This window comes from Allorhizocola rhizosphaerae, assembly GCF_003426775.1.
In the GTDB taxonomy this organism is placed as follows: Bacteria; Actinomycetota; Actinomycetes; order Mycobacteriales; family Micromonosporaceae; genus Allorhizocola; species Allorhizocola rhizosphaerae.
In genome coordinates, this window is sequence record NZ_QJUG01000030.1 from 1 (window position 1) to 51,844 (window position 51,844).

Consider the following 51,844-nt stretch of genomic DNA (forward strand, 5'->3'; position numbering starts at 1 on the left):
TGATCAGCATTGTCCACCGCCGACACGATCGGCACCATCGGCCTTACCCCTCGGATTCAAACCGCAGCCGCCGGGCCACCACATCAGCGGCCACATCACGCAACCGCCGGTCATGAACGTAGGCATAAGCACGCAGCCGGGTCGCGGCCCGGCGACGGCCCCGCCCGAACGCCAGCCGCGCGAGAGGTGCTAGGCCGACGCCAAGCGCTGCAGGGTGCCGGTCAGGCGCGCAGCAGTTACTACCAGCGGGCCCCCGTCGCGCTCCCACACACCCCGCGCGGTATCACCGGCACCGGAACGTGGCAAGGTGCCCAAGCGGGCCAGAATGTGCTGAGCACGAACCAGGTTGCCGGTCGTAGCGGCCAGCAGCATCGCCGCGTCGGCGGTACCTGGCTCGGTGCCGGGGGCGACGACGAGCAGATCCACCCGGTCTCCGTTGTCACACAAGGCGGTGATCAGGCTGACCGGCTGGCTGCCGAAGTATCCCAGCCGCAGCACCCGGTCGGCGACCCACAAGCGACGCGGCCGGCTGTCCCAGCCGTGCATGCTGAGCACCAGCCGGTTGACCGGCCCGCGTAGCCCGTCGATGGCCAGCACGAGCCCGGGTAGCTCGGCGACCGGATCGGTGGATCGGGGCCACCAGCCCCCGTCGAGCAGGGTCCGGCGTGCCCCGGTCGGCTCCATCCGCAGGCGTGGCACCGACGGAGACATGGGCGAGGCGGCGATGTGCCTGCGCAGCGTGCTGGTTGTCATGGCGTTGGTTTCCTTCCCGCCGGCGCGGTGGTCCGAGTCTGCTCGCAGCAGCCGGCGTGGCAGCTGTTGCGCCGCAACGGTTAGTGGACGCGGCGCGTGTGGCGGCGCAGTTGGGTGATGCGGGCCGCCCCGACCACCATGACCGCGATCGCGGTGCCGACGCTGGCGATCAGCAAAGCGAGGGCCAGTGGCACGTCGCCGTGCAGCCACAGGAAGCTGACCTCGACACTGCGGGTGTTTTGCAACATGAAGATGATGAGCACCACGAGGGTGAGCGCGGCGGCGCACACCCCGAACCAGGTGGCGCTGAGGCGGGTGTGTGGCGGCGATGCCGGCGAGGAGGGCACGCTGAGGCCCTCGTCAGCGGTCGGCCCAGTGGGCCTGGCGGTCGCCGGCTCGATGGTTGGGGCGGCGGGATTGGTGGGCGTGCTGGAAAGGCGTTGCTCAACGGACATGACGATCCACTCTCCGGTGCGATTTGCCGGGTTGGCTGGCACCTCAGGAGTGGGATGTCGTCGATTCCGGGATAATCCCATCGTACGCCTGTTCGGTGCATAAAGCCTCATCGCGCAACGCGCGGAATTCCCCTTGCACGGCCGAACTCGGCCCACCACCCTGGGCGGCTTGTTGCACCGTGAGGGTGATGGGCCTGTCTATCGCATCAGCGTGCCGTCACTGCGCCCGCTCGCCGAGGTCGGCCGCGACCGATTGGTCGACCTGCTCGGCCCCGCCGGCCCAATCCGATCGACGACGGGCGGTCGGCGACCGCACCGCCCTATGGCTGACGGACGGTTTACCGGATGCTGGTTCTGCTGCGGCGGCGGCTTGACAAGCCTGACACCAAAGCGATGCCCACGGCTGCCAGGACGACCTGGATCAGGATTTCGGTCCAGTCAATACCTGGGTGTCGGCAATGCCCGCCCCACGGGCGATGGCTGTGCCCAGCAGAGCGGCGCCGATGCCGACGACGATCGGCCAGTGCCCTGAGCGGCATGCTCAGGTGCGCTGCGCCCCGGTCTGGGGCCGTGCTCAGCTGCCTTCTGGCCGGACTCGCGATGAAGAGACGACCGGTGCCGTTGCGGTCACTGTGGTGGCCGGCAACTGTGGTGTCGCTGCGGTGACCAGAGCAGCGGGCGGCTGCGAATCTTCGTGGGTGATGATCGTGGCTGCCGCCGCCGAAGCGAGGGCGAGATGGACCGTTCTGCTGTCCAGGACGTGTTTGGTCGTTATGCGTCGGCGCAGGCGGCGTTCGGGCTTCACCCGCCGGGATTGCATCGCTGTGGAAACGACCGGTGCTGTTCGCATTGTGGGCAGACGCATCCTGTTCTGCGCGCCGTCACGGCGGGCAGCCGGGTCGTCCCCTTCGGCCAGTGGGATGGCCCCGCCGCACCATTCCGGTGCGGCGGCGCGTGCCCCCGCCGATACAAGCCCATCGCCGCCCCGAAACCCGGCACCTGACACCAGCCGAGAAGGTCTTCCGCATCCAATCAGGACAGACACTGCCACCATGCGGCCGGCATGCCGCCGGCGGTACCCGCACCGGCGCCGACGGCGGCGTGATTGCACCGCACGGCGGCAGCGCGCCGGGGTAGCTCACACGCATGGTTGGAAAGATCCGCTTGTGGGCAACGGCAACGCATCCGACGAGGAGGTAGCAAAGATGATGCCTGAACTCGATGAGCCCTTTGGCCGGCGTCGCTGGGATCCGCTTGAGAGCGTCACGCAACCGCTGATGGGCGAAACCGGATCACAGCCGGAACCCGGCGCCGACGGTGAAGGTGGCCAGCCATCGGCCGGATCGGCAGCCACATCGTCCTGAACAAATGACATGGCCGATGGCAGGAGCTCCTGGCGGGTGCGCCGCCGGACACCGCCGTGCGGCGCGTTCTACATATATGTCTTGCGGCCGGTGGCCAGGTCACGGATCTTGTCGATGGCGCCCAGGATCGCGTCGGTGAGTTTGTTCCACGGCGGCCGTTGAGGCGCCCCGGGATGCGCTCGGCTTGGGGCGGCCTCTCGCGCCACCTCCACCCGGTTTCCGAGCCGGATGAGATCCACCTCGCTCACCGCGGACAGCAGGTGGGGAAAGATGTCCCTTTCGCAGGTCTGCCGGTGGCGCTGCCATCCGGTGGCGATCGCCTGAATCGATTGGCGGAAGGCTTGGCTTCCAGGCCGGACGACCCCCAATGATGTCAAGTCCTGCAGAAGCGTCTGGTCATGCTCGATCTGCCGGTCGGCGACACCGTTTGCCTGTCCGGGAAACAGCTTGTCCGCCACCGGGTACAGGTACTGGCGCTCGGCCGAAAGATGCCTGGTGATCGCTGCGGTGACACAATCGGCCTGTCTGCGGTCGGGTATCGGTGCGCTCGCCAGCTCGGCGATCCGATCCGCCAGTTCCTCGTGGTCGTCAGCGAGAACAGCGATGATGCTGCGGCCTGGCGGTACATATTGGTAGGTCTTGTTCTCGCCGGGCAACACGGGCAGCGGCGGCAGATAGGTTTTCACCCTGCAGCAATGCCCACACCGGGCAGTGTTCAACCAAACGTGTGATGCAGCCCCGGCTCTTGACCCGGCCCGCCGGTCAGGTCACCATGCCCGACCACCGGCTCCGTGGGCATCCCGACCCGCCCGCGCCCGTCTGTCGGCGATCCATATCGGATGCCGCAGGCCCGCGTGGCGGCGGTCGTGTCCGTCCCTTTTGCGGAGTGAGCCGACCTGAAAACGCAGCGCCTGCCGCGGGCCCGGCGGGCAGGACACACCCTGTGGGCGGTGCCCGGTCGGGCGTGGGATGCTTGGGTTCTCCCAGCGAAGGCCATACAGCAATGACAGCACCAGTTGTCCGTGTCATACCCCTGCAGATACAAGCACGCGCATGCCGGCCCTTATCGCCGTGCCTGCCGGCACCGCAGATCGCCTGGCCGGATGCCCCGTGTGGCTGGCCGCCGGATGCGGACGGTGGACGATGAGCCAAGACATCGGGATCCGCCAGGGCGAAGACGGTAGCGCCGACCGGATTGAGACCGTGCACGCCCCCGCACCCGCCGGTGAGCCAGAACGACAACCACATCGGGTCAGCGGGCAGCTGCTGGAGAAACTGGGCGACTACCGGGTGATCGACGACGACGATGACGACCCGGTCCTGGTCACCCAGGACGGCAATCCGGTCGACACCTGGCGCGAAGGCTACCCCTACGAACAGCGCCTGAGCCGCGACGAATACGAACGCGACAAACGCGCGCTGCAGATCGAACTGCTCAAGCTGCAACACTGGATCAAGACCTCGGGCGAACGGCTCATGGTGCTCTTCGAAGGGCGAGACGCGGCAGGCAAGGGCGGCACCATCAAAAGGTTCATGGAGCACCTCAACCCCCGCGGGGCCCGGGTCGTGGCATTGGAGAAACCCAGCGAGCGAGAAGCCACCCAATGGTACTTCCAGCGCTACCTCGCCCATCTGCCCGCCGCAGGCGAAATGGTGTTCTTCGACCGGTCCTGGTACAACCGTGCCGGAGTCGAACGGGTCATGGGCTACTGCAGCCGCACCGAATACCTGGAATTCATGCGCCAGGCACCCGAACTGGAACGGATGCTGGTGCGCTCCGGCATCCACCTGGTCAAGTTCTGGTTCTCGGTATCACGCCGGGAGCAGCAGACCCGCTTCCTCATCCGCCAGGTCGACCCGGTACGGCGATGGAAACTCTCACCCACCGACCTGGCCTCCCTGGACCAGTGGGACGACTACACCGAAGCCAAAGAGGCCATGTTCTTCTACAGCGACACCGCCGACGCGCCATGGACCCTCATCAAAAGCAACGACAAGAAACGAGCCCGGATCCAAGCCATGCGCCACCTGCTCAGCCAGCTCGAATACGCCGGCAAGGACACCGGCCTGGTCGGCACCCCGGACCCGCTGCTCGTCGGCCGGGCCTCACAGCTATTCGAAGACGACGAACAGCCCATACACCAGTTCCCGCAGCTTTGACCCATCCCCAAACGCGCCGGTGGATTCCTGGCCTGCCAGCGGCGAGTCCCTGGCCGGCTTGGGGGACATGCAGCGCCGAGGACGTTCGGTACCCTGTCGCGTAGAGGCTCGGCGGCGGGCTGGAACACCCGCTGAGAAGCGGATTCAATTCCGGCGAAATCCCCCTTCAAATCCGCGATGACAGCCTGTGCGCAACTGTCAAGGGCAACGAAGAACGAAGGAGGACCATCGTTGAGCAGCCTTACGGCCCTGCCCGTTCACGGTGGCGCGTTACGACAAGACCGCGGCTTGGAGGCCGAAGCATGAGGCCTCAAGCTGTCGTCGCCGGCCTGGTGCTCGCGCTGGGCATCGTCTCGGCGCCCTCGTCGGCCACGGCGGAGGTCTCCGCGACTCGCACAGCGTCCGCGGTGATCGCCGGCTATCCCGTCTGGGCCCACTTCACCAACCCCACCTCGGGCCGCGACTACACCATCCACCACGAGCTGGAGCGCCTGATCAAGTCCGCGCCCTCCGGCTCCACCATCCGCGGCGCCATCCACTCCCTGAGCATCGACTGGATCGCCGATGCGCTGGTCGCCGCACAGAATCGCGGGGTGAAAGTGCTGGTGGTGATCGACGGGAAGAACCTGACCTCAACAGACCCGTCGGTCGCGACGATCAGGCGCCTGACCAACCACAAATTCTGCGAGTACGGCGAGAGCGGGCACGGCTGCATCAGCACCAGCCAGGACGGTGACATGCACACCAAGATGTTCACCTTCACCTCGACCCGGGATCCCCACGGTGTGGCCCGCGGCAACGTCTCCTGGTTCGGCTCAGCGAACCTGACCTACGCCAGCGGCACCGACGCGTTCAACAATGCCATCACCGTCTACGGCGACGCAGGCTTGATGAACGGCCTCAACGCCAACTTCACCGACATGTACAACCAGCGCCACTTCACCGGCAACGACTACTACGACGCGGCCACCAACCGCGGCTACTACCTCTCCTCCGCCGCCGACGTCTACGCTTCGCCCGAGGGCACCGGCCAGACCGACACGATTGTCAACCGTCTCAACGACATTACCCCCGACGCCGAGTGCCGCCTGCGCGTCGGCATGGCCTCGATCACCGCCGGCCGTCCCGAACTGGTAAACCAGGTCAAGCGCCTCAAGGCGGGCGGCTGCCGCGTCTGGATGGTCGTCGGCGACGACGGTAGCGGCGCCATCTCCATGAACCAGGCCGTCTACAACGATCTGCTCGACGCCGGCGTGGCGATCCACAAGAAGAACAAGGTGCACGACAAGTTTTTCCTCGCCTACGCCAAGTACGACACCGCCTACCGGTGGCGGGTCTACACCGGTTCACAGAACTGGACCCAGGACGCCCTGAACGAAAACGATGAGATCTTCGTCAAAATGGCGCCCGAGAGCTCCAGCCACCCCCTGTACGACGGCTACTACGCGCACTTCAACGACGCCTACAACAACGGCGTGGCCTGTACCAAGGCCAACTACCCCTGCCGGTGAGCTCAAGTTCTGCCCGACTTCACTTCTCCGACCGGCGTGAGGCCGGTCACGGCGGTTGTGCGTAATCCTCCACAGTGGACACCGCCACTTACGCCTAACGTTCTGGGTCGCAAGCCGGACGCGCCCCTGCGGTCCCCGCAGGGGCGCCGAGCCGGTACACGTACCCGGAAGGAACTCCATGCGAACGACATCTGTCCAACGCCTGCGGCGTTTGGCGGTGGTAACTGCTGCAGCGATCGCGCTCTGCGGCAGTACCGCCGTCGCGGCGGCGGCTCCAGCTTTCGCCGTGGAAGGCGGGCAACCGGCCATCCTGCAGATCGGCGACAGCTTCGCCTCGGGTGAGGGCGGCGGCTGGAAAGGCAACTCCAACAACGGCTCCGGCAACCGGAGCGGCACCGACATGGCAGCGTACCTCGAAGACGGTACCTGGAAATATGATCCTCACAGGGTTTACCACCACCGCTCGTTCTGGAACCACCAGGATTCCTGGGCCGACGGCTGTCACGAATCGCTGCACGCGCCGATCCGCAGCCTGAAGAACAGCCATCCCGGCGACTACACGGTGCTGTGGAACTTCGCCTGTTCCGGCGCGCACACCCGCAACCTTTGGAAGCTGGACTCCGGCGGCGAGTCGTACAACGGCCGCCTGCCTCAGTTGCACAACTTCCAGGCGGCCATCGGCGATCCGCAGGACCTGAAGCTGATCGCGATCTCGGCCGGGGGCAACGACGCCGGGTTCGGCGACGCGATCCGGACGTGCCTGAAGGCATGGGGATACAAGCATGTGGCGGGGCCGGTCACCGGTCCGTTCGACGAGATATGCCACGACGACGTGCGCGACGACATTGTGCCCAGGGTCAAGGACGTGTACTACAACCTGACCAAGACGGTGAAGCAGGTGCGTGAGGAACTGGCCCTGGCGGGCCAGGCCCAAGGCTCGTATCGCATTGTGCTGCAAGGCTATCCGACGATCCTGCCGACCGAGGCCAATGACTGGAGCTACGCGGAGGACAACTGGGCCAACCGGTGCTACGTCACTCGCGAGGACTCGAAATGGATCAACGAGAACTTCGTGACCCGGCTCAACCGCATGGTGCGCGCCGTCGCCGAGGAACAGTCGGTCGGCTTCATCGACAACACCGACGCGTTTGTGGGGCACCGCCTCTGCGAGTACGGCACGGTCAGGGGTTCGGCGGCCGCGGCGTCGTCCGCCAACGCCGAATGGGTGCGCTTCGTGGACGTGAACATCAGCGTCGGGAGCGTGCTGTGGGACGTGATCAAGAAGCTCGCGCCGCCGAACGGGCACTGGCCCCTCTACGACGAGGAGGTTGCCGACATGCTGAACTCGCAGCGGCACGTGTCCGAGTCGTTCCACCCGAACTACTGGGGCCAGCAGGCCCTCGGCGAATGCCTGAGCCTGTACTTCCACAACACCACCGGCCCGGCCAAGGTCCGTTGCTACAACGGCGGTGGCCAGGCGGGCACCGTGGATCAGATGGCGATCGCGTCGCTGGGCGGCACACCGACCATCGTGGACGATCCAACCCCGAACCTCGCGATCCCGCAGGACGGGATTCTGCAGCGCGAGATCGTGGTGCCCGACAGTGTGCCGCCCGGGTTCTATGTGGCACCGTTCCTGGACCTGACGCATCCGCGCAAGGGCCAGCTGCGGATCAGCCTGCTGCACCGCGAGACGGGCACCATCTTCACGATCCGCGACTACAACCCGGTCGACACCGGGGCCTGGTATGACTGGCGCTGGCCGCTGGACTACAGCCACTCCATCTTCTGGCCCCCACCGCCCATCAAGGACCCGTCCGGGCACTGGCTGCTGACCATCGCCGAGCACACCGAGGATGGCTTCAGCGGTACCTTCAACGGCTGGAACATGCGGGTGTACTAACCAAAGAAGTTCACCGGAGCTGTGGCGCGACCGCGCCGGCGATGAGGTCCAGGTGGTCGAGGTCGGACAGGTCCAGAATTTGCAGGAACGCACGGCTGACGCCCAGCTCCGCGAGCTCGCGGAGCTGGGCGACAACCTGATCAGGGGTGCCGTAGAGGGGCGGCTTGTAGCCCACGGCCTCCGCGCGTCGCGCGGCCTCCGCCGCAGTCTGTCCACATGCGATGGTCTGCGCAACGGACAGCACCGGCATGGGCCGCGACTGCGCCTCGCACGCAGCGGCGACCCGGTCGATGACCGCCCGCGTCACGTCGAGCGAGGCGAACGGCACGTTGAACTCGTCGGCGAAGCGGGCCGCGAGCGAAGGCGTGCGCTTGGGCCCCTTGCCCCCGACGATGATGGGCGGGCGCGGCGTCTGCGTGGGCTTGGGCAGCGCCGGCGAATCGGTGAGCCGATAGTGCTTGCCGTCGAAGGAGAAACGCTGCCCGACCGGCGTGGTCCACATACCGGTGACGATGGCCAGCTGCTCCTCCAGCCGGTCGAAGCGTTCCCGTGTGGACGGGAACGGCACGCCGTAGGCCGCGTGCTCCGCCTCGTACCACCCGGCGCCCAGACCGAGCTCGACCCGCCCGCCGCTCATCTGGTCGACCTGGGCCACCGTGACCGCCAACAGGCCCGGGTGGCGGAACGTGGCGGACGTGAGCAGCGTGCCGAGCCGGATCGTCGAGGTCTGCACGGCGATCGCCGCCAGGGTCGCCCACGACTCGGTGGGTCCGGGAAGCCCGTCTGCGCTGCCCATCGTCAGGAAATGGTCGGACCGGAAGAACGCGTCGTAGCCGAGCCGCTCGGCATGCTGAGCGATGCGAAGCTGGTCGGCGTACGACGCGCCCAGTTGGGGTTCAATGAAGATCACGAGCCGCATGGCTCAAATCGTAGCCAACCGGTGTTCGATGAGCTCGCGCACCGAGATCATCGGCAGCGAGCGACTGCACCGTGGCGGTCCGGTCGAACACCGCGATGCCGGTGCCCCGCCCAGGACCCACCCTCAAGACAAAGTGAACGGCGCGACATAGTGTGGCGCTCGTGCGAACGAACTGGGCGGGCAATGTGACCTTCAAGGCGAGCGGTGTCGCTCGCCCGACGACGATCGATGAGCTGCGCGAAGTGGTGGCCGGTGCCGACAGGGTCCGCGCCGTGGGCACCGGGCACTCGTTCAACCTGATCGTCGACACGACGGGTCGGCTCGTGTCCCTGGCCGACCTGCCGCAAGCCATCGACATCGACCCGGTCAACCAGACCGTCACCGTGCCGGCCGGCATGCGCTACGGCGAGCTCGTCACGCGCCTGGACGCCGCGGGCTTCGCGCTGCACAACCTGGCCTCGCTGCCGCACATCACCGTCGCCGGCGCGGTCGCGACGGCCACCCACGGCAGCGGTGTCAACAACGGCAACCTCGCGACACCCGTGTGCGCGCTCGAAATGGTGACGGGCAGCGGCGCACTGGTGTCATTGGACGGTGAGGCCCTGGCCGGCGCGGCTGTTTCCCTTGGGGCGCTTGGCATCGTCACCAAGCTGACGTTCCGCTTGGCGAAAACCTTTGAGATCATGCAGTACGTCTACGACGACGTGCCGCGCGAGGACGTCAACGAAATCCTGTCCAGCGGCTACAGTGTGAGCCTTTTCACCGATTGGCGGACCCCGAGGCGGGTCAATCAGGTGTGGCGCAAATGCCTGCCGGGCGAGCAAAACGCGTGGACCGGCGGCACCCCCGCCGACGGCCCGCGTCATCCGATCCCGGACATGGACCCGGTCACCACCACGCAGCAGCTCGGTGTGCCCGGCCCGTGGCACGAGCGGCTCACCCACTTCCGGCTCGATCACACCCCGAGCGCGGGCGACGAGCTGCAGTCCGAATATTTCGTGCCGCTCGCCTCGGCGGAGGACGCCCTGAGCGCGCTCGATCCCATCGCCGAGCGGATCGCGGCCGTGCTGCAGATCAGCGAGATCCGTACGGTCAAGGCGGACAACCTGTGGCTGAGCCCGGCGTTCGAGCGCGACTGCCTGGCCATCCACTTCACGTGGGTCAAGGACCCGGCCGCGGTCGGCGAGGTGATCGATCTGCTGGAGGAGCGGCTCGCCCCGTTCGACCCGCGGCCGCACTGGGGCAAGCTGTTCCACCGCCGCCCGGCCCTCCACGAGGGCTTCGTGGCGCTGATGGACCGCTACGACCCCGATGGCAAGCTGCGCAACGACTTTATGGCCGCCATTGTCCAGAGTGGAGAAACTCCTGCACCGTCTGGGATGGCCCGCTGAGATCGAGGCCCTGCTCGGCGATCCAGCCGTCGTTGTAGTAAGTGTTGGCGTAACGCTCCCCGCCGTCGCACAGCAGCGTGACCACGGAGCCCTTCTCGCCGCGCGCGAGCATGCCCGCGATGAGCGCGAAGGCACCCCACAGGTTGGTGCCCGTGGACCCACCGACGCGCCGGCCCAGCAGCTCGCTGGTGATGCGCATCGTGGCGAGCGAGGCCGCGTCGGGTACCAGAATCATCTTGTCCACAATGGACGGCAGGAACGACGCCTCGACCCTGGGCCGGCCGATGCCCTCGATGCGGGAGCCCTTGCCGGTCACCGTCGACCAGTCGCCGGACTCGTAGGCGGGGTAGAACGCCGAGTTCTCCGGGTCGACCACGCAGATTTTGGTGCAGTGCCGCTGATAGCGCACATACCGCCCGATGGTCGCGGAGGTGCCGCCCGTCCCGGCGCCCACGACGATCCACGTCGGCACGGGGTGCCGCTCCCGCGACATCTGCTGGAAAATCGACTCGGCGATGTTGTTGTTGCCGCGCCAGTCGGTGGCCCGCTCGGCATAGGTGAACTGGTCCATGAAGTGCCCGCCGCGCTCGCGCGCGACCGAGATTGCCGCCGCCACAACCTGAGCTGGATCGTTGACCAGGTGGCACGCGGCCCCCTGAAACTCGATGAGCTCGCACTTCTCCTTGCTCGTGGACGCGGGCATGACGGCGACGAACGGCAGGCCGAGCATGCGTGCGAAGTACGCCTCCGACACCGCGGTCGAGCCGGACGACGCCTCGACGATGGTCGTGCCGGGCCGGATCCAGCCGTTGCACAGCGCGTGCAGAAAAAGCGATCGGGCCAGCCGGTGCTTGAGCGAGCCGGTCGGGTGCACGGACTCGTCCTTGAGATATAGATCGATGCCCCAGGCGGGCGGGAGCGGGAACGGCAGCAGGTGCGTGTCCGCGCTGCGGTTCAGATCCGCGCTCACGCGCGTGATCGCCTCCGACACCCACGCCCGGTCCATGTCGCTACATCGATCCAGCTGCTCCATGCAGGTCAGACTAGCGGGCCGCCCGCGGCGTCATCCTGACGATCTCTGGGCCGCTTGCGGGCCAAGATCGGGCTTGGACGGCGCCGCACTTTAGGGCGGCCCGCCGCGACTTGCTTTAGCAGGAGCAAGGGAAAGGGGCCGGGGGCGGGATTCCCATTTGGTGGACAGCGCGATGGTCGTGCGCGTGCTCGCCACCCCGGCCGTCCGGCCCAGCTGCACGACCAACCGCTCCAGCTCGGCGATCGTCGCCACGCGCAGTTTGAGCAGCAGCGACTCGTCGCCGGCGAGGAAGTAGCACGATTCGACCTCCGGGTACCCCCGGATCGCCAAGACAAGATCGTCGATGTCCACGCTGGTGTCGTGGACGATCCGGACGAGCGCGGTCACGCCGAGATCGATGGACTCCGGGTCGACATCGGCGTGGTAACCGCGGATCACCCCGGCATTCTCCAGCTTGCCCACCCGCTCGTGCACCGCCGGCGCCGAGAGGCCGACCTGGCGCGCGAGCTCCGCGTAGGACAGGCGCGCGTTTGCGCGCAAGAGGTCAAGCAGCTGACGGTCGATCGCATCCACGGAATGTGACCTTAGCCCCTAGGACGACCCGTTTCGAGGGACTAGTGCACGTAGAGGCCCATCTTCGGGCAATATACGAATTGAGTTCGCAATCATATCGCAGATATTCGTGAATGGTACCAAACCGCTGTTTCAGGGACATCCAAGGCGGCCGGTGCTCTAATGAGACGCAACGACGAGGAGGTGAGCGTGGACACGGGAGATCGCCTGCTGACGCCCGGCGAAGTGGCCGCGCTGTTCCGGGTGGACCCTAAGACGGTGACCAGGTGGGCAGCGGCTGGACGGATCGGCAGCATTCGCACGCCCGGCGGCCACCGGCGATTCCGGGAGTCCGAGGTCAAAGCCCTCCTCGAAGGTGGGCTGGACTTCGACGAGGAAACGGGGCCACCGCCGCAACCGCACTCGGGCCAAACCGGTCAGACGGGGATGCATCGATGAAGAAGAACGAGGGCGCGTGACATAAGTTCTTCGCGTGACCACCAATCGACGCTCCGCACAGCTTCTGGTGGCGAGCCGCACCGCGCTGACGGAGGCGATTGCCCGCCACATGCCCGCCGGGGCCTACCGCGACTTCGTCGCCTGGGCCTTCTCCGCACGCAACCCACGACAGCAGGAGTTCTTGCAGGCAACGGGCGTCGTGCAGTTGATAAACATGAACACGACGCTCCTATCCGGACTGGTCTCCGACGATCGCTGGCCGGCCATGCTGCGCTATGCCAGCCTGATGAACGCCTACCAGGTCCTGGAGGTGATCTCCGACAATCTCGCGATCGGGCTCGGCCGCAGCGCCCTCGACGCGCCCGATCTGCAACGCCGCACGCTTGTCAGCACGGTCAACCGGGCGATGATCGAAACGCTGACCCCGGGGCGGCGCACGCCGGCCGTGCTGCTGCTGGCCGGGCAGGCGCACGAGGCGGCCCGGCAGACCTCGGGCTTCCACCAGAGCCTGGCGGCCGACAAGCACACCAGCGTGGCCGAGGAATACGCGCTTTTCCTCCAGGCGCAAGGGAAACCCGCCCCGCCGCTGGAGGAGCTCGAATACGGGCTGTGGCCGGCGCTGGTCGCCAACGTCGAGACGTGCCGGGAACTGATTGAGGCCATGGGGGGCACGGCGACGCTGGGCATGCTGCGCCAGGGGCTCATGGACCGCTACCGGTCGGTGGACCGCACGCTCTACGCCGAAAACCTGTCCCGGCTGGAGCTGGCTTCGCTTGGGGCGCATACCATTCTGGTGGCCCCGACGTTGGCTTTTCTGGTGGGCGCCCTGGCGGAAAAGGTGCACGGGCTTTCCGGGTACCAACAAAATATTAAAAATGGTTTGGTACCAGACGTTCTCGCGGACGCCGCCCTGCTCGTCAGGCTGCAAAACGATATCGGCACCCGGCTGCTGCGCATGGCACCTCCGCAGCAGGCCGTGACGCTGCAACGGGCGCGCGGATCGGACACCACGGCGGGCGTGGAGTCGCTGCTGCATCACGGCGACGACCCGACGTTCACCCGCCTGCACAAGGATCTGGTCAACGGCGAGAGCAACGTGGCGCTGTGGCACGCGCGGCGCGCCGACTCCCCCGACGACCAGTGGCTGGCCCTCGCCGACAGCCTGGCCTATTATGCGGGGCTGTATGCGCAGCACAGCGCGCGGTTGACGGCCGGGCTCGCGACGCTTGACGAACGGCTGGGCGACCGGCGGCCCAGCACCGCCATCGAACGCCTGGTGCGGTTCCACGAGCGGATGTATGCGCACCGGCACACCGAGACCTTCGGGGAGTACGCGATTTGAGCGCACGCAAGCCATGGATCGTCGGGGTTTCGGGTGCCTCGGGAACCCCTTATGCCGCTTCGGTTTTGCGGGCCCTGCTGGCCGCGGGGGAGCCGGTGGACCTGGTGGTCTCGCGGGCCGCGCGGCTGACGATCCTCGACGAGACGGGCCGGCCGTTCCGCGACGCGCACTGGCGGGACGACCTGGCCGCCTGGTTGGGCGCGCCTGTTCCCGTCGAGGGCTTTCGTTATTGGCCCGCGGGCGATCTGGGCGCCGGGCCCAGCAGCGGGTCCTATCCGGCGCGCGGGATGATCGTCGTGCCGGCGTCGACGGCCGCGTGCGCGGGCATCGCGTTGGGGCTGTCCAAGGACCTGCTGCAGCGGGCGGCCGAGGTGTGCCTCAAGGAGCGCCGGCCCGTGGTGGTGGTGCCGCGCGAGACGCCCGTGACGCGCAGCCATCTGCTGCACCTGGTGGAGCTCATCGACGCGGGCGCCACGGTTTTGCCGGCCTCGCCCGGGTTCTACGGCGTCGGGGCGTCGGCGTCCGCCGCGCAGCTGGTGGACTTCGTCGCGGGCAAGGTGCTCGACGCGATCGGGGTCAAGCACGACCTACTGGTGCGCTGGAGCGGAATGCGGCCGCCAGCCGAGTAGGCGTCGGGCTTTGGCCGCGCTCCAGACATGCGCTCCGGTGATGTGGAAAATCTCGCACCCGTCGCGGTAGTCGAGTGCCCTGACGACCGCGTCGCCGAGGTCGGTGGCCGACGTCGCGTGAATGGGTGTGCCGTCGGGCGTCTCGAACAGGATCGGCTTTCCCTTGTGCCACGGCGGTTTCCAGGCCGGCCAGGCGTCGTCGGGCGTGGGCCAGGCCAGGCGCAGGATGTTGACCGACAGGCCGAACTCCTGCGCGGCGGCGCGGCACACCTGTTCGCCGAGCCGTTTCGTCAGACCGTACGGGTCGCGGGCGTCGGCGGGCACGGACTCGTCGACTGTGCGGGCCTTGACGTTTTCGTACACGGACAGGCTGCTGATATGGACCACGTGCGGCACACCGGCCCGTTTGGCGGCGGCCAGCGCGAGATAGGGCGCCTTGACGTTGATGTCGAACAGGTCGGCGGCCTCGTCGGTGCGCGTCATCACGGAATGGATGACCGCGTCGGCGCCTCGCATGGCATCGGCGAGCGCGTCCGGGTCCAGCGCGTCGTCGCCCTCGGCGCGGTCGAAGGTGTGCACAACGTGAAGGCGGGCCAGGGCCGGCGCGAAAAGGCTCGCGACATACCCTGACCCGCCGATGACGACCACTCTCATCTGGACAGTGTGCGCCTCTTCCCCGGTCGGCGCTTCTCCATCTTGCGCGGCTTCGGCGGCTCGTCGACCACCGGGACGCCGGACGGCTCGCGTGCCCCGGTCAGCTCGGTCAGCTTCGGGTCGGACAGGCGCACGCGGTGCTGCGCGGGCGCTTGCACACCGGCCTTTTCGAGCATCGTCACGGTTTCGCGGCGCTGCTTGGGAAGGACCAGGGTGGCCACGGCGCCGGACTCGCCGGCACGCGCCGTGCGGCCCGCGCGGTGCAGGTAATCCTTGGCATCCTTGGGCGGATCGAAGTGCAGGACGAGCGAGACGCCGTCGACGTGGATGCCACGCGCGGCCACGTCGGTCGCCACCAGCACCCGCACCCGGCCCTCGCGGAACTCGGCAAGCGTGCGCGTGCGCACCGCCTGGGTCTTGCCGCCGTGCAGGCCGCCCGCCCGCACACCGAGCTCGCGCAGCTGCCCGACCAGCCGGTCGACCGCCAGCTGGGTGCGCACGAACATGATCGTGCTGCCCGCGCGGTTGGTGATCGCAGCCGCGATCTTGAGCTTCTCCTGTGGCGGGATCAGCAGCAGCATGTGCTCCATAGTGGACACACTGGCGGCCGACGGTGCGGTCGAGTGGGTCACCGGGTCGCTCATGAACCGCGCGACCAGCGCGTCCACGTCATTGTCCAATGTGGCCGAAAAGAGCAGATGCTGTGCCTGCTCCGGCACCCGCGACAGCAGCTGGGTGACCTCCGGGAGGAAGCCCATGTCGGCCATCTGGTCGGCCTCGTCGAGCACGGAAACCTCGACCTCTTCGAGCGAGCACGCGCCGCGCTCGATCAGATCACCCAGCCGGCCGGGCGTGGCGATAATCACGTCGAGGCCTCGCTGCAGCCCGGTGATCTGGCGGTCATACGGAACTCCGCCGACCGCGGTGCCCAGGTAGAGCCCGACCGTCCGGGCCAGCGGGCGCAGTGCGTCTGCGACCTGCATGGCCAGCTCACGGGTGGGCACCATGACCAGTGCGCGGGGGTGATGGGGACGCGCGGGCTTGCCCTCGGCCAGCCGCGACAGCAGCGCGAGCCCGAAGGCCAGCGTCTTGCCCGAGCCGGTCTGACCCCGGCCGAGCACATCCCGCCCGGCCAGCGCGTCGGGAAGGGTGGCCGTCTGGATCTCGAACGGCGCGTGGATGCCCTGCTGGGACAATGCCTTGACCAACTTTGCCGGTACGCCGAGGGCCCCGAAGCCGTCGGTCGGCAAGTCAACTGTGTCGATGTCGATGTCGAACACCGACGGAAGCCGTGCAGGGTCGATTGAAGGGCGCATGAACGCTTTCGTAACCTCTCGGGTGGGCGCATCCCCGCGCAAACAACCACACCCGCAGGAACGCTGGAAGGACGCCATGGTCGCGTCCGGACAACCGGATAAGCGTACAGCTACCGCCCGGAAATCACACCTCGATTGTTGCGGCGCTCACTGCTTCTTGGGTGCGTCGACCGCGTCTATGACCCGCGTCGCGAAATCCACCGGCGAACCGGCACCAAGGTTGATCTTCGAGATCTTCACCTTGTCGCCCGATCCCGTGGCGTGGACCACACGGCTGTCGCCCAGATAGATCATCACGTGGTGGATGGTGCGCGGGTTGCTCTTGTCGGACGCGTAGAACAGCAGGTCGCCCGGCAGCAGCGCGTCGAGGTTCACGATCCGCTTGCTCGCGGTCGCCTGATACTGGTCTTTGGACACTCGCGGGAACCACTTGAGCCCGATCAGGCGGTAATAGCCGGCCCAGGTCAGGCCCGAGCAGTCGAAGTAGTCGGGCCCCTCCTCGGAGAAGCGGTAGGGCTTGCCCAGCTGCTGCAGCGCATAGCGCACAACCTTTTGCGCGTCGGGGTGCGCCACCTTGCCGTCCGAGCTCTTGCCCGGGTCGTAGTCGACCAGCTTGGCGTCATCGCGCTCGCGCTTGCGCTCCTCCTCGGTCTGCAGCACGAGGAAACGCTCCTGCAGCAGCAGGCGGCCCTGGTCGCGCTGCATGTAGGCGTCCTTGGCGATGGTGAGGTTTTCCTCCGCGACCTTCTGCGTCGCCTTGGCCTTCTCCAGGGCCTCGGCCGCCGACTTCTCCGCCGCGGTCGCGCGGTCAAGCTCGAACGCGGTCGACTCGCTGAAATCGTCGGCGCGGTCGGGGCGCAGCCGCTGCACATCGCTCCAACCGGAACCGTGCTCGAAGCCGCGCGGGGCTCCGTTGGCCGCCATGTAGGCGTCGACCGCCGCCTTCACGGCCGCCGCGCGGGCCTCCTTGAGCTTGGCGTCGGCGTTGGACCACTCGTGCTCGGCCCAGGCCGTGGCGATCCGCGCCGCCTCGAACTCCTCGTCGAGCTCGGTCACCCGCTCCGCCAGGCTCTGTGCCTCGGCGGTCGCCACCTCGACCTGCTTGCGCAGGTATTCGAGCGGGGTAAGCGGGAACGAGGCGGGAGTCGCCAGCACACCGGTCGGCAGCGGGGGCACGCCGTTGTAGGTCGCCGGGCGGTCGCCCGCATCCGGCACCGCCGTGATCTTCGAACCCGGGGCGGGTTCGGCGTGCGCCGGAATCGCGACCCCGCCCACGATCAGGGCCGTCAGCACAACCGTCCCCACGCGCTCCCTGCGTGTCGCCATTGACGCACCGTCCTCCCCGACAGTCCCCCAACCAGTCCGAGTACGTAGGCTACTGGACATGGACGAGGGCGTGAAGCGCGAGCTGGAAGAAAAGGTGTATTCGGGGACGCGACTTAGCCGCGCCGACGGAGAAGCCCTGTATGCCGGCGACGACCTGGCCTGGCTCGGGCGGTTGGCCCATCACGTGCGCACGGAGAAAAACGGCGAGCGCGTGATGTTCAACGTCAACCGGCACCTCAACCTGACCAACGTGTGCTCCGCGAGTTGCGCCTATTGCTCGTTCCAGCGCAAACCCGGCGAGAAAGACGCATACACGATGCGCATCGAGCAGGCCGTGGCCAAGGCGCTGGAGATGCAGGACGAGCAGCTCACCGAGCTGCACATCGTCAACGGTCTGCACCCGACACTGCCGTGGCGCTACTATCCGCGTGTCCTGCGTGAGCTCAAACAGGTACTGCCAAATGTCAAATTAAAGGCATTCACCGCGACAGAGGTGCAGTGGTTCGAGAAGATCTCCGGCCTGACCGCCGATGCGATCCTCGACGAGCTGATCGAGGCCGGGCTGGAGTCGCTGACCGGCGGCGGCGCCGAGATCTTCGACTGGGAGATCCGCAAGCAGATCGTCGACCACGCCTGCCACTGGGAGGACTGGTCGCGCATCCACCGGCTGGCCCACGCCAAGGGCCTGCGCACGCCGTCCACCATGCTTTATGGACACATCGAGGAGCCTCGGCACCGAGTCGACCACGTGCTGCGGTTGCGGGAACTGCAGGATGAGACCGGTGGATTTACGGTTTTTATTCCTTTGCGGTACCAGCACGACTTCCACGATTCCGCCGACGGAAAGGTGCGCAACCTGCTGCAGGCGCGCACCACGATGGCCGCGCCCGCCGAGTCGCTCAAGACGTTCGCCGTGTCCCGGCTCATGCTCGACAACTTCGACCACATCAAGTGCTTCTGGGTCATGCACGGGCTCTCGGTGGCCCAGTTGTCGCTCAATTTCGGAGTGGACGATCTGGACGGCTCGGTGGTCGAATACAAGATCACGCACGACGCCGACGCGTATGGCACACCCAACACGATGCACCGCGACGACCTGCTGCACCTGATCTGGGATGCCGGGTTCACGCCGGTCGAGCGGGATACCCGATACAACGTCGTCCGCGAATATCCGCCCGCCCCGACGCTGGCCGACCGGCGGCGCGAGCCACAGCAGGTCTGGGCCTAGATGGCGGCTCCCGCCAAGCGGCTGCACCGGCTGACCGACCTGCTCGGGCATTCGCTGGCCGGATTCATGATCAGCCTGGTCGGCGTGCTCGTGATCGACGGGCTCGGGATCCTCATCACGGGTGGGAAGTTCGGCCAGATGAGCGGATGGTTGGCGCTCGTCCTGCCGGTGCTCACATTCGTACAACAATTCTCGGCGGCCAAGGGCGAGCGCGGCCGGCTGCCGGTCACCATCGTGGCGGCCCTTGCCGCGGGCGCGGTCGGCCTCTCCGCGGCCGGCGTGTTCGCCTTCTTGCCGCCCGTCGCGTCCGGTGCGATCGGCGCGCTCGTGGCGATGCTCGTGTATGCGACCATCTGGCACGTCAGCCTCGCATTGCTTGCCCGCCCACAGCCCGGATCGCGGCGTCCATAGCATCATTTAAGCGTCCGTAGCATCATTTATTCGGGGGGTCCATCGGGTTATCCCCAACGGCAGAGTTATCCACAGGCCCGGTTTTCTGGGGCAACATCAACAGGTTCGCGTCTATAGGCTCCGTCGCATGGAGCCGCGCGAGACTCAGGCCGATGCGGGCGGGATGGGCGCCCAGGCACAATCGGTGTGCGCCGTGGCCGAAGACGTCGATGTGGCCCGCCGAGACTGGCGCTACGACCTCGACGATGCGGCGGCGGCGTTCAAACTGGAGGGCGCGACAACGGCGTTCCGCGACGTGCGTGACGCGTGGGAGGCGGAGTTTCGGGTCTACCACGAGGTTTTGGCGCACTGGTGCCAAGCGGCGCAGGCGGCCGCCGCCGACTATCAGGGCGTCGACGAATATCTTGCCGCGCAGCAGCGCCGCATCCCGCGCGGGGTGATGTGATGACCTCCCGCGACTATTTCCAGCTCACCACCGCGCTCAACCGGCTCAATCGGGTGCTCGACTTCCTGCGCACGCTGACCAATCCGGTCGCGATGGTCCAGGCCATCATCGAGACGCTGCGCAGGCTCGGCTCCATCTTCAGCCATGTCCCGGGAGACCCCGATGCCATCGATCGCTATGCGAGCGCGTTCCGTTCGATGCGCAACGCCATCGACACCGCCGACACCGACCTCGACCGGGTGCAGACCGGCGTGCCCGCGGTGTGGCAGGGCGACGCGGCATCCGAGGCGCTCGCGGCGCTGCGCGCCACACAGAGCCTGTTCGAGCAGGCCGCCCCGGCCATGCAGCATGCGGCCGACCTGCTCGGTGACTACGCCGACGAGCTGCGCCGGCTCAAGACCAAACTGCGTGGGCACCGGGATGATCTGGAGGAGGTCATCCGCGAGCTCGACAGCGTGCTCGACCTGGCGCGCAACCTCATTGACACGCTCAACCCGTTCGATGGCAGCGACGGCGGCATCGACGCGAAGATCGAAAAGGCGATCCGCGCGGTGTCGGGCGCGATCCGGGTGTTCGAAGATCTGGCCACGGCCGAAGATGCGCTGCGCCGTGGACTTCGCGATGTCGCGGGCAAGGCCCGTGCGGGTGCGGTCAGGTCGGCCCACGTCGACGCGTTCGACGCGGTTTTGCTGGCCAACGCCGGCATCGACGGCTCCGCTCGGGAGGAAAACGGCATCCTGTCCACCGCTCGACTCGCCCGCGCCGCGGAGAAGATGGGCCAACTGTCCGAAGCAGACCGGGCCCGCATGCAGGCGCTGCTGGAGAGCGCGAGATCCGAGCACGAGCGGGCCTACCTGATGAAGGCGCTCGCAGCAGGCCACTCGCTAGACGACATCGCGCGCTTCGCCGGGATCATCCACGGCAAAGACGATGCCTGGCTGCGCCAGCAGCTCAGCCTGGTCAACCCCGGCTCTACCGGCTCCGTCGAGTATCGCGGTTATCCGATCGAGCAGTTCGACGGCACGACGTGTGGCTCGACCTCCATCATGATTGCCCGCGCCATGAATGACCCGCTCTATGCGCTCTCCCTGACCACGGCGCCCGACGGCACACCACTCGGCCGACAACAGTTCGGTGATCGAATCGAGGCCGAGGAGCGGCGAATCCATGACAGCACCAACACGCTGTGGCCGCAGGGCCTCGGCACGACCCCGTGGGGCCTCAACAACGAGCTCAATCGGCACGCGGATTCGTTTGGCGCGCAGTACAATTGGCGCCTGGTCGACGACACGTCGTCCGGCTCGGTCAACCCGGCGCTCGACGACGCGGTCGGCGCTGTCGACGCGGGGCATTCCGTGCCGGTGCTGATCGGCGACTCCTATCCGGCACACTATGTGTTCCTGGTGGGCCACGAGGGAGACCAGCTCATCTTCTACGACCCGAGCGGCCGGATGGTGCGCGTGAGCGAGTCCGACTTCCGTGACGGCAACATGTCGGCGTTGGGATACGACCATGTGCAGGGTGTGGTGACGCCACGATGACCACCGACATCAAGCCGGTCCAGACGACGGTCACAGATGCCAACTGCGGGTTCCTCCCGGCGGCCCGGGCCCGCAGCCACCGGGCCCGCACCCACCGGGCCCGCAGTGTCCTTTCCCGATGCTCCTCCGGGTTGGCCCTGCTGCAGGTAGGGTTCGCGCCGGCGGCGCGGCTGCTAGCAGGCTGGACCCGGCAGCGGGCGGGGTCGGCGCGGGCGCAGGCTGGAGTAGCGCGGCCGCTGGCTGGCTTGGCTCGACTGCGGGCCGTGGCGGCTGTGTTGACTGGGCTCGCCGTGCTGGGGTTGGCAACCGGTTGCCCGGGGCCGGCTGGCGGGCCGATGGGAGTCGACGAGCAACGGTTGGCCGCGGCGATGAGCGAGCCGGTGGTGGCGCTCGACAAGCAGCCCTCGGCAAGGGCCGGATTCCAATCGTCGAAGCAGGCTCCCGCCAAGCGCGGCAGCGTCGTGGCGGACCTCTCGGATGAGGTTGCACAGTCTCCCGACGTGACGGCCCGCAACCGCACCAAGGAGTTCATGGGGCGGTTGCGCGCCGAGGGCTGGACGGTCTACCTGGCGGCGTGCATCCCGCCGCGCCCGCCGGGCTTATCGCCGCCGCAGGCGGACGCCATCCCGGCGGTGCAGTTCGAAGACGGGTGGACCTTTGTCGCTTACGGGTACAAGGTAATCCACGGTGTGTCCTACTTCGCCTCGCTCGAAGGTCGTGGCTCGTCCGGCAACAACCGGGCACAGGTCAGCCTGTTGCTGCGCATTCCACAGTCCACCGAGCCCACGCCCGACCTTTTCGCCGACCGGCCACCGGCGCTGGATACCGGCGCATCTTGCATCGAGGCCACCCAGCCACCGGCGGCGCGGACCATAACCGGTCCGGCGATCGAGGTGGACAGCGACGGACCAAACCCGGACGGCACGCCGAAGCCCAACGGGCATCGGTAGGAGCGGTACCGCGCTTGCCGGATGGACTCCACTGGTCCGCGATACTCGGCCAGCATGTTGCTGGCCGAGTATCGCGGCCGATGTTGCGGTACTACTCCAACGGCTGGTCCGGCTGGACCGGCCTCAGCCTGTAGCAACACGAGCAACGGGTCAGGGTCAGCACGAACCCTTTCGCGCCAACCTTGACCCGTCACCGCAATGTCGCGGTGCGCTCGGGGCAGGGGCGGGTAGTTAGCGCACTGGGACGACAACGGGGCCGAAGTCGGCGTCGATGACGCGGACGTTGGCGCGGTAGTGGGAGCGCAGGAGCTCCTCTGTCAACACCGCTGAGGGTGGGCCGGATGCGGCCACGGTGCCGTCGGACATGAGCACGAGGCGGTCGGCGTATTCGCCGGCCAGCGAAAGGTCGTGCATGGTGGCCAGTACGGTCAGGCCGTGCGCGCGCCGCAGGCCGTCGACCAGTTCGAGCACCTCCTGCTGGTGCCCGATGTCCAGAGCGGACGTGGGCTCGTCGAGCAACAGTAACGGCGCCGATTGGGCGAGCGCACGCGCGAGGTAGACGCGCTGGCGCTCGCCGCCCGACAGCGTGTCGAGCCGGCGCGAGGCGAACGGTAGCAGGTCCAACGCGTGCAGCCGCTCCTCCACAATGGACAAGTCTTGCAAAGACTCGCGCCCCAGCAACGGAATGTACGGGGTCCGTCCTAACAGGACATAGTCGAAGACCCGGATCCCGGGTGGCACCACCGGTTGCTGCGCCACGCTGGCCACGATCCGCGCACGCTGCCGCCGCGAGTGCGCGCCGGTCTCCGTACCGGATAAGAGAATTGAACCCGAGTATGGCAGGAAGCCGCCAACGGCGCGCAGGAAGGTCGATTTGCCGGCGCCGTTGGGTCCGATGATGGTGACCCACTCGCCCTCGGCCACCGCCAGGTCGACCCCGCGCAGGATGGCGTTGCCGTCCAAGGAAACGTGCACGGACGTGGCGGCCAGCATCACAGCGGCACCGCCTTGCTGGTGCGCATCACGAGAATGAAGAACGGCGCCCCGAAAAACGCTGTCACCACACCGATCGGCAGCTCGCCGGGCGCGATGATGGTGCGCGCCCCCAGGTCGGCCAGGGCAAGGAAAGCACCGCCGAACAGTAGCGACAGCGGCAGGATCGTGCGATAAGACGTGCCCGCGAGCATCCGCACCATGTGCGGCACGATGATGCCGACAAACGCGATAAGCCCCGAAACCGCCACGGCCGCAGCGGTCCCGAGCGCCGCCGCCCCGAGCAGGATGAGCCGTGACCGCTGCGGGTGCAGGCCCAGCGAGGCCGCCTCCGCATCGCCGACGCTCAGGACGTCAAGCTCGCGCCGCAACGCCAGCACGACGATCGAAGCCACCGCCACGTAGGGCACGAGCTGCCACACATCCCCGTAGCCGTCCGTGGCCAGCCGCCCGAGCAGCCACGAGTACACCTCCAGGATGGTGTCCACATTCCGTTGCAGCAAATAGGTTTGGATGGCCGACAGGAAACTCGCGATGGCGACGCCGGCCAGGATCAGGTTGCGCGCGCTGCCCAGGGCGTACGCGGTCACGGCCGCGAGCAGCGCGCCCAAGAAGGCGAATACCGGCATGATGGAGTTGTCCAGCCGCAGCACGATGGCCGCAGTCGCACCGAGCCCCGCCCCGGCCGCGATGCCGATCAGATAGGGATCGGCCAGCGGGTTGCGGAACACGCCCTGGAAGCACCCGCCCGCGAGCGCCAGCATCCCGCCGACCAAAAGTCCTAAAAGGACGCGCGGGAGCCGGATCTGGGTGACGATGGCGGCCTCGCGCTCGTCGAGCCCGGATTCGAGCCCGAGCAATTCGAGCACGACGGCCGCCGGCGGCAGCGACACCGGCCCGAGCGATACGCCCAGCACCAGGGTGGCGAGCACGGACGCCACCCCTGCCGCGAGCCACCAGCGGCTCAGCCGTGCGGGCCGCACATCGTGAGGCCGTGCGGGCCGCACGTCGTGAGGCCGTGTGGGTTTCACGCTGTGGGAGCTTTGCCGACCGCGTCGATGATGGACCGCATCAGGTCGACCACGCGCGGGCCCCAGCGGGAGGCGATGTCGCTGTCAAGCGCGTAGACCTGGCCCTTGCTCACCGCGGTGACCGCCTGCCAGCCGGCCCGAGCCTTCACCTTCTCCGGGGTCTCGCCCATGATCGTGTCCGCCAGGAAGATCATGTCGGGGTTGGCCTTGATCAGCGCCTCGGCGTTGAGCTGCGGATATCCCGTGCCCGACGGGTCGGCCGGGTCGGCCACGTTGACCAGGCCCGCCATCGTGAACAGCGAGCCGATGAAGGTCTTGGATGTGGCCGTGTATCCGGAAGGATCAACCTCATAGAAGTACGTCAGCGGTTTGCTCCGCTTGGGCAGGTCCTTGACCAGCTTGTCGAGGTCATCCTTGATCTGCTTGGTGAGCGCGAGCGCCTCGCCGGCGTGGCCCGTGGCCTGCCCCAGCTCACTGATCTGCTGGTATGTGTCTTCGAGGGTCTTCGCGGCCGGGGTCAGCAGCGTCCTGATCTTGAGGTTGGCCAGCTGGCCGACGATCCCCTTCGCATCCGCGGTGAGCACGACCAGATCGGGGTTCTTCGCGGCGATCGCCTCCGCGTTCGGCGTGAAGCCGGAAAGGTCGGTCTTGGGCACGTCCGCCGGGTAGTTCGAGTACTCGTCGACGGCGATGACCTGCTTGCCCGCGCCGATCGCGTAAAGCATCTCGGTCGCCGTCGGAGACAAAGAGACGATTCTTTGTGGGTACGCGTTGGAGCTTGGCGGGTTGGCCGAAGGCTCAGTATTCGTGGTGCATCCGGCCACCGCCAGCACCGCAACCGCGGCAAGCGAAGCAAAAAGCCGCCTCTTCAATGGCGTCCCTGCGCGGCGCTCCGCGGCGCATGCCTGCCGATTCGCTCGGGACAAGCCGTCACTCATGTGTCCTCTGTCCTCCTCCAGCCCTTCACGCGCGGGCGTCATCGTTGGGAGCGACCGCGGGCAGGCGACCTGGCTCGACCCGTTTCCGTCTCAAAACGGGCCATCACAGTTGCGGGACAGCGCCGGATTCTCACCGGCTTCGCTGCTCGCGCGGTCAGGAGAACACGCTACTGGACGGGCTTGTCGTCGTCGCCCGCGAGTGCCGAACGCAACTTTTCCCGCTCCTCACGCCGCCGCTGCATGGTCTGCTCGACCCGCCCGGCCACCTCGTCGCGCATCCCGCGCAGCAGGAACCAGCTCAGCACCGCGCTCACCAGCACAGCGATCATGAGCTTGAGCAGCAGGCTCAGCGCCGAGATCGGCCACAGCCCGAGCAGCACCACGGCGAACAGCCCGAGGCGGGCGAGCGTGTACTTCAGGTAGGGACTCACATGCCCAACTCTACAGACCCCGAACGGTGTCAATGGCCTTGTCCACGTCGGCCTCCAGCGTGGCGATGCTCGCACCGAACCGCAGATATGACGGGTTGTACGGGCTGGCGCTCGCGACGACCCCCTTGTCGCGCAGCCGCACGACCAGTTCCGGCGGCTCCGAGTCGCCCACCACGCAGCACACGATGCCGGCCGAGAGGTCCGGCGACCGAGGCGTGATCAGCCGCACGCCCTTGATCCCGGCCAGCCCGTCCTTGAGCCGCCCGTTGAGCTCGTGAACGCGGGCGGCGATCCGGTCCCGCCCGATGCGCTTGTGGAAGTCGAACGTCTCGGCCAGCGCCCACTGGTGCTCGAACGCGTGGTATCCGCCAGGCGTGGACTGCGGCCTCCGCTCCGGCTGGAAGGTCGGGATGCTGGGCTGATATCGCGCCCACGCCGCCGGCGTGCCCCAGATCAGGCCCGTGCCGCGCGGGCCGAACAGCCACTTGTGGCAGCCCGAGATCAGGAAGTCGCAGCCGAGCTCGGCCGGGCCCGCGTCCTGCGCGCCGAAGCCGTGCACACTGTCCAAACACAACAGTGCGCGACCGTTCAAAAAGGACGCTATCTCGCGCACCGGAAGCTTGACCCCCGTGCCGGAGTGGACCCACGTCAGCGCCACGACCTTCGTTGCCGGGGTGAAGGCCCGCGCCAGGTTCGACACGATTTCGTCGACGCTCGTGTTGAAGGGATCCTGATACAGCCGCACCCGGTTGACCCGAACCCCGTCCCGCTCGGCGCGGAACCGCAAGGACTCGTGCGTGGCGAAGAAGTCGTGCTCACTGGTCAGGATCTCGTCACCGGGCGACAGTTTCAGCCCGTGATAGAGCAGTCCCAGCCCCATCGTGGTGGAATCGGTGAACATGATCTCATCGGTGCGGACCCCGAGATAGCCGGCCGCCCACTGATGGATCGACCGTTCCATCATGCCCTCGTTGGCGTGCAAGTATTCCACCGTGTTGGCGTCGAACCCGGCCCGGTGGCGGGCGATGGCCTCGCGCACCTGCGCGGGTGGCGCGGCGAACACGAACGCTGCCAGGTGCGCCAGCCGCTGGTCGAGCGCGAACTGCGCCCGCACACTCGTCCAATCACGAGGGTCGAGCGGCGGGGCGCTCGTCTCGACCAGCGGCGGCTGCGCCGCGCGCGGCTGGCACGACGCGACGGCGGCGAGGGCGGCGGCACTTCCCAGCAGCCCCCGCCGGCTAAGCGAGAAGGTAACCGGAACAGAGCTCACTGCCGTCCCTCCTACGGAGACTCAAGGTGAGTGATGAAGGTGCGCATGTCCCATTGTCGGGCCGATGAGGCCGAATCTGCCACCCTGCGGATCGGTGAGCACGGCCAGCCGGCCCGCGGGCGAGTCGTGCCGCCGCCGGCGTGACCCGCCCATGGCGAGCGCCTGCTCGGTCGCGACGTCGACGTCTTCGACCGCGAAGCAGACCGCCCAGCGGTTCTGTGCCGCCCGCGTCACGCCCGCCACGGCCACATCGCCGGATTCGAGCAGCGGACCGCGCGCGGACACATCCAAAACGTTGGTGTAGAAGGCTTTTGCCGCCTCGACATCGCTCGTGTAAAGCTCGGCCCAGCTGAGGCTGCCCGGCACGCCGGAGACCTCGGAACCGAGGTGTTTCTCCGGCTGCCACACCGAAAAATAGGCTCCCGCCGGGTCGGCGAACACCGCCATCCACCCGTTGTCGAAGACCTGCAACGGTCGGGCGACCACCCGGCCGCCCAGCTTCACGACCCGGTCGGCGGCGACGGTGACGTCGCGGGTGTGGAAGTAGACGGCCCAACTGGTCCGCCGCGACGATTCCGTTGCCGGGCCGAAGCCCGCCACCATGCGATCGTCCTTGAGATAGAAGCCCACGCCCTTGGCCTCGGGACCGAGCTCCTGCGCGGTCCAGCCGAACAGCGCGCCGTAGAAGCAGTGCGACCCCGCGAGGTCGGTGCTGCAAAGATCTATCCAGCTGGGCGCCCCCACTGGATACCCCTTTTTCATACCGCCATTGTGGTCGCGAATGCCTCAGGAAGGGGCTTCGTGTGCAAAACCGTCAGACTAGTGACCGCTCGGGTGAGTGCGACATACAACCGGTGCAATCCGCGCTCCTCCGCCTCGACTATGTCGGCCGGCTCGACTACCAGCACGTGGTCATACTCCAGGCCCTTCACGAGGGTCACCGGGACGACGTCGACCCGTTGATCCTCCGGCGCGAGCGCCCGAACGGACGACACAGACGCGTCCGCAACGATTACCCCGATCGAACCCTCCCGGGCGAGCAACCCGGCGACCGCACCCGCCACGTCACCCGACTCCCGTATCTCCAGGCTGCCGTCCGCCCGAAGCGAGGTCGCCGGTGGTACCTCGACATCGAGCCGCGCCAGCAACCGGTTTGCCAATTCAATGACCTTTTCTGGTACCCGGAAGCCCGTGCTGAGCGGGACGACCTGCCCCGATTCCTTGTCCAGATCGGCGAGCACGTCGCGCCAGTCCCGGGCCGCCCACGGGGTCGTGCCCTGCGCGAGATCACCGAGCACGGTGAGCGAGCCGTGGGTGCTGCGCCGCGCGAGCGCCCGCGCCTGCATGGGCGACAGGTCCTGCGCCTCGTCGATCACGATGTGGCCGAAGCTCGGCATCCGGTCCATCATCCCGGCCACCTCGTCGACGAGCACCGCGTCGGCAGCCGTCCACCTGGTCGTGGCGCGCTTGAGCAATTCGAACCCGTCGGGCGGCTCGGCCAGGAAGGCGGCCACCACCTGTTCGGGCTTGACGGCGGGCCAGCACGAGTCGAGGAACTCCGTCACCGGTTTGGCCTTGCCCATCCGGCGCAGCCACGCGTCCGACGGCGATTCGGCCCGGCGGGACTCGGCCTGCCGTTGCAGCAGACCCACGACCCTGGCCCGGAGCCGCTCGCGGCCCACGGCATAGGCGGGGCCTTCTTCCCGCACGCTGCGGATGAGGCGCTTGAGCACACCCTCGTCGATCCGCCAGCGATACGAACCGTCTGGGACCACGATGGGCGCGGTCGGCTCACCGATCCGCCCCCACAACGCGGCATGCAACGCCTCGGCGATGCGCGGATCGTGCTTGAGCGCCGCAACCCCGGGCGGGTCAACGCCTTTGACGGGCACACGGTCCAGCAGATCGTCCATTGTGGACTGTTCGACCTCGATCTCGCCCAGAGCCGGGAGCACATCGCCGATGTAGCGCAGGAACGTCCGGTTTGGACCGACGATGAGCACGCCGGATCGGCGGAGGCGTTCACGGTACTCATAAAGCAAATACGCTGCGCGATGCAGGCCGACGGCGGTCTTTCCGGTGCCGGGCGCGCCCTGCACGCAGATGGTCTCGTCGAGGTCGGCGCGCACCAGCACGTCCTGGTCGGGTTGGATCGTGGCCACGATGTCGCGCATCGGCCCGACGCGGGGCCGCTCGATCTCGGCGGTCAGGATGGCGCTGGCCGTGCCGAGCTCCTCGCCGCGATCGAGATGTTCGTCTTCGAAGCCGGTCAGCTCGCCCTTGGCGAAGCCGAACCGGCGCCGCACCGCCACGCCCTGCGGGTCGCGTGCGCTGGCCTGATAGAACCTGCGGCTCAGCCCGGCCCGCCAATCGAGTACGAGGGGCTCACCTGCGGCGTCGGTGACATGCCGCCGCCCGATGTGAAACCGCTCATGCGAATCCATCGTCAGCTTGCCGAAAAACAATGGGGTGTCAGGGTTGTCGGCCAATTCCTTGATGCGCTGCACCATCTGTCGGCCCAGTTGCTCGGCCGTGTAGGCGTCGCCTGCGACCCGGTCGCCCACGGCGAACATTGCCTCGGCACGCTCGCGCATGGCCTTGAGGGCATCCCGGGAGGTCTTGAGGTGGGCACGTTCGAGTTCCAGCGGATCGTCTTCAAGATCGGATGCGGGCACGGTGACTTCCCATCGGGTCATTCGTCTGCTCGCTTCGCGTTTCCGGGAACCGGATCGCCGTCCCCAGCGCGCGACGTCCGCTTCGGTGCTACCTCACCGCGGCCGTCAAGCGGGCATCGAGCATACGCGCCAGTGCGCGGCAGCCTCCACCGAATTACGCCGCCGCAAATATGGCCATACTTACGGGCGTGGCAGAAGAACGCGCGCGAATCAGTGACCCGGCAGTGATGCGGGCGCTGGCCCACCCGGCCCGGCTGGCGATCCTTGAGCACCTGGCGGTCAACGAGGCCGGAGCGACCGCGACCGAGTGCGCCGAGGTGGTCGGCCTGTCGCCCAGTGCGACCAGCTATCACCTGCGCGCGATGGCCAAGGCGGGGCTCATCCAGGAGGGCCCGAGCCGCGGCGACGGGCGCGAGCGCGTCTGGCAGCGCAAATTTGCCCAGTACGAGGTGTCCGGCGAGGGGAAGAACAAGGCCGACGAGCTGGCCATGGCCGAGGCGATCCTGGCGCACCAGAACGACAAACTGCGCCGGTTCCTGGCCGATGCCCGGGAGCACGGCGGCAAGTGGTACGACGTGGCGACGATGACCGACAACACGCTGGTCATGACGGCGGACGAGCTGGCCGACTTGATCGACAAGGTGCACAAACTATGCGAGCCGTATCGGCGGCGGGTGCGCAAGGATCCGCCGCCAGACGCGCGCACGGTCACCCTGCAGCTCCGCGGTGCGCCGCTGCTGCCCTTGCGCGAAAGCTGAGGCTCGCCTGCCCGGCGAGTGCCCGCTTGGGCGGGAGTTTCTGTTTGCGCGGAGAGTGCTGTTTGCACGGGCTGCGCTCGCTTGCGCGCCGCAGATGTGAAGTGAATACTTCGAAGTATGTCCTTCGCAACTCCGGCCCGGTCGAGATGGTCTGACGTCTACCTTTCGGCCTCGGTCACGCTGGTCGGCGCGACCGGGGCCTTTCTCGTGATGGTCACGCTCGTGCTCGGCCTGCAGGAGCGGGGCGCCAGCGGCCTGCAGGTGGCGACGCTGATCATCGCCGAGTCGCTGCCCATGGTCGTGCTCGGCAGGTTCATGGGCCGCCTCGTCGACCGGTTCGACAGCCGCCTGCTGCTGGTGTGTGCGGGCGTCGGACAGGTCGTGTCGTGCCAGCTGCTGGTCAACGCCGATCGGTTCGAGTGGGTCGTGGCCGGAGGGGTCGCGCTGGCCACGTTCAGCGCGGTGGCCGGGCCCACCCGGTCGGCCCTGCTGCCCGCCATGGTCACGCGCGACGACCTGCCCAAGGCCAGCGCCATCGGGCAGACCGCCAGCTCGATCGGGCTCATGGCCGGACCGGCACTGGCCGGGTTCCTGGTCGGCGCGGGAGACGTGCGCGGCACGCTGCAGATCGCATCGTTCGGCTTCGTCGCGACCATCGTGGCCGGGCTGCTGCTCAAAACGCGTCGCGGCGTGGCCTCGTCCAAGGTGGACAATGCGCCGCCCGTCGACTGGAAGCTCTCCGATGACCGCATGTTCAGGGCCGTCGTGTGGGGCATGGCGCTCATCGTGGGGGCGGTCTCGACGGTCAACGTCGTCGCGGTGTTCTTCATCCGCGGCACGCTGGGCAGCTCAGCCACGATGTATGGACTGGTCGACGCCGTGTGGACGGCCGGGATGCTGGCCGGTGCGTGGCTGTGCGCCCGCGTGCTCCGTCCTGCGACGACCGACCTGGCCGTCGTGCGCTGGATGTTCGTGAGCCTGGGCATCATCTCGGTGGTCGTCGGCGCCGTGGGCGCGGTGACGGCCGTGCTGTGGATCGTGCCGTTGTACCTCGTGGGTGGCGCGCTCAACGGCGGGCAGAACGTGATAATCGGCACGCTGTTGGGCCGGCGCGCCCCCGCCGCGGCGAGAGGGCGCGCCGCGACCGCGCTGCAATCGCGGGTCCAGGGCGGTGCGCTGCTCGGATACGTGGCGGGCGGGCTCGTGCTCGAAGTCGTCGAGCCGCGCTGGGTGTTCGTCGGGGCCGGCGTACTCGGGTTGCTGGCCGTGCTGCTGGTCGCGCCCGGTATCGTCTCAACTCATGAGACGTCCCAGAGTCGGGCACATCCAGTTCCTGAACTGCCTTCCCCTGTACTGGGGACTGATGCGGTCGGGCGCACTCATTGACGTCGAGCTATACAAGGACTCTCCGGACCGGCTCAGCTCCGCGCTCGTGCGCGGCGATCTCGACATCGGTCCGATCTCACTGGTGGAATACCTGCGCCACGCCGACGAGCTGCTGCTCCTGCCAGACCTCGCGGTCGGGTCCGACGGGCCGGTGCTGTCGGTCAACGTCGTCTCGACCCGCTCGCTGGGCGAGCTCGACGGGGCCCGCGTGGCGCTGGGCAGCACGTCGCGTACTGGTGTGCTGCTCGCGCAGCTCGTGCTGGGCGAGCGATACGGGGTCGAGCCGGAGTTCTTCACCTGCCCGCCCGATCTGACCGAGATGTTGCTGGAGGCCGACGCGGCCGTGCTGATCGGCGATGTCGCGCTGCGGGCGCTGTTCGAGGCCCCGCGGCGCGGGCTGGCCGTGACCGATTTGGGCCAGGCCTGGCGCGAGTGGACCGGGCTGCCCATGGTGTTTGCGGTGTGGGGCGTGCGGCGCGAGTTCGCGGCCGCGCATCCGGGTCTGGTCAAGGACGTGCATGAGGCGTTTCTGCGTTCGCGTGACCTGTGCCAGGCCAACCTCGACGAGGTCGCGGCGGCCGCCGCCCGGTGGGAGCCGTTCGACGCGGCGACCCTGGCCTCGTACTTCCGGGTGCTCGACTTCTCGCTCGGCAAACGCCAGATCGACGGCCTGCTCGAATTCGCCCGCCGCGTGAGCCAGTCAGGCCTCGACCCGCGGCTGTCGTCACGCTTCGACCCGGCGCCATCGCCGGGCCTCGACACGCGGCCGTCTTCAGGCTTCGAACAGCGGCTTGAGTTCTTCTCGCTGTAGCAGTTGGGCCGTGACATCGCGGCAGATGGCCTGCCCGTGGCGGTCGCCGCCGGAGTAGGAGATGGGATAGCGGGTCATCACCATCAGGCTCCACCGCGACGTGATGGCCATGCAGTTCATGTGCCGGGTCTTGGTGGCGGCGGTCGTGTCCCAGCCGTTCTTGATCGGCAGCTGTGCCGCCTGGTCCGGCGGGAATGCCTCGCGGATGCCCCACGTGCCCAGCCGCACCAGCCGCATCTCGCTGATCAACCACTCCGTCCAGTTTGGACCAGCGGCGGTCCCGTCTTGCACCTTGGCGGCCAGCCGGGCCATGTCGCGCGACGACATCTGGCACTGCCCCCACGAGCTGCCGGGCGTGAAGTCGGTCAGCCCGCACATCTCCTGCATGCGCTTGAATGACGCGGACTTGCCCAGCTCGGCGAACAATGTCGTGGCGGACGCGTTGTCGCTGTCGCGGATCATCTTGGAGATCGCGGCCTGCTTTGACGAGCTCGGGTTTTTGGTGCGCAGGTAGTCGGCGGCGATCCACACCTTGATGACCGAGCACGTGCGGCTGATCTCGTTGAACGTGGCCGAGCCGGTCATCGCGCCGTCGTTGTGGTCGATCAGCGCCCACGAGTGCCAGCCGGTCGCGTCGATGGACACCAGCTGCGAGCCGTCCAATTTGGACAGATCAAACTTGGGTGGGGCGGGCGTCGGCACGGGCGCCGGCTCCTCGATCAGAGGCTCGGTCCGCGGATCGCCCGGCGATCGCTGAAATGCCCGCCAGCCCGCACCCGCCATGAGCCCCACCCCACCAACGAACAGGCCGGCGCCACCGGCGATGAGGGTGCGCCGTTTCATCGCCCCCACGTTACCCACGCTCGCAACGGATGCAAATCCGGCTTTGCAAAGCATCATAAATCCCATATATGCCGCGATTCGCCGCGCGGCCAGTCCAATGTGGACCCGCCGGGCCCGCTCGGTCGATCATGAAGTTCTGGAAATGACGCGCTGCCGAGCATGGACGTAAGTTCATGATCGACGGGAAAAGTGGGGGCATGGTGTGGCTCCTAGCGTTTTGGGGGGAACGCCGGGGGTAGCCTAGCCCAGCAATCGATGTGCGATTTGTCGGCAGATGCCGGCGCCGTATTCCAGGCCCAGCTCATCGGGGTAGCGCATCATCACCGACATGGTCCAGTCGCCGGTCAGGGCCAGGCAGTTGAGGTGCCAGTTGCCGTCGGCGCCGATCGATGTCCAGCCGTTCTTGAGGGCGACGGACGGTGCGCTGTCGACCGGTACCCCATCGATGATTCCCCATCGACCGCCACCGCGGGTCTTCTGCTGATCCTCGGGTGCCGCGGTGCCCTGCACGTTGCGCATCTCGGACAGCAGCCATTCGGTCCAGTCGGGCCCGGCGGCCGTGCCGTCGGCCAGGCACTCGCCCAGCTTGATCGCGTCGCGCGGGGACATCTGCGTGCGGCTCCACCAGCCGTCATGGACCTCGGTGTCGACCAGGCCGCACACCGAGATCATGCGCTCGATCGAGGCGTTGCCGCCGCGCGCCTCGTAAAGGATCTGGGCGGCATCGTCGTCGGACCACCGGATGGCCTCGCTGGCCTGCTTGAGGTGGTAGTCGCTCGGTGCCCTCGCATCCCGGAGGTAGTCGGCCACCAGCCAGGCCTTGACCATCGATTCGGTGCTGCTGGTCTCGCTCATGTTGGCGCCGGTCAGCACGCCGGTGTGCCGGTCGTACATGGCCCAGCCCAGGAACTCGCCGGAGAAGTCGACGTTCACGGTCGAAGTGTGCCCGCTGACCATCTCTTGAGGCGCGGCGGATGTCGTTGGCGGGGACGCGGGGTTCTCCCAGCGCGCGACCACGGCGTGGTCGGCGGCGGCCCGAGGCACGATCACGCCGAGCCCGACCGCGACTGTGGCGGCGATGGCGAGGATCGTGGGGGTGCGGCGAGCCACGAGGGAAAGCTCCAATCGAGGGGGTCTCAAGTTCGACTGTAGGCCGGGACCGGCCGCTTGACCTGGGCCCGAATGGGTGATCGCGCTGCTGCCGTGATCAAGCTCTCGACTGGCATGTGACACTCGTTGCACCTGACGGGGAAATTCTGTAACACTGAGGGTGTGGACACACCGGCAGTCAAGGGCGCCGATGGGCTGCTCGGCGAGGTCGAGCGGGCCGAGGCCGCACTGCGGGCGGCCGCTGACCGCGCGGGCGCCGGGTCGTTCGAAGCGGTCATCGAGGCGGACCAGAAGATCGAGCCGCGTGACGTGATGCCCGAGGACTACCGCAAGGGCCTCATCCGTCAGATCGCGCAGCACGCGCACTCGGAGATCATCGGAATGCAGCCAGAGGGGAACTGGATCACCCGGGCGCCCTCTCTGCGTCGGAAGGCGATCCTGCTGGCGAAGGTGCAGGACGAGGCGGGACATGGTCTTTACCTGTATGCCGCCGCCGAAACGCTAGGGGTGACCCGCGAGGAGCTGACCGAAGCGCTTCTGAGCGGGCGGCAGAAGTACAGCTCGATCTTTAATTATCCCACTCTGACCTGGGCCGATATGGGCGCGATCGGCTGGCTTGTCGACGGTGCGGCGATTGTCAACCAGGTTCCCCTGTGTCGCTGTTCGTATGGTCCGTATGCGCGCGCGATGATCCGGATCTGCAAGGAGGAGTCGTTCCATCAGCGGCAGGGCTACCAGTCGCTCTATGTGCTGGCCAACGGTTCGCCGGAGCAGCGGCGGATGGCGCAGGACGCGGTGAACCGGTGGTGGTATCCGTCGCTGGCGATGTTCGGCCCGCCCGACTCGGAGTCGACCCACTCGGCGCAGTCCATGGCGTGGAAGATCAAACGGTTCTCGAACGACGAACTGCGGCAGCGGTTTGTCGACATGTGTGTGCCGCAGGCCGACATTCTGGGGCTGACGCTGCCCGATCCGGACTTGAAGTGGAATGAGCAGCGAGGGCACTACGACTTCACGCCGCCCGACTTCGACGAGCTGATGCGCGTGGTGAAGGGCGACGGGCCGTGCAACCGGCAGCGGATGGCCCATCGCCGGCGCGCGCACGACGAGGGGGCGTGGGTGCGCGAGGCGGCGGCGGCCTATGCGGCGAAAGGAAAGACCGCATGAACGAGCCGTTGTGGGAGGTGTTCGTGCGGCCGCGGCGTGGGCTGTCGCACACCCATGTGGGCAGTCTGCACGCACCCGATGCCCGGATGGCCCTGCGCCATGCCCGTGACCTCTATACGCGGCGGCAAGAGGGCGTTTCGATTTGGGTGGTACCGGCGTCGGAGATCACCGCGTCGAGCCCCGACGAGAAGGACTCGTTCTTCGATCCGGCGGGCGACAAGATCTACCGGCATCCGACGTTCTACGAGCTGCCGGAGGGGGTCGAGCACCTGTGACCGACCCCATGAGCGAGGGCTCGTCCCGAGTGAATCAGCAGGCACGCGTCCCGCAGCGCAGCGGAGGGACGCCATTGGAGCTTGCCGATGATGCGCTGATCGCGGCGCAGCGGCTCAGCGAGTGGGTGGCGCGTGCGCCGACGCTGGAGGAGGACGTCGCGCTGACCAACATCGCGCTCGACCAGCTGGGCGTGGCCCGGCTGCTGCTCCAATCGCTGGGCGACGAGGACGAGCTCGCCTACCGAAGGGGTGACGCCGAGTTTCGCAACTGCCTGCTGGTGGAGTTGCCGTTCGGGCGGGCGCGCGGGGATCTCGACTTCGGCTGGACCGTGGTGTGGCTGCTTTTCCTCGCGGCGGCGCAAAAACTGCGCTACGAGGCGTGGGACAACGAGGTCGCGGCCAAAGCGGTGAAGGAGTCGGCGTACCACCTCGATCACGCGACACAGTGGGTGATCCGGCTCGGTGATGGGACCTCCCTTTCACGCGAGCGGGTGCAGGCGGCCGTCGAGGAGTTGTGGCCGTACACGCACGAGCTGACCGAGGGCATCCGCGACGACTGGCTGTCCATTGTGGAGCCGGTGTTGAAGGAGGCGACGCTCGTGAAGCCTTCCCATGACACATGGCGGCCATCCGGCGGGCGCAGCGGGCGGCACACCGAGCACCTGAGTTACGTGCTCGCTGAGATGCAGGCGCTGCATCGGGCGCATCCGGGGGTGCAGTGGTGACCCCCTATGACGTGGTGTCGAAGGTGGTGGATCCCGAGCTGCGGGTGGTGACCATTGCGGAGCTGGGCATCCTGCGAGACGTGGCGCAGGAAGGCGCGCGCGTGGTCGTGACGATCACACCGACGTACTCCGGATGCCCGGCGATGGACGCGATCCGCGAAGACATCCGCAAGGCGTTGGCGCGTAAGGGGTTCGATGACGTGGCGGTGGTGACCAAGCTGAGCCCGGCGTGGTCCACCGACATGATCACCCCTGCCGGGCACGAGGCGCTGCACCGGGCCGGGATCGCGCCGCCCGGGTCGACCGCCTGCCCGCACTGCGACTCGGCCAAGACGCTGCAGATCAGCCGCTACGCGAGCACGCCGTGCCAGGCGCTGCGCCGGTGCCTGGGCTGCGCCGAGCCGTTCAACGCGGTGAAGACGCTATGAGGAGCGTGTTCCACGACCTAGAGGTGTCCGATGTGGAGCGTCTGACGCCGGTGTCGGTCGCGTTGACCCTGCGCGTGCCGCAGGAGCTGCGCGGCACGTTCGCGTTCAAGCCGGGGCAGCACCTGACCTTTCGTGACGGCGAGCTGCGCCGGTCGTACTCGATCTGTTCCACGCCGAGCGATCTGGCCGACAGGGGCGTGTTGCGGGTGGGCGTCAAGCGCGTGCCCACCGGAGTCTTCTCGACCAGGGCGCAGGAGCTGCGGCCCGGTGACGTGCTGTCGGTCCTGCCACCGCTCGGGCACTTCACCACGGCGGTCGATCCGGCGCGGGCGCGGCGCTACGCGGCCATCGTGGCCGGATCGGGCGTCACGCCTGTGCTTTCCCTTGTGGCGACGGTGCTTGCGGTCGAGCGGGGCAGCACGTTCACGGTCATCTGCGGCAACCGCGGCGCGGCCGAGGTCATGTTCGCCGACGCGCTGGCCGAGCTCAAAGACCGGTACCCGCAAAGAATGCAAATAATCCACGTCTTGTCCCGGGAGAGCCAGCCGAGCGACCTTCTCTCCGGAAGGCTTGATACGCAACGGATTTGCGAGCTCATCAAGGCGCTCGGGCTGGAGGAGACCGAGGAGTGGTTCCTGTGCGGGCCGCTGGGCGTCGTGCGGTCGGCCAAGGAGGCGCTGGCGCAGACGGGCGCGAGCGGGCGCGTGCACACCGAGCTGTTCCACGCCGAGGAGACCGCGCCGGTGGCGGTGCCGGCCGGCGGGCCGACGGTCAACGTGCGCATCGTCCTGGACGGACGGTCGACGGAGTTCGCGATGGAGCGGGGCGAGCGGGTGCTCGACGCGGCCCTGCGGCACCGCGGCGAGCTTCCGTTCGCGTGCAAGGGCGGGGTGTGCTCGACGTGCCGGGCCAAGCTGGTGGCGGGCACCGTACAGATGGCGGCGAACTGGGCGCTCGAACCGGACGAGCTGGCCGCCGGCTATGTCCTGACGTGTCAGTCCATGCCCACCAGCGACCAGCTCGCCCTCGACTACGACGCCTAGTCGTCAGCGGAGGAACCGGGTTTCGTAGAAGCGTGGACGGCCATCCATATAGAGCAGCCAGGCTCAAGTCCTAAGCGGATGTTTTGTGAAGAACTCCCAGATAAGCTTGCCGGCGTCGGCGGGCCAGGTGTGACCCATCCGGGTCACGGAGTAGACGACGTGTTCGGTGCCGCCCGCGCAGGTGGTCGTGTAGATGTGGGTCGGGCCGCCCTCCATCGTGATGCTGGTGACCTTCTCGTCGGTGCAGCCCGCGGCCTTGGCCCAGTTGTCGTTGGTCGGCGTCCATGTTTGCGCGAGCCTGTCCTGGCCGCCCTGAAACGTCAGCAGCGAGACCGGCTTGGGCAGTGGCCGGTCGCTCGCCCCCGTGCCGGCGACCGGCGCCACCGAACCAAACCGGCCGGGCAGCTTCTCGGCTATCTCGTAGACGACATTGGCGCCGCGGAAGAAGCCGCTGGCATGCACCCGCTTGGGATCCACGCCCCACAGGCGCGTGATGTGGTCGATCAGCTCGCCGACCGCCTCGGGCAGCGAGGTCTGATCCGGATACACCACGAGGAATCCGTTCGCGTCGGCCACCTCGTTCATGCCGCTCACCTTCGGCATGTCGGCCGCTGTCCCCGGTTGACCATGAAAAACCATGACGAGGGGGTACGCGTTGCCGCGCGCATAGTTCGGCGGCGCGTGCAGGAGATATCTGCGAACCGTGCCCTTGGAGTCGGTGAAGGCGCCCACATGGTCGCCGGGGGCGGGAGTCTCCGCTTTTGCTTGCGGCGCTTGCGATGTGGGCGTCACGGCGGGGCCGGATGGGCCGGACGGCGTCGAGCAGCCGGCCGCGAGCGCGAGCACGGCCAGGATCGGGGTGAGCCTCATATGTCAGAACTTACATAGTGGGCCCGTGGTGATGTCAACCCACGTAGGCTGTCTGATGTGTCCACGCTCGGGTATGCGCTGCTGTCGCTGCTGACGCGTGGGCCCGCGACCGGGTACGAGCTGACCCGGCGGATGAAGCGGCCGATCGGGCACTTCTGGGTGGCCAACCACAGCCAGATCTATCCGGAGCTGGCCCGGCTCACCGAGGCCGGGCACGTCGAGGTGCACGAGGAGGCCGGGCCGGGGCCGCGCGCCAAGAAGACATACACGATCACCGGGTCGGGCCGGCGCGCGCTGGCCGAGTGGCTGCCGCAGCCGCCCGCGTTCACGCCGCGCAGCGAGGTGGCGCTGAAGGCCTATGCGGTTGGCGCCGCCGATCCGGCGCGGATGGCGGTGCTGTACGAGGAGGTCGCGGCCGATGCGCTCGCCAAGGCGGCCGTGTTCGAGCGGGAGCTCGGCGAGCTGGAGGATGATCCAGGTCACCCCAACTTCGGCAACTATGCGGCGTTGCGGCTGGGTATCGAATCGCAGCGCGGCCTCTCCGCCTGGGCCTCGTGGTTGGCGTCGCGCCTGCGCAAGTACGCTGGCGAGCATGACGGCGCTGATTGATGACATCCTGCAGCGGGCTGCCGACGATGGGCGGATCTCCGATGAGGAAGCCCTGCTCCTCTACACGGACGCGCCGTTTCATGCGCTGGGCGAGGCGGCCGACGCGGTGCGGCGCCGCCGGTACCCCCAAGGAATCGTCACCTATCTCATCGACCGAAACATCAATTACACCAACGTCTGCGTCACGGCCTGCAAGTTCTGCGCGTTCTACCGGGCGCCGAAGCACGCGGAGGGTTGGAGCCACGACCTCGACGAGATCCTGCGGCGGTGCGGCGAGGCGGTGGAGCTCGGCGCGACGCAGGTGATGCTGCAGGGCGGGCACCATCCGGACTACGGAGTGGACTATTACGTCGAGTTGTTCTCGGCCGTGAAGCGGGCCTACCCCCAGCTGGTGATCCACTCCATCGGGCCGTCGGAGATCCTGCACATGGCCAAGGTCAGCGGCGTGTCCATCGAGGACGCGATCAAGGCGATCAAGGAGGCCGGGCTGGACTCGATCGCGGGCGCGGGCGCCGAGATGCTGCCCGACCGCCCGCGCAAAGCCATTGCGCCGCTTAAGGAGTCGGGGGCGCGTTGGCTGGAGGTGATGGAGGTCGCGCACCACCTCGGCGTCGAGTCGACCGCCACCATGATGATGGGGACGGGCGAGACCAACGCCGAGCGGATCGAGCACATGCGCATGATCCGCGACGTGCAGGACCGCACGGGAGGGTTCCGGGCATTCATCCCGTGGACCTACCAACCGGAAAACAACCACCTCAAGGGCAGGACTCAGGCGACCTCCCTGGAATACCTGCGGTTGATCGCGGTGGCGCGGCTGTTCTTCCACAACGTCGCGCACCTGCAGGCGTCGTGGCTCACCACCGGCAAAGACGTCGGCCAGCTCGCCCTGCACATGGGCGTGGACGACCTCGGCTCGATCATGTTGGAGGAAAACGTCATCTCCTCGGCGGGCGCCAAACACCGATCCAACCTGATGGATCTGGTGCACCTCATCCGCAGCGCGGGGCGGATTCCAGCCCAGCGCGACACCCTCTACAACCATCTGACCGTGCACTGGACTCCCGACGACGACCCGACCGACGACCGCGTAACGTCTCACTTCTCGTCGATAGTGAACGTTTGATGAGGGCCGACTTGGACAAGGAACCCAACGAGATCGCCGCGATGTTCGACGGCGTGGCGGAGAAGTACGACCTGACCAACACCGTGCTGTCGTTCGGGCAGGACCGGTCGTGGCGCAAGTCCACGCGGGCCGCGCTGAAGCCGCAGCCGGGCGAGCGCGTGCTCGACCTCGGCGCGGGCACCGGAGTGTCCACGCAGGAGCTTGCCCGCTCGGGCGCGTCCGTCATCGGCGTCGACATCTCCCTCGGCATGCTCGCCGTGGGCCGGCGCACCCGCCCGTCGGTGCACCTGGTCGCGGGCGACGCGCTCGCGCTTCCGTTCGCCGACAACACGTTCGACGCGGTGACCACGGCCTTCGTGCTGCGCAACGTGGCCAACACCCCGGCCGCGCTGCGCGAGCTGGCCCGGGTCACCAAGCCGGGCGGGCGCATGGTGATCTGCGAGTTCTCGCATCCCACCAACGCCCTGTTCCGGACGGCCTATCTGCAATACCTCATGCGGTCGCTGCCGGCCGTGGCCAAGCGGGTGTCCAGCAATCCGGAGGCATACGTCTATCTGGCGGAGTCCATCCGATCCTGGCCCGATCAGCGCCAGCTGTCCACGATCATCGGGGAGAACGGCTGGACCAAGGTGGGCTGGCGCAACCTCACCGGCGGCATCGTCGCCCTGCACCGTGCCACCCGGCGGTGAACCAATAGGTCAGCCCAATACACGCATTGGCTGATTTGACCATTCCGATATTTTTGAACGCCTCTTAGGCTCCGCACGTGGACTGAACGTGTCCACGAAAGGCAGAGCACAGGGAGGTTCGCAAAGTGTCATTATCGCTGTCGGCCGGGGCAAGACACCCGGCCCGAAGCGCACTAGCCACCGCGGTGATGACCGCACTCGTGGTGGCGACAGCCGGCAGTGCACAGGCGACTGCGCCTGCCGCACCGCAGGCCGCCCAGCTCTACATCGTCCAGACCGCCGGAGACCCGATCGCCGGATACAGGGGAGGCGTCGCGGGCCTGTCCGCGACGAAACCGGCGACGGGCCAGCGGGTCGATGTCAACACGGCTGCGGCCAAGGCCTACCGGCAACACCTGAAGGCACAGCACGACCGTGTGCTGCGCGCTGCGGGCGCCGACCCGAAGCAGAAGATTGACGATTTCGCCGTCGTGTTCAACGGCTTCGGGGCCAAGCTCACCGGTGTGCAGGCGGCCAAGCTCGCCAAGGACCCGGCCGTGGTGAAGGTCTGGAAGAACGAGGTACGCAAGCTCGACACCATCTCCACGCCCCAGTTCCTCGGGCTGGAGGGCGGATCGGGCGCGTGGCAAAGGCAGTTCGGCGGCCAGGCGCGCGCCGGCGAAGGCGTGATCGTCGGGGTCATCGACACGGGCTTCTGGCCCGAGATCCCCTCGTTCGCGCCGCTGCCCGAGCCTCGGCCGGACGCGGCGGTGATCGCGTCGAAGTGGCACGGCACCTGCGACGCCGGCGTGACCAACCCGGTGACGTGCAACAACAAGGTGCTGGGCGCTCGCTGGTACAACGACAGCGGGCTGAGCGCCGAGTGGGAGTCGCTGTCGCCGCGCGACGACGACAGTCACGGCTCGCACACCGCCTCGACCGCCGCCGGCAACGGCCCCGTCGACGCGGTCATCAACGGCGTGACGGTGGGCAAGGCGTCGGGCATGGCCCCGGCGGCACGCCTGTCCATCTACAAGATCTGTTGGGCCGACGGGTGTGGCACGCTCGACGCGGTCAACGCGATCGATGACGCGATCGCCGACGGTGTCGACGTGCTCAACTACTCGATCTCCGGTTCGCGTACGTCCGTGCTGGACCCGGTCGAGGTGGCGTTCCTCAACGCGGCCGACGCCGGGATCTTCGTGGCCGCGTCGGCGGGCAACTCGGGGCCGGGCGCGAGCACGGTCGCGCACAACTCGCCGTGGCTGACGACCGTCGCGGCGAGCACCCACGACCGCGCCTTCGCCAAGTCGGTGACGTTGGGCAACGGCACGACGTACACCGGTGTCGGGATAGGACCGGCCGTGCCGTCGTCACCGCTGATCGACTCGGTGAACGCCGGCCTCGCCGGGGCTCCGGCCAACGAGGTGGAGCTGTGCTACGTCGGCAGGCTCGACCCGGCCAAGGTGACCGGGAAGATCGTGCTGTGCAAGCGCGGCGTCAACGCGCGCACCGACAAGAGCCGGGCCGTGCGCGACGCGGGCGGGGTCGGCATGATCCTTTACAACGATCCGGACAGCTCGCTCAACGCCGACTTCCACTTCGTCCCGACCGTGCACCTGCAGAGCGCGGATGGCTTGGCCATCAAGGCATACGCGGCAGGGGCCGGAGCGACCGCCGCGCAGGGGGCCAGCGTCACGCAGGTGGGCCGGGCGCCCGAGATGGCGTCCTTCTCGTCTGCGGGGCCCGCGCTGTCGGCAGGTGGCGACCTGCTCAAGCCGGACATCACCGCGCCGGGCGTCGACGTCATCGCCGGGACCTCGCCGACCGGCAACAACGGCAACCTGTACGGAGCCATTTCCGGGACCTCGATGTCGAGCCCGCACATCGCCGGGCTCGGCGCACTGATCAAGAGCAAGCACCAGAGCTGGTCGCCCATCTGGATCAAGTCGGCGATGATGACGACGGCGGGCCAGAAGGACAACTCCGGCACGCCCATCCAGCGGGCCGGGGTCAACGCCAACCCGCTGGACTTCGGCGCCGGGCACGTGACACCGAAGGAGATGTTCGACCCCGGGCTCGTGTACGACTCCGGGTTCGACAACTGGGTGCAGTTCATCTGCGGGACCGGGCAGCTGACCGGGCCGACGTGCGACACGTTCGGCAGCGTCGATCCCAGCGATCTCAACTACCCGACGATCGCGGTCGGCGACCTCGCGGGCAAGCAGACCGTCACCCGCAAGGTGACCAACGTCGGCAAGCACGCGGCGCTCTACACGGCGAAGGTGGAGGCCCCGCCCGGGTTCACGGTCAAGGTCTCGCCGTCCGTGCTGATCATCCCGAAGGGGAAGACGGCCTCGTTCAAGGTGACGATCACGCGGACGAACGCCCCGCTCGGGCAGTACGCGTTCGGATCGTTGACGTGGCGGGAGTTCCCCGGTTTCCTTGGGCGCGACCACGAGGTGCGCAGCAACATCGCGGTACGCCCGGTGGCGCTGTCGGTCGTCGGTGAGACGCACGGCAGCGGCACGAGCGGGTCGTCAACGCTCGCCGTCAAGGCCGGCTACAGCGGCACGCTCACGGCTTCGGCCAACGGGCTGGTCGCCTCGACGGTGACCACGATTCCGGTCGTGGGCACCGAGCCCGCGTTCAACACGGGCGCACCGGCCGTCGGCCCGGGTGTCGGCCGGACAACGGTCGCGGTGCCGGCCGGTAGCCAGGTCGCGCGGTTCTCGACGTTCGACGCTGACTACCCGGCGGGTACCGATATAGATCTCTTTGTTTATCAGGCGGGTACCAATGTCCTCGTTGGACTGAGTGCGGGCGGCACCGCCGAGGAATCGGTGACGCTGTCCGCAGCCGGCAACTACGACATCTACGTGGTCGCCTTCTCGTTGCCGGGCGGCGTCCCGGGCGTTGACATCCAACACAACCACTGGATTGTGGGCAGCGGCGCGGCGGGCAACCTCACCGCGACGCCCGCCTCGCAGGCGGTCACGCTCGGTGGTTCGGCAACCGTCACGGTGGCGTGGAACGGACTCACGGCCGGCGTGCGCTACCTCGGCGTCATCGCGTTCGGCGATGGGACGTCCACCGTGGGCCGGACCATAGTGTCGGTCGACGGCTGACGCCGACGGGTCCCGGCCGTCGGCGGTCACGACGGCCGGGACCACCCCGAACGGGTTTGGCCAGCGTTCGAACGTGTGTTTGAATAGTGGCTGTGCGCTGGACTTTAGTAGACGAGGACGAGGCGCAGCCGACGCTGCCCGGTGCGGTCACGCGCACGTTCGACACCCCCGGGTTCGCCGGGATGACCTTCTACGAGGTGCGCGCCAAGTCGATCATCAACCGGCTCGGGCACAGCCGGCTCGGCTTCGAATACTCCATCAACCCCTACCGCGGGTGCACCCATGCGTGCACCTATTGCCTGCTCGGCGACACCCCGATCCTGATGGCCGACCGGAGCACCAAACCGTTGCAGGCGCTTGAGATCGGTGATGAGGTGGTCGGCACCGTGCGCGACGGCCAGATCCTGCGCCAGACCGTCACCACCGTGCTCGCCAAGTGGCCCTCGATCAAGCCCGGCTATCGCGTGCTGCTCAAAGACGGGCGCAGGCTGGTCGCCAGCGGTGATCACCGGTTCCTGACCAGCCGCGGGTGGAAGCACGTCGCCAATGTGATCGACGGCACGCCCAAGCGGCCCTACCTGACGGTGGGCAACCTGCTGGTGGGCCTGCCGACTTCGCAGGACGCGGAGGACGGGCTGGCGGAGGTGGTGTCGATCGAGCCGCTCGGGCGCGACCTGCCGATGTGGGACATCACCACCGGCACGGGCGACTTCATCGCCAACGGGGTCATCAGCCACAACTGCTTCGCCCGCAACACACACACCTATCTGGACCTCGACTACGGCCACGACTTCAACGCCAGAATCGTGGTGAAGGTCAACGCGGTCGAGCTGCTGCGGCGCGAGCTGTCGTCGGCCCGGTGGGGCGGGGCCCTCATCGCGATGGGCACCAATGTGGATTGCTATCAGCGCGCCGAGGGGCGTTACGAGCTGATGCCGGGCATCCTGTCCACGCTGTCGGAGTTCCGCAACCCGTTCTCCATCCTCACCAAGGGCACGCTGATCCTGCGCGACCTGCCCATCATCGTCGAGGCGTCGCGGCGCACGCGGGTTTCGGTGGCGTTCTCGATCGGGTTCCTCAACGAGAAGCTTTGGCGCGTGGTCGAATCGGGCACGCCGAGTCCACTTCGGAGGATCGAGGCGGTGCGGCAGTTCGCGGCGGCGGGCATGCGAGTGCCCGTGCTGATGGCGCCGATCCTGCCGGGGCTGACCGACAGCGACGAGGAGATCGACGCGACGGTCGAGGCGCTGGCGTCGGCCGGGGCGGCGAGCATCACCGGCATCGTGCTGCACCTGCGTCCGGGCGCCCGTGAGTGGTACATGGGGTGGCTCAGTGCCGAGCGGCCCGACCTTTTACCGCTGTACCAACGGGTTTACGGCGACCGGGCCTATGCGAGCAAGGACTATCAGCGCCTCGTGACGGCCCGGGTCCGGCGTGCGTGCCGCAGGCACGGCATCGTGGACCGCGACCAACCCCCGCGCGAGACCCCGGTCACCGACCCGGCGCCCACCCAACTCACGCTGCTCTGAGAGCCATCCACAGGCTGTGCATTGATCACGAGGCCATGAAGCAGGGTTTGCTGGGCGTCGGCCCCGGGCCGGGAGGTTAGGTTCGCCTAACTCGCGGCGGGGCTGGGAACAGGCCTAGACTGCACGCCGGACCGCTTGTGAAGACTTTCACGAGCGTTAAGCGAGCAGGACAGGCGGCGTGGGAGGTGACCATGACTCAGGAGCCGGCGATCGTTTCCGCCGGGGGCGAGCCCGACGCGGACGTGATCGTGATCGGCGCCGGGCCGGGCGGCTCGGCCGCCGCGTACCACCTGGCCAAGCACGGCGCACGCGTCCTCCTGCTGGAGAAGACCGAGTTCCCGCGCGAGAAGGTGTGTGGCGACGGTCTCACGCCGCGCGCGGTCAAGCAGCTCATCGACATGGGTGTTGATGTGTCGGAGAAGGCGGGCTGGCTGCATAACAAGGGCTTACGGGTCATCGGCGGCGGGATCCGGATGGAGCTCAAGTGGCCCGACCTCGCCACCTACCCGGACTTCGGGCTCGTACGCACCCGGATGGACTTCGACGACCTGCTCGCCAAGCAGGCGGCAGCCGCCGGGGCGCTCCTGCGGACGAACCACAACGTCACGGGCCCGGTCCTCGACACCGAGGGCCGGGTTGTTGGTGTTGAGGTCAAGACGCCCGCCGGCCCGAAGACGTTCCGGGCCCCGCTGGTGATCGCCGCTGATGGCGTGTCCGCCCGGTTCGCGCTCGCGCTGGGCATGGCCAAGCGTGAGGACCGCCCGATGGGCGTTGCCGTCAGGCGCTACTACCGCTGCCCGGTGAAGGCAGACGACGACTATCTGGAGTCGTGGCTCGAGTTGCGCTCCAAGGAGGCCGGCGACAATCTGCTGCCCGGCTACGGCTGGATCTTCGGGCTCGGCGACGGCCGGGTTAATGTGGGCCTGGGCGTGCTCAACTCGTCCAAGGCCTATCAGCAGACCAACTATCGCGAGATGCTGGTCGACTGGCTGGGCGCCACCCCGCACGAGTGGGGGCTGGGCGACGAGGCCAACGCCGACGGCAAGATCCTGGGCGCCGCGTTGCCCATGGGGTTCAATCGGACCCCGCATTACGCGCGTGGTTTGATGCTGGTTGGGGACAGTGGCGGCATGGTGAACCCCTTCAACGGCGAAGGCATCGCCTATGCGATGGAGTCCGGTCAGCTCGCCGCCGAGATCGGCCTGCAGGCTCTGGCCCGCCCGCGTGGAAACGCCCGCGAGTTGGCGTTGCAGGCTTACCCGACCGAGTTGAAGCGCCGCTACGGGGGTTACTACCGTCTCGGCGGCGTCTTCGTGAAGTTGATTGGCAATCCGGACGTCATGAAGCTCGCCACCAGGCACGGCCTGCCGCATCCGACGCTGATGCGGTTCGTGCTAAAGCTGTTGGCGAACCTCACCGATCCGCGAGGTGGCGACGCCATGGATCGGATCATCAATGCCATGACACGTGTGGCACCGGCTGTGTAAGGGGAAGTGGGATCGTGTCGCTCTCCGCATACATACCCATCGTTGGGCTCTTTGCGCTCGCGGCCGCCTTCGGGCTCTTCTCCGTGGCGATCGCGCCGTTTGTCGGGCCGCGCCGGTTCAACCGGGCCAAGCTTGACGCCTACGAGTGTGGCATCGAGCCCACGCCGCAACCCATCGGCGGTGGACGCTTCCCGGTGAAGTTCTACCTGACCGCGATGCTCTTCATCATCTTCGACATTGAAATCATTTTCCTGTACCCGTGGGCGGTCAGCTTTGACATGCTCGGCCTCTTCGGGTTCGTGGAGATGGTGCTCTTCATTGTGGCCGTGTTTGTTGCCTACACCTATGTGTGGCGGCGCGGCGGTCTGGACTGGGACTGACTATGGGACTTGAGGAAAAGCTTCCGTCCGGCATTCTGCTCACCACCGTGCAGGGCCTGGTCAACTGGACCCGCAAGGCGAGCTTCTGGCCGGCGACGTTCGGGCTGGCATGCTGTGCCATCGAGATGATGGCCACGGGTGCGGCCCGCTATGACACGGGCCGGTTCGGCATGGAGGTGTTCCGCGCCTCGCCACGCCAGGCCGACCTCATGATCGTGGCCGGCCGCGTGAGCCAGAAGATGGCTCCCGTGCTGCGCCAGATCTACGACCAGATGCCCGCCCCGAAGTGGGTGCTGTCCATGGGCGTGTGCGCGTCGTCGGGCGGCATGTTCAACAACTACGCCATCGTGCAGGGTGTGGATCACATCGTGCCCGTCGACATGTATCTGCCGGGCTGCCCGCCCCGGCCCGAGATGCTGCTCGACGCGATCCTCAAGCTGCACGACAAGATCATGCACGAGCCGCTGGGCGCCGGTGGCCGCAAGATGCTTGAGGCCAAGGAGGCGCGCGAGGGCAAGCCAGTCGTCCCGGTCGGTGCGATGCCGTCGAGCTACCGCTTCAACTCCAAGCTGCGCGCCGAGTGGGAGCGGGCCGCGGCCGAGGGGCGCGAGGAGCAGCTGCGCATTCAGAAGTGGATGGAGCGGGAGACGGGGACGCGCGCATGAGCGAGCGCTTGCGCGGGCGAGTTGACGTGCCGCATGGCGAGGCCGATGAGTTTCGCTTCTGTGGACACTTCCGAACGGAGGCTTCGGCATGAGCTCTGAACCAAAAGGCATGTTCGGTGTGGGCGGCACCGGTGACACGTCCGGCTTCGGCGGGCTCGTGCGGCGGCGCTCCGCGGTCCTTGAGGCGCAACGGCCCTACGGCGGCGACTTCGACGAAATCGTTGACGCGCTTGAGGAGGCCTACCCCGGGCTCGGCGACGCGCTCGAACGCGTCGTGGTCGACCGGGGCGAGCTCACCCTGCACATTGTGCCGTCGAAGATCGCCGAGGTATGCCAGACCATGCGTGACGACATGGCGCTGCGCTTCGAGCTGCTGTCGAGCGTGTCCGGGGTGGATTACCTGGGCACCGACGAGCGCCGGCTGCACATCGTCTACCAGCTGACGTCCATGACCTACCGCCGCCGCATCCGGCTGGAGTGCGCGGTGACCGCGGACGACCCGCGCCTGCCCAGCGTCACCTCCGTCTACCCGACGGCCGACTGGCAGGAGCGCGAGACCTACGACATGTTCGGGGTCATCTTCGAGGGCCACCCCAACCTGACCCGCATCCTGATGCCGGACGACTGGGAGGGCTACCCGCAGCGCAAGGACTACCCGCTCGGCGGTGTGCCGGTCGAGTACAAGGGCGCGGAGATTCCACCGCCGGACCAGCGGAGGGCATACAAGTGAGCGAAAACGTGGGCTACGCACCGGAACGCGAAACCACCGAGGGCAAGGTCTTCACCGTCACGGGTGGCGACTGGGACGACGTGGTCTCGGGTACCGACCCGATCCACGACGAGAAGATCGTAGTCAACATGGGTCCACAGCACCCTTCGACACACGGTGTGCTGCGGCTCGTGCTCGAACTTGAGGGCGAGACCGTCACGGACTGCCGGCTCGTCGTCGGGTACCTCCACACGGGTATTGAAAAAAATCTCGAGTACCGCAACTGGATCCAGGGCACCACGTTCGTCACGCGGATGGATTATCTCGCGCCCATCTTCAACGAGACGGGCTACAGCCTCGCGGTCGAGAAGCTGCTCGGCATCTCCGACCGGATTCCCGAGCGGGCCAACACGATCCGCGTGCTGATGATGGAGCTCAACCGGATCTCGTCGCACCTGGTGTGGCTGGCGACCACGGGCATGGAGCTCGGCGCGCTGTCCATGATGATCTACGGTTTCCGCGAGCGCGAGTTCATCCTCGACATCTTCGAGCTGTGCAGCGGCCTGCGCATGAACATGGCCTACGTCCGGCCGGGCGGGGTGGCGCAGGACATGCCGCCGGAGGCGATCAAGAAGATCAGGGAGTTCCTGGGCTTCATGCCGAAGCGGATCCGGGAATACGAGGATCTGCTGTCTGGGCAGCCCATCTGGAAGGCGCGCACGCAGGGTGTGGCCGTGCTCGACGTGACCGGCTGCATGTCGCTGGGCATCACCGGCCCGGTGCTGCGCAGCGCGGGCCTCGGCTGGGATCTGCGCAAGACCATGCCGTACTGCGGCTACGAGACCTACGAGTTCGACGTGCCGACCCAGACCAGCGCCGATGTGTGGGCCCGCTACCAGGTGCGCCTCGCCGAGATGCGCGAATCGCTGAAGATCGTCGAGCAGTGCATGGACCGGCTCAAGCCCGGCCCGGTGATGATCGAGGACAAGAAGATCGCATGGCCGGCCCAGCTGGCCGTGGGCGTGGACGGGCTCGGCAACTCGCTGGAGCACATCGCGAAGATCATGGGCCAGTCGATGGAATCGCTGATCCACCACTTCAAGCTCGTCACCGAGGGCTTCCGGGTTCCCGCGGGCCAGGTCTACGTGCAGATCGAGTCCCCGCGCGGCGAGCTGGGCATCCACGCGGTGTCCGACGGCGGCACGCGGCCGTACCGCGTGCACTACCGCGAGCCCAGTTTTGTGAACCTGCAAGCGATTCCGGCCATGGCCGAGGGCGGCCTGCTGGCCGACGTGATCGCAGGCGGGGCCTCTCTAGACCCGGTTATGGGTGGGTGTGACCGATGACAGATGTGTTCAGTCAAGAGATTCACGACCGGGCGAAGGAGATCATCGCCCGCTATCCCGAGGGCCGCGAGCGTTCGGCGCTGCTGCCGCTGCTGCACCTGGTCCAATCGGTGGAGGGCTACGTGTCTCCGGCCGGGATCGCGTTCTGCGCCGAGCAGCTGGGCCTGACGAAGGCCAACGTGGGCGCGGTGGCGAGCTTCTACACCATGTACAAGCGCCGGCCCACCGGCGACTACCTGGTGAGCGTCTGCACCAACACCATGTGCAATGTGCTTGGGGGCCAAGCGGTTTACGACGCGGTGAGCGAGCGGCTGGGCGTGGGCCACGATGAGACCACGGCCGACGGCAAGATCACACTGGAGCACGCCGAATGCCTGGCCGCCTGCGACTACGGCCCGGTGATGACGGTCAACTACGACTTCTTCGACAACGTGAACCCGACCGGGGCCATCGAGCTGGTCGAGCAGTTGCTGGACGGGGAGCGGCCCAAGCCCGGCCGGGGCGCCCGGCTTTGCACGCTCAAGGAGATGTCGTTGCAGCTGGCCGGTTTCGCCGATGAGCGCGAGGGCGCGGTGGCCGACGGCGTGCCGGGCGAACCGACTCTCGCCGGCCTGCGCCTGGCCCAGCAGCACGGCATCAGCCCGAAGGGGTACGACATCAACACTCCCATCCCGCAGGGGCAAAAGAAATGAGTGTCTACGAGAAGCTCACGCCGGTGCTCACGAAGCGCTGGTTGTCTCCGGATGCGTGGCGCATCGACGTCTACGAGCAGCTGGACGGTTATGCCGCGGCGAAGAAGGCGTTGGCGGTACACCCCGATGATTTGATTGCTCTCATCAAGGATTCCGGGCTGCGCGGGCGCGGTGGTGCCGGGTTCCCGACCGGTTTGAAGTGGGGCTTCATCCCGCAAAACGACGGCAAGCCGCACTACCTCGTGGTCAACGCCGACGAGGGCGAGCCGGGCACGTGCAAGGACCTGCCGCTGATGACGCACGACCCGCACTCGCTGGTCGAGGGGTGCATCATCGCGGCATACGCGATCCGCGCCAACCGGGCCTACATCTACGTCCGTGGTGAGGCCGTGCACGCCGCCCGCCGGCT

Annotated in this window: 50 protein-coding genes, 2 pseudogenes and 1 riboswitch; of the genes and pseudogenes, 33 read left to right on the forward strand and 19 right to left on the reverse strand. The window is 67.6% G+C overall.

Annotated features, from left to right (window positions below):
• Positions 1-189: 189 nt before the first annotated feature.
• Both DM816_RS08590 and DM816_RS08595 read right to left on the reverse strand, forming a co-directional pair.
• Positions 190-753 carry a DUF5994 family protein gene (locus tag DM816_RS08590; protein ID WP_117209620.1) on the reverse strand — a complete coding sequence of 188 codons (564 nt, stop codon included), beginning with the start codon at positions 751-753 and terminating at the stop codon, positions 190-192.
• Positions 754-833: 80 nt separating this feature from the next.
• Entirely contained in the window at positions 834-1,208 is a 375-nt protein-coding gene (locus DM816_RS08595) for a LapA family protein (protein ID WP_162907254.1), read from the reverse strand.
• Between the two features lie 1,166 nt (positions 1,209-2,374).
• On the opposite strand from DM816_RS08595, the gene DM816_RS08605 reads away from it, so the two are divergent.
• Positions 2,375-2,572, forward strand: a complete 198-nt coding sequence (locus DM816_RS08605) for a hypothetical protein (RefSeq protein WP_117209622.1) — start codon at positions 2,375-2,377, stop codon at positions 2,570-2,572.
• 68 nt (positions 2,573-2,640) lie between these two features.
• Here DM816_RS08605 and DM816_RS08610 read toward each other — a convergent pair whose 3' ends face one another.
• On the reverse strand, positions 2,641-3,258 hold the full coding sequence (locus DM816_RS08610) for a hemerythrin domain-containing protein (RefSeq protein WP_246001719.1): 618 nt from the start codon (positions 3,256-3,258) through the stop codon (positions 2,641-2,643).
• A 367-nt stretch (positions 3,259-3,625) separates the two neighbouring features.
• Here DM816_RS08610 and ppk2 point away from each other — a divergent pair, with 367 nt between their 5' ends.
• The 3 genes from ppk2 to DM816_RS08625 all read left to right on the forward strand — a co-directional run bounded on the left by ppk2 (position 3,626) and on the right by DM816_RS08625 (position 8,146).
• Positions 3,626-4,732, forward strand: coding sequence for a polyphosphate kinase 2 (gene ppk2, locus DM816_RS08615; RefSeq protein ID WP_246001721.1), 1,107 nt, complete (start codon positions 3,626-3,628; stop codon positions 4,730-4,732).
• Between the two features lie 332 nt (positions 4,733-5,064).
• Positions 5,065-6,243: a phospholipase D-like domain-containing protein gene (locus DM816_RS08620; protein ID WP_211588598.1), complete on the forward strand. Its 1,179-nt coding sequence runs from the start codon at positions 5,065-5,067 to the stop codon at positions 6,241-6,243.
• 217 nt (positions 6,244-6,460) lie between these two features.
• Complete coding sequence (locus DM816_RS08625) at positions 6,461-8,146, forward strand: GDSL-type esterase/lipase family protein (RefSeq protein WP_162907255.1); 1,686 nt, start codon at positions 6,461-6,463, stop codon at positions 8,144-8,146.
• 10 nt (positions 8,147-8,156) lie between these two features.
• On the opposite strand, the gene DM816_RS08630 is transcribed toward DM816_RS08625, so the two are convergent.
• Positions 8,157-9,065, reverse strand: coding sequence for an LLM class F420-dependent oxidoreductase (locus DM816_RS08630; RefSeq protein ID WP_117209627.1), 909 nt, complete (start codon positions 9,063-9,065; stop codon positions 8,157-8,159).
• Positions 9,066-9,226: 161 nt separating this feature from the next.
• Here DM816_RS08630 and DM816_RS08635 point away from each other — a divergent pair, with 161 nt between their 5' ends.
• Complete coding sequence (locus DM816_RS08635) at positions 9,227-10,456, forward strand: FAD-binding protein (protein WP_211588599.1); 1,230 nt, start codon at positions 9,227-9,229, stop codon at positions 10,454-10,456.
• Here the strand turns inward: DM816_RS08635 and cds1 are convergent.
• Positions 10,398-11,489, reverse strand: coding sequence for an L-cysteine desulfhydrase Cds1 (cds1, locus tag DM816_RS08640; protein WP_117209629.1), 1,092 nt, complete (start codon positions 11,487-11,489; stop codon positions 10,398-10,400). The two genes, DM816_RS08635 and cds1, sit on opposite strands and share 59 nt — an antisense overlap.
• Before the next feature lie 90 nt (positions 11,490-11,579).
• Positions 11,580-12,062, reverse strand: coding sequence for an Lrp/AsnC family transcriptional regulator (locus DM816_RS08645; RefSeq protein WP_117209630.1), 483 nt, complete (start codon positions 12,060-12,062; stop codon positions 11,580-11,582).
• Between the two features lie 189 nt (positions 12,063-12,251).
• Here DM816_RS08645 and DM816_RS08650 point away from each other — a divergent pair, with 189 nt between their 5' ends.
• From DM816_RS08650 to DM816_RS08660, 3 genes are read left to right on the forward strand one after another with little or no spacing between them, the layout of a single operon-like run.
• A complete protein-coding gene (locus DM816_RS08650) occupies positions 12,252-12,500 on the forward strand; it encodes a BldC family transcriptional regulator (protein ID WP_342768683.1) in 249 nt (82 codons plus the stop codon).
• Between the two features lie 34 nt (positions 12,501-12,534).
• A complete protein-coding gene (locus tag DM816_RS08655; RefSeq protein ID WP_117209631.1) occupies positions 12,535-13,842 on the forward strand; it encodes a hypothetical protein in 1,308 nt (435 codons plus the stop codon).
• A complete protein-coding gene (locus DM816_RS08660; RefSeq protein ID WP_117209632.1) occupies positions 13,839-14,471 on the forward strand; it encodes a UbiX family flavin prenyltransferase in 633 nt (210 codons plus the stop codon). The genes DM816_RS08655 and DM816_RS08660 overlap by 4 nt, the downstream gene beginning before the upstream one ends.
• On the opposite strand, the gene DM816_RS08665 is transcribed toward DM816_RS08660, so the two are convergent.
• The 3 genes from DM816_RS08665 to DM816_RS08675 all read right to left on the reverse strand — a co-directional run bounded on the left by DM816_RS08665 (position 14,430) and on the right by DM816_RS08675 (position 17,767).
• Positions 14,430-15,125, reverse strand: coding sequence for an NAD-dependent epimerase/dehydratase family protein (locus DM816_RS08665; protein ID WP_117209633.1), 696 nt, complete (start codon positions 15,123-15,125; stop codon positions 14,430-14,432). The two genes, DM816_RS08660 and DM816_RS08665, sit on opposite strands and share 42 nt — an antisense overlap.
• Complete coding sequence (locus DM816_RS08670) at positions 15,122-16,441, reverse strand: DEAD/DEAH box helicase (protein ID WP_117209634.1); 1,320 nt, start codon at positions 16,439-16,441, stop codon at positions 15,122-15,124. The genes DM816_RS08665 and DM816_RS08670 overlap by 4 nt, the downstream gene beginning before the upstream one ends.
• Before the next feature lie 147 nt (positions 16,442-16,588).
• Entirely contained in the window at positions 16,589-17,767 is a 1,179-nt protein-coding gene (locus DM816_RS08675) for a C40 family peptidase (RefSeq protein WP_162907256.1), read from the reverse strand.
• 58 nt (positions 17,768-17,825) lie between these two features.
• On the opposite strand from DM816_RS08675, the gene mqnE reads away from it, so the two are divergent.
• From mqnE to DM816_RS42330, 5 genes are all read left to right on the forward strand, one after another.
• On the forward strand, positions 17,826-18,995 hold the full coding sequence (gene mqnE / locus DM816_RS08680) for an aminofutalosine synthase MqnE (RefSeq protein WP_117209636.1): 1,170 nt from the start codon (positions 17,826-17,828) through the stop codon (positions 18,993-18,995).
• A complete protein-coding gene (locus DM816_RS08685; protein WP_117209637.1) occupies positions 18,996-19,406 on the forward strand; it encodes a hypothetical protein in 411 nt (136 codons plus the stop codon).
• Positions 19,407-19,533: 127 nt separating this feature from the next.
• The gene (locus DM816_RS08690; protein WP_117209638.1) at positions 19,534-19,851 is read left to right on the forward strand and encodes a hypothetical protein; all 318 of its coding nucleotides are present in this window, start codon (positions 19,534-19,536) and stop codon (positions 19,849-19,851) included.
• On the forward strand, positions 19,851-21,392 hold the full coding sequence (locus tag DM816_RS08695) for a putative T7SS-secreted protein (RefSeq protein WP_117209639.1): 1,542 nt from the start codon (positions 19,851-19,853) through the stop codon (positions 21,390-21,392). Before DM816_RS08690 ends, DM816_RS08695 begins: the two co-directional genes overlap by 1 nt.
• A complete protein-coding gene (locus DM816_RS42330; protein ID WP_162907257.1) occupies positions 21,389-22,342 on the forward strand; it encodes a hypothetical protein in 954 nt (317 codons plus the stop codon). The genes DM816_RS08695 and DM816_RS42330 overlap by 4 nt, the downstream gene beginning before the upstream one ends.
• 231 nt (positions 22,343-22,573) lie before the next feature.
• Here DM816_RS42330 and DM816_RS08705 read toward each other — a convergent pair whose 3' ends face one another.
• From DM816_RS08705 to DM816_RS08735, 7 genes are all read right to left on the reverse strand, one after another.
• Positions 22,574-23,335, reverse strand: a complete 762-nt coding sequence (locus DM816_RS08705) for an ABC transporter ATP-binding protein (RefSeq protein ID WP_117209662.1) — start codon at positions 23,333-23,335, stop codon at positions 22,574-22,576.
• Positions 23,335-24,366 (reverse strand): FecCD family ABC transporter permease, encoded by a 1,032-nt coding sequence (locus DM816_RS08710; protein ID WP_162907258.1) that lies wholly within the window; start codon positions 24,364-24,366, stop codon positions 23,335-23,337. The genes DM816_RS08705 and DM816_RS08710 overlap by 1 nt, the downstream gene beginning before the upstream one ends.
• Entirely contained in the window at positions 24,363-25,112 is a 750-nt protein-coding gene (locus DM816_RS08715; protein ID WP_425455229.1) for an ABC transporter substrate-binding protein, read from the reverse strand. Before DM816_RS08715 ends, DM816_RS08710 begins: the two co-directional genes overlap by 4 nt.
• 234 nt (positions 25,113-25,346) lie before the next feature.
• Positions 25,347-25,487, reverse strand: a riboswitch (cobalamin riboswitch).
• The gene (locus DM816_RS08720) at positions 25,472-25,735 is read right to left on the reverse strand and encodes a DUF4229 domain-containing protein (RefSeq protein WP_162907259.1); all 264 of its coding nucleotides are present in this window, start codon (positions 25,733-25,735) and stop codon (positions 25,472-25,474) included. It overlaps the preceding riboswitch by 16 nt.
• A gap of 10 nt (positions 25,736-25,745) precedes the next feature.
• Positions 25,746-27,005, reverse strand: coding sequence for an aminotransferase class V-fold PLP-dependent enzyme (locus DM816_RS08725; RefSeq protein WP_117209643.1), 1,260 nt, complete (start codon positions 27,003-27,005; stop codon positions 25,746-25,748).
• A 21-nt stretch (positions 27,006-27,026) separates the two neighbouring features.
• Positions 27,027-27,767 (reverse strand): VOC family protein, encoded by a 741-nt coding sequence (locus DM816_RS08730; RefSeq protein ID WP_162907260.1) that lies wholly within the window; start codon positions 27,765-27,767, stop codon positions 27,027-27,029.
• The gene (locus DM816_RS08735; RefSeq protein WP_170318795.1) at positions 27,764-29,701 is read right to left on the reverse strand and encodes a HelD family protein; all 1,938 of its coding nucleotides are present in this window, start codon (positions 29,699-29,701) and stop codon (positions 27,764-27,766) included. Before DM816_RS08735 ends, DM816_RS08730 begins: the two co-directional genes overlap by 4 nt.
• Positions 29,702-29,868: 167 nt before the next feature.
• Here DM816_RS08735 and DM816_RS08740 point away from each other — a divergent pair, with 167 nt between their 5' ends.
• The 3 genes from DM816_RS08740 to DM816_RS08750 all read left to right on the forward strand — a co-directional run bounded on the left by DM816_RS08740 (position 29,869) and on the right by DM816_RS08750 (position 32,635).
• Entirely contained in the window at positions 29,869-30,438 is a 570-nt protein-coding gene (locus tag DM816_RS08740) for an ArsR/SmtB family transcription factor (RefSeq protein ID WP_246001723.1), read from the forward strand.
• 117 nt (positions 30,439-30,555) lie between these two features.
• The gene (locus tag DM816_RS08745; protein ID WP_117209646.1) at positions 30,556-31,824 is read left to right on the forward strand and encodes an MFS transporter; all 1,269 of its coding nucleotides are present in this window, start codon (positions 30,556-30,558) and stop codon (positions 31,822-31,824) included.
• Positions 31,739-32,635, forward strand: a complete 897-nt coding sequence (locus DM816_RS08750) for a menaquinone biosynthetic enzyme MqnA/MqnD family protein (RefSeq protein ID WP_117209647.1) — start codon at positions 31,739-31,741, stop codon at positions 32,633-32,635. The genes DM816_RS08745 and DM816_RS08750 overlap by 86 nt, the downstream gene beginning before the upstream one ends.
• Here the strand turns inward: DM816_RS08750 and DM816_RS08755 are convergent.
• Complete coding sequence (locus DM816_RS08755; protein ID WP_117209648.1) at positions 32,597-33,478, reverse strand: serine hydrolase; 882 nt, start codon at positions 33,476-33,478, stop codon at positions 32,597-32,599. The genes DM816_RS08750 and DM816_RS08755 overlap by 39 nt on opposite strands.
• Positions 33,479-33,718: 240 nt before the next feature.
• Positions 33,719-34,588 carry a serine hydrolase gene (locus tag DM816_RS08760; protein ID WP_117209664.1) on the reverse strand — a complete coding sequence of 290 codons (870 nt, stop codon included), beginning with the start codon at positions 34,586-34,588 and terminating at the stop codon, positions 33,719-33,721.
• Between the two features lie 162 nt (positions 34,589-34,750).
• On the opposite strand from DM816_RS08760, the gene paaA reads away from it, so the two are divergent.
• The 5 genes from paaA to DM816_RS08785 are packed head-to-tail and all read left to right on the forward strand — an operon-like array spanning position 34,751 to position 38,226.
• A complete protein-coding gene (gene paaA / locus DM816_RS08765) occupies positions 34,751-35,755 on the forward strand; it encodes a 1,2-phenylacetyl-CoA epoxidase subunit PaaA (RefSeq protein ID WP_117209649.1) in 1,005 nt (334 codons plus the stop codon).
• Positions 35,752-36,030, forward strand: coding sequence for a 1,2-phenylacetyl-CoA epoxidase subunit PaaB (gene paaB, locus DM816_RS08770; RefSeq protein WP_117209650.1), 279 nt, complete (start codon positions 35,752-35,754; stop codon positions 36,028-36,030). Before paaA ends, paaB begins: the two co-directional genes overlap by 4 nt.
• A complete protein-coding gene (gene paaC, locus DM816_RS08775; RefSeq protein WP_246001725.1) occupies positions 36,027-36,755 on the forward strand; it encodes a 1,2-phenylacetyl-CoA epoxidase subunit PaaC in 729 nt (242 codons plus the stop codon). The genes paaB and paaC overlap by 4 nt, the downstream gene beginning before the upstream one ends.
• Positions 36,749-37,183, forward strand: coding sequence for a 1,2-phenylacetyl-CoA epoxidase subunit PaaD (gene paaD, locus DM816_RS08780; RefSeq protein WP_117209651.1), 435 nt, complete (start codon positions 36,749-36,751; stop codon positions 37,181-37,183). Before paaC ends, paaD begins: the two co-directional genes overlap by 7 nt.
• Positions 37,180-38,226: a 2Fe-2S iron-sulfur cluster-binding protein gene (locus tag DM816_RS08785; RefSeq protein ID WP_117209652.1), complete on the forward strand. Its 1,047-nt coding sequence runs from the start codon at positions 37,180-37,182 to the stop codon at positions 38,224-38,226. The genes paaD and DM816_RS08785 overlap by 4 nt, the downstream gene beginning before the upstream one ends.
• A 63-nt stretch (positions 38,227-38,289) precedes the next feature.
• On the opposite strand, the gene DM816_RS08790 is transcribed toward DM816_RS08785, so the two are convergent.
• A complete protein-coding gene (locus DM816_RS08790; protein WP_117209653.1) occupies positions 38,290-39,096 on the reverse strand; it encodes a CE1 family esterase in 807 nt (268 codons plus the stop codon).
• A gap of 57 nt (positions 39,097-39,153) precedes the next feature.
• On the opposite strand from DM816_RS08790, the gene DM816_RS08795 reads away from it, so the two are divergent.
• The 12 genes and pseudogenes from DM816_RS08795 to DM816_RS08850 form a co-directional block, all read left to right on the forward strand.
• On the forward strand, positions 39,154-39,705 hold the full coding sequence (locus DM816_RS08795) for a PadR family transcriptional regulator (RefSeq protein ID WP_117209654.1): 552 nt from the start codon (positions 39,154-39,156) through the stop codon (positions 39,703-39,705).
• Positions 39,689-40,831 (forward strand): cyclic dehypoxanthinyl futalosine synthase, encoded by a 1,143-nt coding sequence (mqnC, locus tag DM816_RS08800; RefSeq protein ID WP_117209655.1) that lies wholly within the window; start codon positions 39,689-39,691, stop codon positions 40,829-40,831. The genes DM816_RS08795 and mqnC overlap by 17 nt, the downstream gene beginning before the upstream one ends.
• The gene (locus DM816_RS08805; RefSeq protein ID WP_117209656.1) at positions 40,831-41,520 is read left to right on the forward strand and encodes a demethylmenaquinone methyltransferase; all 690 of its coding nucleotides are present in this window, start codon (positions 40,831-40,833) and stop codon (positions 41,518-41,520) included. Before mqnC ends, DM816_RS08805 begins: the two co-directional genes overlap by 1 nt.
• 125 nt (positions 41,521-41,645) lie before the next feature.
• Complete coding sequence (locus tag DM816_RS08810; RefSeq protein WP_246001727.1) at positions 41,646-44,627, forward strand: S8 family peptidase; 2,982 nt, start codon at positions 41,646-41,648, stop codon at positions 44,625-44,627.
• Positions 44,628-44,719: 92 nt separating this feature from the next.
• Positions 44,720-46,156, forward strand: a complete 1,437-nt coding sequence (locus DM816_RS43660) for an Rv2578c family radical SAM protein (protein ID WP_246001730.1) — start codon at positions 44,720-44,722, stop codon at positions 46,154-46,156.
• 191 nt (positions 46,157-46,347) lie between these two features.
• Entirely contained in the window at positions 46,348-47,643 is a 1,296-nt protein-coding gene (locus DM816_RS08820) for a geranylgeranyl reductase family protein (RefSeq protein ID WP_117209666.1), read from the forward strand.
• A gap of 14 nt (positions 47,644-47,657) precedes the next feature.
• Positions 47,658-48,023, forward strand: a complete 366-nt coding sequence (locus DM816_RS08825; protein ID WP_117209658.1) for an NADH-quinone oxidoreductase subunit A — start codon at positions 47,658-47,660, stop codon at positions 48,021-48,023.
• Positions 48,024-48,025: 2 nt separating this feature from the next.
• Positions 48,026-48,688: a NuoB/complex I 20 kDa subunit family protein gene (locus tag DM816_RS08830; protein ID WP_117209659.1), complete on the forward strand. Its 663-nt coding sequence runs from the start codon at positions 48,026-48,028 to the stop codon at positions 48,686-48,688.
• Positions 48,689-48,776: 88 nt separating this feature from the next.
• Positions 48,777-49,418 (forward strand): NADH-quinone oxidoreductase subunit C, encoded by a 642-nt coding sequence (locus DM816_RS08835; protein WP_117209660.1) that lies wholly within the window; start codon positions 48,777-48,779, stop codon positions 49,416-49,418.
• Positions 49,419-49,426: 8 nt separating this feature from the next.
• Positions 49,427-50,743, forward strand: coding sequence for an NADH-quinone oxidoreductase subunit D (locus DM816_RS08840; protein WP_117209667.1), 1,317 nt, complete (start codon positions 49,427-49,429; stop codon positions 50,741-50,743).
• A pseudogene (gene nuoE / locus DM816_RS08845) lies at positions 50,740-51,414 on the forward strand (NADH-quinone oxidoreductase subunit NuoE); the annotation flags it as partial. The gene DM816_RS08840 and the pseudogene nuoE, both read left to right, overlap by 4 nt.
• A 17-nt stretch (positions 51,415-51,431) precedes the next feature.
• Positions 51,432-51,844 (forward strand): annotated as a pseudogene (locus DM816_RS08850) (NADH-quinone oxidoreductase subunit F); the annotation flags it as partial.

What these genes read in the sequence shown, in the direction of transcription:
- DM816_RS08590 (WP_117209620.1), bottom strand. Translation starts at nt 753, where the DNA reads ATGACAACCAGCACGCTGCGCAGGCACATCGCCGCCTCGCCCATGTCT.
- DM816_RS08595 (WP_162907254.1), bottom strand. Translation starts at nt 1,208, where the DNA reads ATGTCCGTTGAGCAACGCCTTTCCAGCACGCCCACCAATCCCGCCGCC.
- ppk2 (WP_246001721.1), top strand. Translation starts at nt 3,626, where the DNA reads ATGCCGGCCCTTATCGCCGTGCCTGCCGGCACCGCAGATCGCCTGGCC.
- DM816_RS08630 (WP_117209627.1), bottom strand. Translation starts at nt 9,065, where the DNA reads ATGCGGCTCGTGATCTTCATTGAACCCCAACTGGGCGCGTCGTACGCC.
- cds1 (WP_117209629.1), bottom strand. Translation starts at nt 11,489, where the DNA reads ATGGAGCAGCTGGATCGATGTAGCGACATGGACCGGGCGTGGGTGTCG.
- DM816_RS08665 (WP_117209633.1), bottom strand. Translation starts at nt 15,125, where the DNA reads ATGAGAGTGGTCGTCATCGGCGGGTCAGGGTATGTCGCGAGCCTTTTC.
- DM816_RS08670 (WP_117209634.1), bottom strand. Translation starts at nt 16,441, where the DNA reads ATGCGCCCTTCAATCGACCCTGCACGGCTTCCGTCGGTGTTCGACATC.
- DM816_RS08675 (WP_162907256.1), bottom strand. Translation starts at nt 17,767, where the DNA reads ATGGCGACACGCAGGGAGCGCGTGGGGACGGTTGTGCTGACGGCCCTG.
- mqnE (WP_117209636.1), top strand. Translation starts at nt 17,826, where the DNA reads ATGGACGAGGGCGTGAAGCGCGAGCTGGAAGAAAAGGTGTATTCGGGG.
- DM816_RS08685 (WP_117209637.1), top strand. Translation starts at nt 18,996, where the DNA reads ATGGCGGCTCCCGCCAAGCGGCTGCACCGGCTGACCGACCTGCTCGGG.
- DM816_RS08690 (WP_117209638.1), top strand. Translation starts at nt 19,534, where the DNA reads ATGGAGCCGCGCGAGACTCAGGCCGATGCGGGCGGGATGGGCGCCCAG.
- DM816_RS08695 (WP_117209639.1), top strand. Translation starts at nt 19,851, where the DNA reads ATGACCTCCCGCGACTATTTCCAGCTCACCACCGCGCTCAACCGGCTC.
- DM816_RS42330 (WP_162907257.1), top strand. Translation starts at nt 21,389, where the DNA reads ATGACCACCGACATCAAGCCGGTCCAGACGACGGTCACAGATGCCAAC.
- DM816_RS08705 (WP_117209662.1), bottom strand. Translation starts at nt 23,335, where the DNA reads ATGCTGGCCGCCACGTCCGTGCACGTTTCCTTGGACGGCAACGCCATC.
- DM816_RS08730 (WP_162907260.1), bottom strand. Translation starts at nt 27,767, where the DNA reads ATGAAAAAGGGGTATCCAGTGGGGGCGCCCAGCTGGATAGATCTTTGC.
- DM816_RS08735 (WP_170318795.1), bottom strand. Translation starts at nt 29,701, where the DNA reads ATGACCCGATGGGAAGTCACCGTGCCCGCATCCGATCTTGAAGACGAT.
- DM816_RS08745 (WP_117209646.1), top strand. Translation starts at nt 30,556, where the DNA reads ATGTCCTTCGCAACTCCGGCCCGGTCGAGATGGTCTGACGTCTACCTT.
- DM816_RS08750 (WP_117209647.1), top strand. Translation starts at nt 31,739, where the DNA reads ATGAGACGTCCCAGAGTCGGGCACATCCAGTTCCTGAACTGCCTTCCC.
- DM816_RS08755 (WP_117209648.1), bottom strand. Translation starts at nt 33,478, where the DNA reads ATGAAACGGCGCACCCTCATCGCCGGTGGCGCCGGCCTGTTCGTTGGT.
- paaB (WP_117209650.1), top strand. Translation starts at nt 35,752, where the DNA reads ATGAACGAGCCGTTGTGGGAGGTGTTCGTGCGGCCGCGGCGTGGGCTG.
- DM816_RS08785 (WP_117209652.1), top strand. Translation starts at nt 37,180, where the DNA reads ATGAGGAGCGTGTTCCACGACCTAGAGGTGTCCGATGTGGAGCGTCTG.
- DM816_RS08790 (WP_117209653.1), bottom strand. Translation starts at nt 39,096, where the DNA reads ATGAGGCTCACCCCGATCCTGGCCGTGCTCGCGCTCGCGGCCGGCTGC.
- mqnC (WP_117209655.1), top strand. Translation starts at nt 39,689, where the DNA reads ATGACGGCGCTGATTGATGACATCCTGCAGCGGGCTGCCGACGATGGG.
- DM816_RS08805 (WP_117209656.1), top strand. Translation starts at nt 40,831, where the DNA reads ATGAGGGCCGACTTGGACAAGGAACCCAACGAGATCGCCGCGATGTTC.
- DM816_RS08820 (WP_117209666.1), top strand. Translation starts at nt 46,348, where the DNA reads ATGACTCAGGAGCCGGCGATCGTTTCCGCCGGGGGCGAGCCCGACGCG.
- DM816_RS08830 (WP_117209659.1), top strand. Translation starts at nt 48,026, where the DNA reads ATGGGACTTGAGGAAAAGCTTCCGTCCGGCATTCTGCTCACCACCGTG.
- DM816_RS08835 (WP_117209660.1), top strand. Translation starts at nt 48,777, where the DNA reads ATGAGCTCTGAACCAAAAGGCATGTTCGGTGTGGGCGGCACCGGTGAC.